Raw genomic sequence first — 54,352 nt, 5'->3', positions numbered from 1 at the left:
ACTCGCTACTCACTTTGGAAATAATGAAAGCAGATAGCTCCGGAGACGATGCCCGATGCACCCTTCAGTCCATGTGCGCACCAACCCCCAAAAGCCGGCGGTCATTGTCGCTGAGACGGGCGAGGCGATCAGCTACGCCGAGCTCGATGCGGCGTCGAACCGCGCGGCGCAAATGTTCCGCGCGCATGGGCTGGAGCATGAGGATGTCATTGCCTTCATGCTTGACAACACGCCGCATTATTACGGGCTGACCTGGGGCGCCCAGCGCGCTGGGCTTCGCTATGTCTGCATCTCATCGCGGCTGACGCAGGACGAGACCGACTATATCCTGGAAAATTCGGGCGCGAAGATGCTGGTGGTCGCCGCGAGCCTTGCACCGGCCGCGCTCCAGCTCCGGACGAAGATCGAGCGCTTCTCGATGGGCGGCGACATTGCCGGCTGGCCAAGGATCGAGAATGAGCTCGCAAGGATGCCCGCCGAGCCCATCGCCGACGAGCGTGCCGGTGTCGACATGCTCTATTCGTCGGGGACCACGGGGCGGCCCAAGGGCGTGCGCGTGCCGCTGCCCGAAGAGCCGGCGATCGATGCGCCCAACAGCTTGGTCATGCTCGCGTCGATGGCGTTCGGCATCAATTCCGAGAGCATCTATCTCTCGCCCGCACCACTTTATCACGCAGCGCCGCTGCGCTGGTCGATGACGATCCATCGTCTGGGCGGGACGGTCGTATTGATGAAGAAATTCGATCCCGAAGGCGCGCTCGCGGCGATCCAGCATTATCGCTGCAACGCGGCGCAATTTGTGCCAACCCATTTCGTCCGCATGCTGAAACTGCCCGAGGCGGTGCGCGCGCAATATGATGTCTCGACGATGAAGAGCGCAATTCACGCCGCGGCGCCCTGCCCGATCCCGGTCAAACTGGCGATGATCGACTGGTGGGGGCCGGTCCTGCTCGAATATTATGCGGGATCGGAGGGCAATGGCATGACCTTTGCGACCAGCCAGGACTGGCTTGCGCACAAGGGCACTGTGGGCCGCGCGATCAACGGCGTCGTCCATATCGTGGGCGAGGATAATGAAACCGAGGTACCGGTGGGGGAGGAAGGGACGGTCTTCTTCGAAAGTGAAAGCGTCTTCGAATATCACGATGATCCCGAGAAAACTGCCGCCAGCCGAAATTCAAAGGGCTGGTCGACGCTCGGCGACGTTGGCAGGCTCGACGAGGACGGCTTTCTTTATCTGACCGACCGCAAGAGCTTCATGATCATCTCCGGCGGGGTGAATATCTATCCGCAGGAGATCGAAAACCATCTCGTCACCCACCCCAAGGTCGCCGACGTTGCTGTGGTCGGTGGGCCGCACGAGGAAATGGGCGAAGAAGTGATTGCGGTAGTCCAGCCGGCGGACATGGTCGATGCAACCGACGCCTTTCGCGACGAATTGATCGCCTACGCCCGGGAGAAACTCTCGGGCGTGAAGATCCCGCGCCGGATCGACTTTCTCGACGCGTTGCCGCGCCACGACACGGGCAAGCTCTACAAGAGGCTGCTGCGCGACCGCTATTGGGAGCAGGCGAAGGAAGGAGCGTGACCCGATGACCGACCGCGTCGAATTCTTCTTCGATTTGTCGAGCCCGTGGACCTGCCTCGCCTTTCACAATTTGCCAGCCGTGCTCGAGCGCAACGGTGTGACCGCGCGCTATCGCCCGATCCTGGTCGGCGGGGTGTTCAACGCGGTGAACCCGGCGATCTATGCCGCGCGAGAGCAGGCCGACAACCGGCGGATGCAGCATAGCTGGAAGGTATTGAAAGATTGGGCGCAGCTTGCCGGTGTCTCGATGAACTTCCCTTCTAAATGGCACCCGGCCAAAAGCGTGACCGCGATGCGCTTTGCTGCGGCGCTCGAGGACGACCAGATCTCGCTAGTCCGTTTCGCGCGCGCTGCCTTTGCGAGCTACTTTGACCGCCAGGAGAATTTAGACGATCCTGACGTGCTCGAGGCCGTCGCCGATGCCGAAGGGCTCGACGGTGCGGCGATTCGCGTCGCGGCAGGCAGCGAACCCGTCAAGGCGCGGCTTCGCGCGAACACCGACGAGGTCATTGCGCGCGGTGGTTACGGCTCGCCCACCATCTTCGTCGACGGCGTCGACATGTATTTCGGAAATGACCAATTGCCGCTCGTCGAAGCGGCGCTCAAACGCTGACGCGAAGGACTCTCCCATGAAGGACCGGATTTCCATCACCATGCTGGACGGCGGGATCGCCGATGTTCGGCTTATCCGCACCGACAAGCTGAATGCACTCGACGCAGCGATGTGGTCGGCGCTGGCTAAGGCCGTCGATGAGCTCAAGGCGCGGCAGGGGCTGCGCGTCGTCGTGCTGTCGGGCGAAGGGCGCGCGTTCTGCGCTGGCCTCGACCTCTCCAGCCTGAGCGCCGAGCGTGATCCGGGCGCGAGCAGCGCGGGGGGCAGCTTGTCCGATCGTACGCGCGGAATTGCGAACAACGCCCAATATGCGGCATGGGGCTGGCGCGAGTTGCCGGTTCCGGTGATCGCTGCCGTGCACGGTGTTGCCTTTGGCGCAGGCAGTCAGATCATGGCGGCGGCCGATATTCGCATCGTCCATCCCGACACGCGCATCGCGATCATGGAGATGCGCTGGGGCCTTGTCCCCGATGTTGCCGGAATGGCTCTATGGCGTACGCAGGTCGCCGATGATGTGCTGCGCGAGCTGATATACACCAACCGGGAATTTACCGGCTCGGAGGCGAAGATGCTGGGCTTTGCGACCCATGTGTCGGACGAGCCCCTCGCGAAGGCGCTCGAGCTTGCCGATGTGATCGCGAACAAGAATCCGCACGCCATTCGCGGCGCCAAGCGCCTCTGCAACATGCTCGCCGATGCCACCGACGGCGAGATTCTGCAGGCCGAAAGCGACGAACAGGTGAAGGTCATCCGCACCCCCAATCAGATGGAGGCGGTGATGGCAGGGATGGAGAAGCGGAAGCCGAATTTCGTGGATTGACCTCTCCCCCCAGGGGCCAGCCGGACAGGTTCGTCAAAGAAGCGCAAGAAAGCGCGCCGCGCTGTTCCAGTCGGCTTCGCGCCGTGCGCGCGCTTTTTGCGCCTCGCTGTCGACGCCCCAGCGGCGTTCCTGATAGAGCTCGTCGAGGTTGACCTTCTCCCACAGCGCGGCGGCGTCGAATGCGCGCTCCGCAAGCGCGAGCGCGGCGACGAGCGAACCCCCAATGGTCACGATGGGAGTGAGCGCAGCGAGGCGGTAAGGGTCGTAGCCGAGAAGCGCGCCGCGCAGCGCCGCAACGGTTGCGGGCGGCTGGTCGACCGGAATGACGCCCTGCGCGAGGGTGAATTCGATGCCGTGACGGTCCTCGGCCCAGGCGAGCAGCGGGTTCCACGCCGCGGCCTGCTCGGCCTGGAGCGCGGCGTCGCGTGCGTCGCGGTAGCACAGCAGGTCGCTCTCGGCATAGGCTGCGATGGGTGCGGCGAAGGTGGCGGGGTCAGGGCGCGCGAGGTCGATCGCGGCGTTGGCAAGACCGGTGAGCGGCATCGTCGCTGGATCGATCCGGTTGTCCTGCGCCCCCCATTCGGCCGCAATGGCCTCGATCAGCGCGCGGCTCGCGACTACGAGCGGCGCGCGCCCGGGGGTGCTTACCATGCGCCCATCGAGCGCGATGCCCCATCCGCCGTCCGCTGCAACAGCCTCGGCTACTTTCCAGAACCTCTTCATCGCGCTTCGGGAGACCGCCAGCGGCGCGCGAGAATCTTTGGCATCACCGCAAAATCGAACAGACCGACCAGCACCACGGCGACTCCTATCCATCGGTCGGCAGGCTGCCCGGCGAGAGCCCAGCCACCACGTATCAGCACGAAGCCGGCTAGGGTTAAAATGGCGCCCGTGATGCGGATGGCGTTGAGCGCGATGAAACGCTTCTTGGCGAGGGCCTCGTTTGCCGTGGCTGTCATGCGTCCTCCCTAGCGCCGCCGAGGCCACGCATCAAATGGGCGAGGGCGCCGTGACCTGTTCGTTCGATTCCGTCCGCGACGCGCGCGCGCTCCCCCGCATCCTTGTTCTGCGACAGCTTGATCGTCGGACGCCAGGCGGTGATGGGCATTTCAAAGCCAAGGATCGCGCCGGTCAGCTTGCTGAAATAGACCGGATCCATCTTGCCTCGCGTCCAAGGCGGGTTTTCGCCGGCCCGGGCTTCGTGAAGCGCTGCGAGCGCGTCGAGCTGGGCGACAAGGCCGGCATCATCGAGTTGGCGGGGCACGCCCTCCATCTCGACCGCCACATAGTTCCAGGTTGGTACCGCATGTGTCTGATCGGCATACCAGTTCGCGCTGACATAGGCGTCGGGACCCTGCACGACCGCCAGCGCCGCGGCGCCTGCGAGATGCTTCGTCAACCCGTTGCCGCGCGCGAGATGAAATTGCAGCGTCTTCGCGTCCTCACTGAGAATCACCGGCGCATGAGCAACCCGCGGGCCGTCAGGCGTGCCCGCAAAGATCGCGGCAAAGCCGATCTCGCGCACAAGCAAGGCGGCGAGATCGTCCTGTTGGGGGCGGAAGGCGGAGTTGGGGTGCATCAGCGGGGCTTTTTGGGAGGCGACTTGCGATTGGTCGGGGCCCGCGTCGCAGGGTCCTTGGCCTTGGCATCGGCGCGTCCGCGCCGCTCGCCGCGGCGCGCCTTGCGCACCTGCTTCGCGTGCGCCTTGGCTTTCGCCTTCTGGATAGTCCGATTCGAGGGCTTAGGCGCCTCTTCGGCGACGACATCACCGAGCAATAGGTCAAAGCCGAGCGCGTCGAGGCTCGCCGCGAAATGGTCGGGAACGGGCGCTGAAATATCGAGTGCGCCTCCATCGGGATGATCGACGCGAAGCCGGCGGCTGTGCAGGTGAAGCTTGCGGCTGATCGTTCCGGTCAGAAAGGCTCCCTTGCCGCCATATTTGCCATCGCCGACGATTGGGTGGCCGATGGCTGCCATATGCACGCGCAGCTGGTGGGTGCGCCCGGTCAGAGGCTGTAATTCGACCCACGCAGCGCTGTTGCCCGCGCGCTCGATGATCCGGTAGCGCGTCTTGGAGGGCAGCCCCTTTTCGTCGACGTGCATTTTCTCACCGCCCGATCCGGGTTGCTTTGCGAGCGGCAGGTCAATCTCGCCCTGCGCGATGTCGGGCACACCAACGATGATCGCCCAATAGGTCTTGCGCGCGCTGCGGTTCGAAAAGGCCTTGGCGAACCAGGCTGCCGCGCGCGGCGTGCGCGCGACGAGCAGCGCGCCCGATGTATCCTTGTCAAGGCGATGGACAAGCTTGGGGCGCACAGGCGCGTCGAACTGAAGCGCATCGAGCAGACCGTCGACATGGGTGTCGGTTTTGGTGCCGCCCTGCGTTGCAAGGCCGGGGGGCTTGTCGAGCACCAGCGCGCTCGCGTCGCGATGGAGCACCATCGATATTGCGAGCGCGACGTCGGCGTCGGTGAGCGGACGCCCCTTGCGCGCCGGGCGCGCGGCAGGGGCGGCCGGCGGGACGGGCATCGCGATGCGCTGTCCCGCCTCGATGCGGTCCGACACATCAGCCTTGCGACCATCGAGGGTCAGCTCGCCTGAGCGTGCCCAGCGCGCAATGAGCGCGTGCGGCGTACCCGGTCGGTGGCGCTTGAACCAGCGATCGAGGCGAATGCCGTCATCCTCTTGCGCGACGACGGCTGCGTCGCGATCCCGGGCCGACGCGCTCATGCCGGAACCGCGCGCATGATCAGCATCCCGAGGCCGCAGGCCGCGATGGCGGCGATGACCGACGAGAGGACATAGGTGGCAGCTTGCACGATGGCGCCGCGTTCGAAGAGCATCCAGAATTCGAGGCTGAACGAGGAAAAGGTGGTGAAGCCCCCGAGGAATCCCACGCCAAGGAAAAGACGCGCCGTCTCGCTCTCCCCGCTCCGCGCGAACCAGCCGATCAGCGCGCCCATGAGCAGGCTGCCCGATATGTTGACCGACAGCGTCCACCACGGAAAGCCGGGCCCGAGCCGGGCCAGCATCAGCTCACCGACGATATGGCGAGCGCCGGCGCCGATTGCGCCGCCGATCATGACAGGGAAAAGGCCGCTCATGCGCCCGCCCTAGCCGCAAAAGCGGCCGAGGCAAAGAATTGCCTCGTCAGACGCCCACGAGCGCGAGCTCCGATGCGGACGGCCCGACGCCTGCAAACCCCAAGAGGCGTCGAGCGGCTTCGTATCTGTATAGCGGACAAGCGATTGTGGCCTTGTGTGGACAGAAGGCGGAAGTGCTGCGGCCGCGCCGTGCTGGCGCGGAGCCATCCCGGACGAGTGCCGTCACCGCATCCGGGGCGAATCATCCGTGAAGAAACGACTGCGGCCGCTTGCCAGCGCGCGCGCTCTGTGGCAGGGGCGCGCTTCCCTTTTTCGGAAGGGCGCTTAGCTCAGTTGGTAGAGCATCTCGTTTACACCGAGAGGGTCGGCGGTTCGAGCCCGTCAGCGCCCACCACGAACTTTCCTTTCTCTCCCGCATTTGATGCTGTGCCGGCTGGCGGCCGCAAGAGCGAAACACACGCCGGTGCCCCATCAGCATTGCTATTGCTCGATCTGCCGGAAGCAGCAGGGTGGTGGCGGCTATGCGATCAACCTTGGCGCCGGCGCGGCGTCGCTCAGGGTCGATGGCCAAGACAATCTGAGGCTCTACCGCGCGCGCATCGCCGACGAGCAACATGAAGGCTGCGACCTGTCGCGCGGGAGAGCGGCGGCTTTGCCATTTCTCTGGGTCGGCGCTGTGGCTCTATGACCCGACGTGGCCCCTAGCTGGTCCATCCCTTTGCAGGCGCTATCGATTGGGACCTCCCGGTCCCGTCATCGCGCGTTCACCTCATGCTCAAATACAAGGCGGGCTGGGCAGAACCGCGGAAGGGCTATGGATCGATTGATCGCAGCGCCGCCCGGGCGCGAAGGGGGACGAGAGGACACCCCCTCGCCCCCCTTTTCGCCTCAGGCCGCGAGCTTCCTCAGCACATAGTGGAGGATGCCGCCGTTCATATAATATTCGATCTCGTTCGCTGTATCGATGCGGCAGAGCGTGTCGAACGCGAAGGTCGAGCCGTCGGGGCGCGTAACATTGACGGTTACGGTCTGGCGCGGCTTGAGGTCCGCGATGCCGGTGATCGTGAAGACATCGTCGCCCGTCAGACCCAGCGTCTCGCGCGTCTGGCCGTCCTGGAACTGCAGCGGGAGCACCCCCATGCCGACGAGGTTCGAGCGATGGATGCGCTCAAAGCTCTCGACGATCACCGCGCGGACGCCGAGGAGGTTCGTGCCCTTCGCCGCCCAGTCGCGTGACGAGCCCGTGCCATATTCCTTGCCGGCGATGACAACGAGCGGCGTCCCGTCGGCCTTGTGGCGCATCGCCGCGTCGTAGATCGGCATCACTTCGGAGCCGTAGCGCGACATGCCCCCTTCGATCCCCGGAACCATTTCGTTCTTGATTCGGATGTTCGCGAAGGTTCCCCGCATCATGACCTCGTGGTGGCCGCGGCGGGCGCCATAGCTGTTGAAGTCGGCCTTGCTGACCTGATGCTCCATCAGCCATTTACCGGCCGGGCTGTCCGCCTTGATGCTGCCGGCGGGGCTGATGTGGTCGGTCGTTATGCTGTCACCGAGGATGGCGAGCGGCTTCGCGCCGACAATGTCCGAGACCGGCGCCGGGGTCATTTCCATCCCTTCGAAATAGGGCGGGTTTGCAACATAGGTCGAGCCCGCGCGCCACTGATAGGTATCGCTGCCTTCGACCTCGATCTTTTGCCAGTGCGCATCGCCCTTGTAGACATGCGCGTAGCGCGCTTCGAACATTTCGCGGTCGACCGCCCCTGCAATCGTGTCGGCGACCTCCTGATTGGTCGGCCAGATGTCGGCGAGGAACACGTCCTTGCCCTCCTTGTCCTGCCCGATCGGGGTGGTGGTGAAATCTTCGGTGACCGTTCCTTTCAGGGCATAGGCGACGACGAGCGGCGGCGAGGCGAGGAAGTTTGCGCGGACGTCGGGTGACACGCGGCCCTCGAAGTTGCGGTTGCCCGAGAGGACCGAGGCGGCAACGATATCATTGCCGTTGATCGCAGCCGAAATCGGCTCCGCCAGCGGCCCCGAATTGCCAATGCAAGTCGTGCAGCCATATCCGACAAGATTATAGCCGACCGCGTCGAGATGCTCCTGCAGCCCCGCCTTGGCAAGATAATCGGTGACCACCTGCGACCCGGGCGCCAGGCTGGTCTTGACCCACGGCTTGGGCTTCAGGCCGCGCTCGTTCGCCTTCCTGGCGACGAGGCCCGCGGCGACCATGACCCCGGGGTTCGAGGTGTTGGTGCAGCTGGTGATCGCGGCGATCACCACGTCGCCGTCGCCGATGTCGTGTGACTTGCCCTCGACTGCGACGCGCTTCGGCGCGCTCTTTCCATAGACCGTCTTGAGATCGGCGTTGAACACATCGTCGACTTCGGTGAGCACGACTTTGTCCTGCGGCCGTTTCGGCCCCGCGAGGCTCGGTACAACGGTGCCCATGTCGAGTTCGAGCGTGTCGGTGAAGACGGGGTCGGGCATGTCGGCCGAGAGCCACAGCCCCTGCTTCTTGGCATAAGCTTCTACCAGCGCGATATTCTCTTCGCTGCGCCCTGTGAGGCGCATGTAGTCGAGCGTCTTGTCGTCGATCCCGAAGAATCCGCATGTCGCGCCATATTCGGGGGCCATGTTGGCGAGAGTCGCGCGGTCGGCGAGACTGAGCGAAGCAAGGCCTGGTCCGAAATATTCGACAAAGCGCCCGACGACGCCCTTGGCGCGCAGCATCTGCGTCGCGGTGAGCACGAGGTCGGTTGCGGTAACACCTTCCTTCAATTGACCGGTGAGCTTGAAGCCGACGACTTCGGGGATCAGCATCGACACGGGCTGGCCAAGCATCGCGGCCTCGGCCTCGATCCCGCCGACCCCCCAGCCGAGCACGCCAAGACCGTTGATCATCGTCGTGTGGCTGTCGGTACCGACGCAGGTGTCGGGATAGGCGACCGTCTCGCCCGATGCATCCTCGCTCGACCATACCGCCTGCGCGATATGCTCAAGATTGACCTGGTGGCAGATTCCCGTGCCCGGGGGCACTGCTTTGAAGTTCGACAGCGACTTTGATCCCCATTTCAGGAAGTCATAGCGTTCGCCGTTGCGGTAATATTCGATCTCGACATTCTGCTCGAACGCCTTGGGATGACCGAACTCGTCGACCATCACCGAGTGGTCGATGACGAGGTGGACGGGGACGAGCGGGTTGATCTTCGACGTGTCACCGCCGAGCGTGGCGATCGCATCGCGCATTGCCGCGAGATCAACCACGCAGGGTACGCCCGTGAAATCCTGCAGCAGTACGCGTGCCGGGCGATACTGGATCTCGCGGGTTGACACCGGGTTCGACTGCCAGTCGACGATCGCCTGCACATCGTCGGCCGAGACGGTGAAGCCCCCGTCCTCGAAGCGAAGGAGATTTTCCAGCAGAACCTTCATGCTGAAGGGGAGCCGCGACACATCGCCCAGCTTCGCCGCCGCCTTTTCGAGCGAGTAATAGGCGTAGGTCTTGCCCCCGACGTCGAGTGTCGAGCGGGTTCCAAGCGTGTCGTGGCCGGTGGTGGTCATGTGCAGTTCCCTCTTCGGGCGCGGCGGGGAAAGACGGCCCCCGGCCCGTTCAGGAGAGCGGGGCCGCAGGGAGTCGCGCGCGCGGGTTTGTGTCGGCGCCGCCTTACGCCGGAGGGCGGGAAATGCAAGGGGTCTGGGTGTGCGTGAGGATGCGCAGCGATATCGGGGATGGATTGCGCCTGCTTGTCAAACCGGCCGGGAGGGCTCGGCGGACGGTTCGAAATTGCGGGCGAGACGCGTGGCTTTTTGCGATGGACGCGGTCGCGGCAACGCTTGCCGGGCGAAGAGCAGCCGCTATTGTCCGAGTGCTGAGGCTATGGTGCTGAAGACCGTCGCGAGATTGAGGCCCAGCATCTGGAAGGCGACGAGCGAGGCGACCGCGATCAGCGCGGCGATGAGCCCATATTCAATGGCGGTGGCGCCCGTCTGGTCTTTGATGAGACTTCTGGCCGCCATGCGATTTCATCCTTGGTGTCAGTGGGCTGCGGACGCGTGGAATAGAGGCTGTCCCCCAAAGCAATTGTTGGAAGATGAGGTTAACGGGCAGATCGCAAAAGCCGAAAATTTCGCAGCCACGGTCGCGATAGAGGCCTTTGTGTCTGTCGTGGGCCGGGCGAACGGCTGGATGGGCCGAGCCGTGCGCTCAGGCGGTGCCGCGGAGCGAAAGTCGCACGGGGATGCGGGTGCCGCTGCGGCTGTGGCCCGTGTCTTCAAGTGCCATCGCAACAAGTGCCTCGCCCGCGGCGTCAAGGTCGGGCTCGATCGTCGAAAGCGCAGGATCGACGAGCGTGCCGGCGCGGATGCCGTCGAAGCCGATCAGCGCAATATCGGTCGGCACGCGGCGCCTCGCGTCCTTGAGCCCCTGCAGCACCCCGAGAGCGAGCATGTCACTTGCCGCGAAGATCGCGTCGACATCGGGATGCTCTGCGAGGAGCTGCGCGGCGGCGGCGAGGCCCTGCGCATGGCGGTCGGGCGCGGCGGGCGGTTCGACGATGATGGGGGCGATGCCGCGCGCGCCAAGCGCGGCGGCGAATCCTTCGCGCCGCTCGTCAAACTGGCGCTGCGGTGACTGCTGCGGGCCGACGAAAGCGATGCGGCGTCGCCCGCGGGCGACGAGATGTTCGGCAGCAAGGCGGCCGCCCACCTCATTATCGCTGCGCATCCAGTGGAAGGGATCGCCCGGACTGCCCCAGCAGGTGAAGTCGAGTCCCGATGCCTGTGCGTCGGCAAAAAACTGCCAGGCGGCCCGGTTGCTGGTCGTGCCGATGACGATCATCGCGTCGGCAAGCCCGGAGGCAACGAAATCGGCGCGAAAATTGTCGTGGCTTTCCTGAAAGCTGACGAGCAGGTTGAAGCCACGCGCCGATGTTGCCGCAGCAATACTGCCGAGCAGTGCGAAGTAGAAAGGGTTGATCGCGCTGCGATCCTCGCCCGGGCGGCAGATGGTAACGAGGGCGATCGTCTCGCTGCTTTTGAGCCGGAGCGACGAGGCGTGACGGTCGACGACATAGCCAAGCTCGCGCGCCGCGGCGGAGACGCGCGCCCGCGTCTCTGCATTGACGCCAGGGCTGCCCCGCAGCGCGCGCGACACGGTCGACTGCGAAACGCCCGCGCGCTCGGCAACGTCGAAGGATGTCGGACGCAGCATCTTCTCTCCCCGTCGGGTGGCCACTGGCGCGAAGCCGCACCGGCCCGCTTCTCTCGCCGCGCGCCGGGGGCTTGTCAATCCGGTGCGGGAAGCGGCCAGCGGATCGTCACAGCAAGGCTGCGATCGCCTGCCTGGCGGGTCCAACTGCCCTTGAGCTGGCGCTCGATCAGCGTGCGGATGAACTGGGTCCCAAAGCTTTCGGTGGCGATATGGGGGGTGTCGGGAAGCTCGCTTTCGATCCAATCGAGCTGGACCTCGTCGCCCTCGCGCCGCCAGCTTACGCGAAGATCGCCGCGGCCGGCGAGCGCGCCATATTTGATGCTGTTGGTGACAAGCTCGTGCACCGCGAGCGAGATCGCCTGCGCGGCATCCTCTCCGAGATGAATTTCAGGGTCAGCCAGTCCGACAAGGCGTTCCGCCGGCCAGCCCGCCACATGCAGCTCGCGGCGGATGATCGCGCCGAGGTCGACCATGTCGACCGCACCCGTGACCAGCATCTGCTTCGATGCCGACAAGGCCTGCAGGCGCCCCTCGAAGCGCTTTTCAAAATCGGCAAGATCCGTTGACTCACGCAGCGTGATGCGCGCGAGAGCGCTGATGCGTGCGAAGGCATTCTTCATCCGGTGCGCCATCTCGCCTATCATGAGTTCGCGATCTTCGGCGTGACGTTGCTTTTCCTCGGCGAGCGCCTGGAAGGCGCCGAGGCGCCGGTGCTGCATCTTGTGAAGCTGGATGGCCAAAAAGGCGATTGCGACCCCGAACAGCAGTATTGCGAGCGGACGCCCCAGGCGGTCGACGAAACGGCCGTAGGATATGCGCATCGTCCATTGTCGGTCCGCTACTTGCAGCTTCTGCTCGTGCGCGTCCCAGCCCATGCGACCGTGCGAGAAAACGCGGAGCGCCGAGGGGCCTTCGCCTGCGACAACCTCGATGCCCTCGATTCCCTCGATCTGCTCGCCGAGCACAGCGGTCATCAGGTCGTGGACGCGGAAGGGGGCGTAGACGAATGCCTCGAGCGGGCGCGCGCCGACTGCGGTGGCGATGGTTGGCGCGATCCGCTCTTCTTCCACGCGCGCCGCTGCGCCGCCGTCGATCAGAGGCCGCTCCGCATAAACGGGAACATAGATGAGAAAGCCCGGCTGGGTGTGAGCCGCCTTCCGTTCCTGGACCAGGTGAACAACGCCGCTCGCCGCCGCCTGGCCCGTCAGCCAAGCGCGGCGCATCGCTTCGCGCCGGGTCGGTTCGCTGTACATGTCATAACCGATCGCAGCCGCGTTGAGGGCATTGTCGGGCTCAATCAGAATGATGGGAAATCCGACGGGCTGGTCACTTGCAGGCCAGACCGTGATGTCGCGGCCATAGTTTTCGCGCAGCCGCGCCTCAACCGACGCGGGAGCGCCCCGCGCCATTGCGATGGCGACCCCGACGCCCTGCATTCCCGGTGCGCGCGTCTCCGGCTGGAGCGCGGCGAGATAGGCGCGGACGCTCGTGCCGCCGGTTGACCTGTCCGACTGATAAAGGGCGCGCACAGCTTCGAGGATCGAAAGCTGATCGCCGAGGCGCGCATTGACCTGCATTGCGATTCGCTCCGCCTGGTCGGCCTCCTGCGTCTTGTTGTAAAAGAAGCTCGCGACTGCGGCGGCGAGCGCAGCGAGCATGATTACCAGTCCGATCACCCGGACCGAAAGGGCCATCAGCCGATCTGCCCAGAGCGATGTACGCATATGGCTATCCTGCTGACGGGGGCGGGTGTTTCCCCCTCTCCCATTCCCTGTTTCATGCCGGGGGGGGCAGAGCAAGCGCATTTTGACTCGCGGGGACGCGGCCCTGAAGAATTTGGGGGTCCATTGACTTTTGCGGAACGCCGTGCGCTAGCATTTTTTGGGGAGGGCCACCGGCATTGCGCCATCACTATCCGTTGCCGCTGCATCATAGCTGGCCGCTATTCGAACGCGCGCGCCATTTCGATCTCGGATGGGTTGACCGTCAAGGCATCCGACCGCCGGTGGATCTGCGGATCGGCGCGGCAGGCGAGAGCGAGGCCATGACCCACGCAGGGGTCGGCGTTTGGCACTGCGACCTCAGGGGCAACCGGCTGACCTGGTCGCCGACCGTCTATGATCTGTTTGGCATTCCGCTCGGGGCGAAGGTTTCGCGCGAGGACGCGGTTGCTCTTTATTGCGAGGGCTCGCGGGCGGCGATGGAGCGGCTGCGCGCGCATGCGATCGAGCACCGCCGCGGCTTTACCCTCGATGTTGAAATCGGCCCCGCGCGCGCACAAACGCGCTGGATCCGGCTGATCGCGGCGCCCGAGTGCGACGGGGAGACTGTGGTGGGCCTGCACGGCTTTAAATGCATGCTACGTCACGAGCCGTGATCGAAGAGGCGCGCCCTGCCTTCAAGGCGCGCGCAGCGGATTGAGCAAAGCTTTGAAAGTCCTGGTTGCCACCTTGACCCCGTGGCGACAGAGAGGGGTGATGGGCATTAAGCGAAGCGGAACGGCGCGCATGCGCAACGGGGTGAGCGCCCTGTGGTCGCACGCCTATGCGCTGCTCGCCTTGTGCTCGCTGTTCTGGGCGGGCAATTCGATCGTCGGGCGCGCGGCGCGCGACTTGGTGCCCCCCGCGGCGCTTGCCTTCTGGCGCTGGACGATCGCGCTCGCGCTGCTGCTGCCGCTCGCCTGGCCGCATCTGAAGCGCGACAAGGAGGTACTCCGCGCCCACTGGCCAATGGTGCTGCTGCTCGGTCTGTTGGGGATCGGCTCGTTTAACCTACTCCTCTATACCGGGCTACAGACGACCACAGCGCTCAATTCGATGCTGATCCAGGCAGCCCAGCCTGCGCTGATCCTGATCGTCGGCGCGCTGGTGATGCGCGACCGGACGAGCGTGCGGCAGATTGCGGGCGTGGCCGTATCGCTCGCCGGGGTGCTGGTCATCATCGGCCGCGGGGATCCGGCTGCGCTCGTCGCGCTGCGATGGAATGAGGGGGACGCGATCATCGGCGTCGCGGTGCTGCTGTGGGCGCTCTATTCGGTGCTGCTCCGCCTGCGGCCGACAGTGCATCCGCTGAGCCTGCTCGGCGCCTCGATCTTCGTCGGCGTCCTGCTGATCGCGCCAGTCTATATCGCTGAGCTCCTGGGCGGACGGCGAATTGTTGCCAGCCCGGAGAGTGCGCTCGCCATTGCCTATGTTTCGGTTTTCCCCTCGTTTCTTGCCTATCTTTTCTTCAACCGCGGAGTCGAGCTGATCGGGTCGGCGGCGACCGGTCAGTTCCTGAACGTCATGCCGCTCATGGGCGCGGGGCTGGCGATGCTGTTCCTGGGAGAGGCTCTGCACCTCTTCCACGTCGCGGGGCTGGTGCTGATCGTTGCAGGGATATGGGTAGCCGGGATGGCAGCGGGCGCGCAGGCGAGTGCCGCCTCCACCTGATCGAGCCGGTCCTTGCCAAAGAACATCTCGTCACCGACGAAAAGCGCCGCGCGCTACCGCCGTCCCGGTATTGGCGGCGAGCTTCGCCTTGATCGCAGGTTCCTGCGTCCGCGCGAGTAGCGCAGGCCCGTCGAAGCCGGCTGGCGAGAGGAAGGCTGCCGCGACCTCGGGACCGTCCATCTCCAGGCCCATCTTTCAAATGGCGCGGGGTTACCGCACCGACACGGTGGTCAAGAATGCCTCGTCCTCGGCAACGATTGCTCCGCGCATCACAATAAGGGGGTTGACCGGGAGGTGCGGCTTCATCCGGAACAGGGCGAGCCCATCGGCCGGGCGGCCGAGCTGCTCGGCGACCGCGCAATGCTCCTCATCCTGGGTGAGCTGTTCTTCGGGCGAGGGCGGTTCAAGGCGATTACGGCGAACAGCGGCCTCGGGTCGCAGCTCGTTTCGGCGGCTCAAGCGGCTGGCGGCGGAAGGCGTGGTTGAGCGCGAAGCCTATCAGGAGCGGCCATCGTGCTGCGAGTATCGGCTGACCGCAAAGGGGAAGGACCTGTTCGACATCCTCTGTGCGATGCGCGGCTGGGCCGAACATTGGGCTTCTCGCGAGGGCGAAACCGGCGGCGGTCCGGCGATGCGCTATTTTCACCGCGCCTGCGGCGCCGACATGGGCGCCGCGACAGTCTGTCCCGGCTGCGGCGAGTTGCTCCGCTATGGCGCGCTGAAAGGGGAGTCACCGCCTGCGCTCAAAGCCGAGCGGGCGGGAAAGCCGGGCTGATCAGGCCTTTTCGAGTGTGCACTGGAGGGGGTGCTGGTTCTGCCGCGCGGCGTCCATCACCTGATTCACCTTGGTTTCCGCGACCTCATAGCTGAAGACGCCGCATACGCCGACACCTTGCTGGTGGACGTGAAGCATGACCTGCGTTGCCCTCTCGATGTCCATGTTGAAGAAGCGCTGCAGCACCATCACGACAAATTCCATCGGGGTATAATCGTCGTTGAGCAGCAGTACCTTGTACATCGATGGCTTCTTGGGCTTCGCGCGCGTGCGCGTTGCAATGCCGACCCCGGGGGCACCGGGCGCGTCGTCGTCCTTGTCCGCCATGGCGCGAACGGGACCGGAGAGCCGAAAAGAAAACATCATCATCTGGAATATCGCACGCAGCAGCGGAATCGCAAGAGGGAGCGAGGGGCATTAACCGCCTTTTCGCGGTCCGCCCGCGCAAAGCGGATCGTGCATGAGCAAGAACCGCCCGCATCCCGAAAAGGATGCGAGCGGTCCTGGTGTCGTCGGCACAGGCGGGGAGGAGGGGAGAGAGTGCCCGCGCCAACTAGAAGAGAAAGGTCCTTAGGCTGCCTTCATCTTCGAGCTGATGACCGATAGGCGGTTCGAGATCGGCGCGAAGCTGTCGTTCGCCATCTTGACCACGAGTTCGCTGGTCTTCGAAGTTTGCGCGGCGGCGGAGTCGAAAGCCTTTTTGCTGTTCTCGGCATAGAGCTTGAAAAACTCGGCCGGCGATTTGACGGCGGTGTAGCCCTTGAGCGCAGCCGAGGTCTCTTCAAAGCTCTTGCGGGCGAAAGCGACGCCTTCCTGGCCGAGGGTCTCGAAGTTCTTGGCCGCGATCTTGCCGGCTTCGACCAGCGCTTCGACATTGGCCTTGTTAAATTCGACGGCTTCCTCGGCAAGCTTGCTCGACTTGGTGAGCGCTTCCTTCGAGCGCTCCTGGAGCTCGGCGGTGAGCGCTTCAGCTCGGACCTTGGCGTCTTCGGCGAACTTCTTGACAGTCTCGTTCATGGTCTGGAATCCTTTTGTGGCGGCGGCGAGGGGCTCGGGCGCGGCCTTGATCTTGGGGGTAATCGTCTTCGCAGCCGGCTTTTTGGGAGCGGGCTTCACGGCGGACTTTTCCGCCTTCTTTTGGACCGGCTTGGCTTTCGCCTTCACGGTCTTGTTCTTCGGCGCCGAGGCCTTCGCGGCGCGCGGAGCTTCGGCCGCGGCCGGAGCAGCAGGAGTCGCCGGCTGGGCGGCGGGTTCCAGCGTTGCGGCTTCGAAAGCCCTTTCAGCACTGTCCATCTTGGTAGCCATGGGACAACTCCTTATGTTGCACTGCACAATATAGGAGTCGCGCAGCGAATTCAAGACAATTCTTGTGCAGTGCACAAGAATCACCCTGAAGCTTTCTCAGTGGCCGCAAAATTCGGGTAATTACCGCTGTTTGACGTAGCGGCCGGGCGCGTCCTCGATCGCCTTCTTCTGGCCCTTGCCCGGAATGCGCGCGCCTTTCGCCAGCGTTTTGAGGCTGTCCTGTGCGGCGATCCATTCGATCCAGTGCGGCCACCAGCTTCCCTTCGTCTCGGTCGCAGAGGCTAGGAAGTCATCGAGGCTCGCGGCGGCGTTATCGCTGGTCCAATATTGATATTTGCCGGCCGCCGGCGGGTTTACCACGCCGGCGATATGCCCTGAACCTGCCAGAAGAAAGGTCTTGGGTCCCGACAGATGGTCCATCAGTCGCCAGACGCTGGCGAGCGGTGCGATATGGTCCTCGCGGCCCGCCTGGATATAGGCGGGGGTGCGGATCTTCCTGAGGTCAATAGGGGTGCCGCATACCGACAGGCTGTTCGGAATGACGAGGCGATTGTCACGGTAGAGATCGACCAGATATTGCCGATGCCATTTCGCTGGAAGATTGGTGACGTCGCCGTTCCAGTAGAGAAGATCGAATGGCGGATAGTCGTTGCCGAGGAGGTAATTGTTGACGACATAATTCCAGATGAGGTCGCGCCCACGCAGCGCGTTGAAGGTCGCGGCCATATAGCGCCCGTCAAGATAGCCCTGCGCTGACAGCTGCTGGAGCAGTGCAAGATAATTGTCATCCACGAACAGCTTGAGATCACCTGCAAGCTCGAAATCGACCTGCGCGGTAAGGAAGGTCGCTGACTTGACCTTGTCGGCGTCACCTTTCGCCGCGAGCATGGCGAGGGTCGCGGCAAGAGTGGTGCCCGCGACGCAATAGCCGATCGCGTGGACGTGCGGCACCCCAAGCAGGTCACGGACCGTGTCGATCGCATCGACCTGTGCTTCTACATAGTCGTCCCACACCAGGTCCTTCATCGACGCGTCAGCCGATTTCCAGGACACCATGAACACCGAAAGCCCCTGTTCGGCGGCCCATTTGACGAAGCTTTTTTGCGGATTGAGGTCGAGAATATAGAAACGGTTGATCCACGGCGGGAATATGACGAGCGGGACCGTGAACACCTGCTTCGTCACCGGCGCGTAGTGAATGAGCTGATAAAGCTCGGTCTCGTGGATCACCTTGCCCGGTGTCGTCGCGATGGTCACGCCGACCTCGAAGGCATCGGGGTCGACATGGCTGAGCTGCCCGCGCGCGAGGTCGGCCAGCATGTGACGCAGTCCCTTTAGCAGGCTCTCGCCGCGCGTCTCGACCGCGCGCTTGATAACCTCCGGGTTGGTGATCGCAAGGTTGGTCGGCGATAGCGCCTCGGTCATCGATCTGGCCGCAAACTCCATTTTGGCACGCGCGGCCTCGTCGAGCCCCTGCATCTGCCTTGTGGTCGCGAGCAACTGGTCGGACAACAGGCCATAGGTTTGGCGGATCAGCGAAAACACGGGGTTCGCGGTCCAGTCAGGATCGGCAAAGCGTCGGTCCTTGGCGTCGTCGGCGGGCGCGGGCGGGGTGAGGCCTGGAGTGAGCGCCGCGAGCGAGGTCCAGAAGGCGGCGCCTTGTTCCCACATCCTTGCGCTTTGCTCGGCCCATAGTCGTACGCCGCCGCTGCCCAGCCAATTTGCGGGGTCGAGCAGCGGCGCGGCCGCCTTCTCCGCATCGGCCTGACCAAGCGCAAAGTCGCTCATCATCTGCTGCGCGCGCGCCATCACGCTCGTCCAGTGCTGGAGATCCTCCGCCGAGGGTAGAAAGGGGCTGCGCGTGTTGGTCGCCTCGTCTTCGCCCTTGCCGCTACCCGCATCGCTCATGTTCGTTCCCGCTGGTCAGTGCCGTCAATTTGCCTATAACAAGCCGCGGTGCGGCTGGCGAGCTTGCCGCTCGCATCCATTCAAACGCACACGAAAAGGAGTTGTTCTAGTTCCCCATGTCCGACGATGAATTCTATCGCATCAAGCGCCTGCCGCCCTATGTCATCGCCGAAGTGAATGCGATGCGAGCGGCAGCACGCGCCGCGGGCGAGGACATCATCGATCTGGGGATGGGCAACCCCGACCTGCCGCCGCCGCAGCATGTGATCGACAAGCTGTGCGAAGTGGCGCAGAAACCCAACGCACACGGCTATTCGCAGTCGAAAGGCATTCCAGGCCTCCGACGCGCGCAGGCCAATTATTATGCCCGCCGGTTCAATGTCGAACTCGACCCCGAGAGTGAGGTGGTCGTGACGATGGGGTCCAAGGAAGGGCTTGCGAGCCTCGCGACGGCGATCACCGGCCCGGGAGATGTGGTCCTCGCGCCGAACCCCAGCTATCCGATCCACACCTTCGGCTTCATCATCGCCGGGGCGACGATTCGCAGCGTTCCGACGACCCCGGATGAAAATTACTGGCGCGCGCTCGACCGCGCGATGGCCTTCACCGTCCCGCGCCCGTCGATCCTCGTGGTCAATTATCCCTCGAACCCGACCGCCGAGGCGGTCGACCTTGCATTCTACGAGCGGCTCGTCGCTTGGGCGAGGGAGAACAAGGTCTGGGTCTTGAGCGACCTTGCCTATTCGGAGCTCTACTACGATGGCAATCCGACCCCTTCCATCCTGCAGGTGCCCGGAGCGAAAGACGTCGCGATCGAATTCACCTCGATGTCGAAAACCTACTCGATGGCAGGGTGGCGCATGGGCTTCGCGGTCGGCAACAAGCGACTGATCGCGGCGATGACGCGGGTCAAATCCTATCTCGACTATGGCGCGTTCACGCCGATCCAGGCCGCAGCCTGCGCTGCGCTGAACGGCCCGCAGGACATCGTTGCCAGGAATCGCGACCTCTATCAGAAGCGTCGCGATGTCATGGTCGAAAGCTTCAGCCGGGCGGGCTGGGAAATCCCGAGCCCGCCCGCGTCGATGTTCGCTTGGGCGCCGCTGCCGCCCGCGCTCAAGGATATGGGGAGCCTCGAATTTTCAAAGCAGCTGCTGACCCATGCCAAGGTCGCGGTCGCACCGGGCGTTGGCTATGGTGAGGACGGCGAAGGCTTTGTGCGCATTGCGATGGTGGAGAATGAACAGCGCATTCGTCAGGCGGCGCGCAACATCCGCAAATTCCTGTCGATGCACGGTGTCAACACGCCGTCGGTCGCTGCGGGCGGGAACTGATCCGCGGGTGCAGGGCTTGGACGCGAGTGCGATTGCCCAGACGATCCAGTTGTCGGTCACGCCCGTATTTCTGCTGGTGGCGACCGGCAGCCTGCTCAACGTTCTCGCGGGCCGGCTGTCGCGTGTCGTAGACCGCTCGCGGGTATTGATGACCCGCTGGTCAGAGACCGAAGGCGATGAGCATGAGCGGGTGGTCGCCGAACTGCGCGCCGCCGACCGGCGGATGCGGGTCATCAATGACTCGATCCTCGCCGCAGTCGCCTGCGGCATCGTCATATGCTTGCTCGTCGCGCTTCTGTTCACGCAGGCTTTCACCGGGCTCAACCTCGGCGTCGCTGCGTCGTGGGCCTTCGCGCTCGCGATGCTGCTGCTTCTCGTGTCCCTGCTTCTCTTTCTCGTCGAGGTCCGCCTTGCCATTCGCGCGATCCAGGTTCCGATGGACCTGCTTGAGGGCGAGGACATTGGCTGGCTGCGGCGGCAGCGGCGGTAGCGCTCTTTCCTGATCCGTTCGTGTCGAGCGGCCGCTAGACACGCCTCTCGGGAAGGCTCAATTCGATGGGCCTCGCGGCTAGGCTCAATGCAAGCGGTCCCGGGATTGGCGCTACGGCGCTACGCTTGTTCGATAGGTCGGCGCCACCCGCTTGGCGCTTGCCTGTTCATAGGCATATCCTGCGGCAAGCACCGCACCATCGGACCATTTCGGTCCTATGAAGGAAAGGCCCACCGGGAGGCCCTCGACGGCGCCCATCGGCACGGTGAGGTGCGGATAGCCGGCGACCGCGGGAAGGTCGCTCACGCTCGGACCTGTATAATGGTCGCCGTTCACAAGGTCGCTGGTCCAGGCGGGACCGTTGGTCACGCCGACGAGCAGGTCGACGCCGTGATCTTTCAGCAGCCTGTCGATCCCTTGGGAACCGGCGAGCCGAGCGGCCTTTGCCTTGGCGGCAAGATAGGCGGGGCTGTCGAGGCCGCCCTTGGTCTCGGCGAGTTCGAACAGCGATTGGTCGAACCAGCGCAATTCCTCGGGGTGAGCCTTGTTGAAGGCGATCAGGTCGGCGAGCGTCTTCGGGCCGTCCGCTGAAGGCAGGCCTGCCAGATAGGCGTTCATATCGGCCTTGAGTTCGGTCATCAGCACCTCGAACTCGGCATCGCCCAGCCCCTCAATGCCGGACTGGCTGTCCTCGATCTCGACGACCGCGGCGCCAAGATCGGCAATTTGTCGAAGCGCCGCATCGAACAGCGCGACGATGTCGGCGCGCGAACCGATGCGGTCGCGCAGCACGCCGATGCGCTTGCCCCGGAGCGCGTCGGGCGAAAGCGCGGCCACGAAATCGGTCTTGTGCGCATCGGCCTCGGCCGTCGCAGGATCGGCAGGGTCGCTGCCCGCGATGATGCTGAGCATGGCGGCGGCATCGCGCACACTCAGCGTCATCGGCCCCGCCGTGTCCTGACTGCGGCTGATCGGTACGATGAAGGTGCGGCTGACGAGCCCCACCGTCGGCTTGAAGCCGACAACGCCGTTCAGCCCCGACGGACAGGTTATCGAACCGTCGGTTTCGGTCCCCACCGTCAGCGCCGCAAGGCTCGCCGCCATCGCCGCGCCGCTTCCGGCCGAGGACCCGCAAGTGTTGCGATCGAGCGCGTAAGGGTTCTTTGTCAGTCCGCCAACCGCACTCCAGCCGCTCGTCGAGCTGTCCGAGCGAATGTTTGCCCATTCCGAAAGATTGGTCTTGCCGAGGATCACGGCACCCGCCTCGCGCAGCCGAGCGACAAGCGGTGCGTCGCGGCCCGTGACATTGTCCTTGAGCGCTAGCGAGCCCGCGGTGGTGGGAACAGGCCCTGCCGCCTCGATATTATCCTTGAGCAGAACCGGGACGCCGTGGAGCGGACTGCGCACCTTCCCCGCGCTGCGCTCGGCATCGAGTCGGCGGGCCTCGGCGAGCGCGTCGGGGAAGATTGCGATCACGGCATTCAGCTTGGGTCCATGATCGTCGATCCTCAGGATGCGGTCGAGGTAGATGCTCGTGATGAGCTCGCTGTCGATCGATCCCGCGGTCATTTCGGCCTGCAACGTCGTGGCATCCTTCCCCGCGATGTCGGGTAGCGGCGGCGCCATTGCGGCGGCCGGAACATGCGGCAGGATGGCGGCAGCCGCCGTCAGTGCAGCGAGCGAGGAAAAAAATTTCATGGCGAGCAGGCTCGGACGCCGTAAGGGCAATTGCAAGCGGCAATTTTCGTGCCGGCGCCGCGGCATTGACAGGCCCGACCCAGCTCTGCTCTGTCGCCGCCGGAGACAAGAATGAACGAAAAGCCAGCCCTTGCCGCAGGGCCCGGGTCGCCCCTCGCCGACAGCTCTTCCGCGCAGACGCGGACGATGCTGTGGATTCTGCTCATTGTATATATCTTCAACTTCCTCGACCGACAGATCGTCAATATTCTCGCCGAGCCGATCAAGACCAGCCTGCGCCTCAGCGACACCCAATTGGGGCTGCTCGCAGGACCTGCATTCGCGGTTTTCTACGCGCTGCTCGGCATTCCGATCGCGCGCCACGCCGACAAGGAAGGGACGAACCGGGTTAGACTGATCGCGATCGCGCTTGCGGTCTGGTCGGCGATGACGGCGGTCTGCGGCCTCGCACAGAATTTTATCCAACTGCTTTTTGCGCGGATCGGCGTCGGTGTGGGGGAGGCGGGCTGTACACCAGCCGCGCATTCGCTGATCACCGATAGCGTTCCAGCCGAAAAGCGCTCATCGGCGATCGCCTTCTATGGACTGGGCGTCCCGGTCGGCTCGTTGCTCGGGCTCATTCTCGGCGGCGTGGTGAACGACCTCTACGGTTGGCGCATCGCGCTGATGCTGGTCGGTGCGCCGGGCCTCCTCCTCGCGCTGATCGTTCTTATTTTCATGCGCGAGCCGCGGCACCATCGCATCGCCCAGACGGTAAAGGCAGCGCCTGCGCAGCTTCCCGTCGGTGCGGCGCTGCGCGAAATCTTCAGCTCGCGTGCTTTCGTATTCATCCTGATTGCGGCCTCGGCCACGGCCTTCCTCAGCTATGGTAAGGCGCTTTGGACGATCAGCTTTTTTATCCGCAGTCATGGTCTGTCGACGACCGAGGCGGGATTGTCGATGGCCGTCGTACTCGGGCTCGCGGCGGCGCTTGGTACATGGCTTGGGGGCAAGGCGGCCGACGTCTTCGGCCGGCGTGACAAGCGGCATATATTGACGCTGCCCGCCTATGGCATGGCGATTGTCGCGCCCCTTCTGTTCCTCGGCTATGTGATGGAAGATTGGCGGGTCGCAATGGCGCTGCTGATCATTCCGAGCATCATCAACGCGGCCTATTATGGCCCCGCTTATGCCTGCGTACAGGGGCTTGTGCGACCGCAGGCGCGGGCGGTCGCCGCATCAATCATGTTGTTCGGCCAAAATCTCATCGGTCTTGGCTTTGGGCCATTTCTCTTCGGCGTATTTTCAGACGCGCTCGCGCCCACTTATGGCGAGGAGAGTGTGCGCTATGTCCTCTATGGCGCCGCGTGGCTCGGGCTCATCCCTGCTTTCTTCTTCTGGCGCGCCAGCTTGCGCCTCGCGAGCGAGCTCAAGTCGGGTTAGAAGGGCGGGCCGACGAGCGCGCGCTGCGCGCGCGCGGCGTCGATCCACCAGCAAAGATCGTCGGCAAAGCGCGGAAAGGCCTTTGCGATCCTGGCTCCGTCTTCGCCCGCCGGCGCGCCCGCCTCGTCGAAGGCGCCGCCGATCCGCGCGAGGCTGAGCGGCGTCGAAGTCACCACCATCCCCATCGCGCCCAGCGTCGTGCGCCACGCGGTCGCGGCGCGGATGCCCGCGAAGGGGCCTGCCGAATAGGAGGCAATCGCTACGGGCCGCCAGGCGAATTGCGTAAGATAATGGTCGACCAGATTCTTGAGGCCGGGCTGGAACCCGCCATTATATTCGCCCGCGACAAAGACGAAGCCGTCGGCTGCCGCAATGGTGTTGGCAAGAGCCTCCATCGCGGCCGGGGCCTCTCCTGCGGCATAATCGCTGTGGCGGCGATCGAGCATCGGCAGATTGACTGCCTTGGCATCGATCAGTTCGGCGTGATCGCCGCGCGCGGCGATGGCATGGGTGATCCAGCGCGCGAGCTTGATGCCCTGTCGGTCGCGGCGATAGCTTCCGTAGAAGACGAGGATAGAGCGGCGCATGTCCTTCAAGGTGCCACGCGGCGCGCAAAAACGGAAGCGCTTGCGCGCATGGCCCCGCACCCTAAGCTGGCGGCGACAAAGAGGGGAGGGATATCATGCGTATCTACCGCACGTCGGACGAGCGCTTTGCGGCGCTGCCGGACTGGCCTTATGCGCCGAACTACCTGGAAATTGAAGGGGGACTGCGCGTCCATTATGTGGACGAAGGGGCGCGAGGAGCGCAGCCGGTGCTGATGCTGCACGGCGAACCCACCTGGGGCTATCTCTACCGCCGCATGATCGGACCCGTCGCGGCGGCAGGCTTTCGCGCCGTGGTACCCGACCTCATCGGCTTCGGCCGTTCGGACAAACCGCTCGAGCGCACCGCCTACAGCTACGCGGCCGAGGTCGCATGGATGCGACAGTGGATCGAGAGGCTGGATCTTAAGGATATCATCCTCGCCTGTCAGGACTGGGGGTCGCTGATCGGTCTCCGGCTCGTTGCCGAAATGCCCGGGCGCTTTGCCGGCGTCGCGCTGTCGAACGGCGGCTTGCCAGAGGGCCAGCCGGCGCCGCGCGCCTTTGCAATCTGGCGCGCTTTCGCGCGCTACAGCCCGGTTTTCCCGATCGGGCGGATCGTCCATGCGGGCGCAAAAAGGCGGCTGACCCCGGAGGAGATCGCGGCCTATGACGCGCCCTTTCCGACACGTGCGTCGATGGTCGCTGCGCGCCTCTTCCCGTCCTTGGTGCCGCTCGGCGACAATATAGCCGTGCCTGATCAGAAGCGTGCGTGGGAGGCACTTGAACAATTCGAAAAGCCCTTCCTTTGCTGCTTTTCCGATGGCGATCCCATCACGCGCGGCGGCGATGCGCTGTTTGTCGAACGCGTTCCCGGCGCGCGCCTGATGGCACATCGCACGCTTCGCGGCGGACATTTTATCCAGGAGAATGACTCCGCGGGCTTTGTCGCCGCGATCCTCGACGTGGCAGCCGCGCACTAGGCGCGCAGGCCCTTTCGGGCCGGGAAGATGCGGAGCGCCGCGGCCGCGATGAGCAGCAGCACTGGCGGGTATAGCTGGGATTGACCGCCGCGCGGCTGCCATAGCTGACCATGAAGGTCAGCCCGATGTACCAGACCCCGGCCTTGTGCAGCCGGTGCCAGTACTTCGCACCCAGCCTTCGCACGGCGCCGTCGAACGAGGTCGCGGCGATCAGGGCGATGAAGACATAGGCGAGTCCTCCGCCGATGTGGGTCGAGACCGGGGGCGGCGTCTCGCCGGCATGGACGCCGAACAGCCAGAGGATGGCGGTTCAGGCGCTTCAGGGGCCGCTGATTGATACGCCGCTATCGAATGACGGAGACTTTCACGCCAGCGGCGTCCGCGATCGTCCGCCACCTCTTGTCCGCCGTGAGCGCAGGCAGCCCGTCGCGCAGCGCAAGCGCCAGGCAGAATCTGTCGCTCAGGGACAAGCCTGCCTCGGCGGTCACGGCCCTCAGCCTTCCGGCGATGGTTGCAAGGGCATGGTCCGCTTCGACGATGGTCATCGGCAAGGGGTGCAGCATGGCGTCCACTTCGTTTGCCGGCATCCCCGCATGGATGAAATGACTCACCACCTCGGCATAGTTGACCGACGTCATCGGCGATGCGGCGATCGCATCGGCCACCTTTCCGGCTCCTGCTTCTTCCTTCAGCAATGCCAGTAGCGCCGAAGCATCGAGGACCGCTTCGCTCATTCGCCGGAGTCCTCGCGGCGGCCGGCGAGAAACGCATCAACCGACGTCTCGGGTCTTCCGGCGGTGTATTTCTTCGCGAGCGCTCGCGCATGCGCGATCGACTGGGCAACGGTCCGCAGGATGACGCCGTCGGGCGTCTCTTCGACGAGCAGCGAACCGCCGCTGGCAAGCCCAAGGCGCTTGCGGATGTCGGCGGGCAGGCTCATCCGACCGTTTGGGGTGATCGTGACCTGAACTGTCATCGTGTACCTCTTAATTCCTTCGCTCCGTGACCTCGCTGTTCGCAGCGCTCGACATCGCCACCGGCGCCGGGATCGGCAAGTGCTACAAACGCCACCGAGCAACCGAGTTCCTCGACTTCCTCAAGCGGATCGACGCCCAGATGCCGGAGGGGCTGGACGTGCATCTCGTGATGGATAATTATGCCACCCACAAGAGGCCGAAGATCAAGGCCTGGCTCGCGTGCCGTCCGCACTGGCATGTTCACTTCACACCGACTTCGGCGTCCTGGATCAACCAGGTCGAACGCTGGTTGCAGAGCTGAGGCGCAAGCAGTTGCAACGCGGCCGTTCACCGATCCACCGCAGAGCTCGAAGCCGATATCGCCGCCTTCATTGCGGCTCACAACGAAAACCCAAAATCCTACAAATGGGTCAAATCCGCCGACGAAATCTTCGCCTCCGTCAAACGATTCTCTCAAAAGACAATGAACCGAACTTCGGATTCAGGTGACTAGTCGCTGAACGGGTCGCGGATCAGGATCGTGTCCTCGCGCTCGGGGCTGGTCGAGACGAGCGCGATTGGGGTCTCGATCAACTCCTGAACGCGCTGGATATATTTGATCGCCTGTGCCGGAAGGTCCGCATAGCTGCGCGCGCCCGCCGTCGACTCGCTCCAGCCATCCATTTCCTCGTAGATCGGCTCGACCGCGGCCTGGTCAGCCGCGTGGCTCGGGAAATAGTCTAGAATCTTGCCCCGAAGGCGGTAGCCGGTGCAGATACGCACCTTTTCGAACCCGTCGAGCACGTCGAGTTTGGTGAGGGCGATACCCGTGACGCCTGACACTGCGCAGCTTTGCCGGACGAGCACCGCGTCGAACCAGCCGCAGCGGCGCTTGCGCCCTGTGACGGTACCGAATTCATGACCGCGCTCGCCCAGTCGCTGGCCGGTCTCATCTTCGAGCTCGGTCGGGAAGGGGCCGCTGCCGACGCGCGTTGTATAGGCTTTGGCGATGCCGAGAACGAAGCCGACCGCCGAGGGGCCAAGCCCCGAACCCGCCGCGGCGGTGCCGCTCACCGTGTTTGAGCTGGTGACAAAGGGATAGGTGCCATGATCGATGTCGAGCAGCACGCCCTGTGCACCCTCGAAGAGGATGCGTGCACCGGCCTTGCGCACCTTTTTCAGTCGCTTCCACACAGGCTGCGCATATTCGAGGACATAGTCGGCGATTTCGGCTAGGTCGGTCTTCAGCCTCTCGCGATCAATCGGCGGCTCGCCAAAACCGGCGCGCAGGGCATCATGATGTGCCGTCAGGCGGTCGATCTGGGGTTCAAGATGGTCAAGATGCGCAAGGTCGCAGACGCGAATCGCGCGGCGCCCCACCTTGTCCTCATAGGCGGGACCGATGCCGCGGCCGGTCGTGCCGATCTTGCCCGCGCCGGCCGCGGTTTCGCGCAGCGCGTCGAGGTCACGGTGAAACGGCAGGATGAGCGCGCAATTGTCAGCGATGGCAAAATTGTCGGGATGGATCTCCACTCCCTGGCCGCGCAGCTTGGTGATCTCGTCGCGCAGTGCCCAGGGGTCGAGGACAACGCCATTGCCGATGATCGACAGCGTGCCGGTCACGATACCCGAGGGAAGCAGCGACAGCTTGTAGGTCTCGTTGCCGACGACGAGCGTATGCCCGGCGTTATGGCCGCCCTGAAAGCGGACGACTGCGTCGGCACGACTCGCGAGCCAGTCGACGATCTTGCCCTTGCCCTCGTCGCCCCATTGCGACCCGATGACGGTAACATTTGCCATGATGCTGTCCTGCTGTCTGCGGGCTCCAAGGCCCGCGCGGCTTTAGCCGATTCCTTCGTGGAGGCAAGGGTCGCGGAGGGGGGAATATGCGGCGATCGCAGGTTCCGCACTTTCGGGCGAAGCGGATCGCGGGCATTATTCTCAGGGAAGCGTCACGCTTCCACCGGTCCTTGAGCGCCCAGCACCCATCCGCAGCCGAGCCGTGCGGCATCCTCGGCATCGGTCAGCGCCGCGACCGTCTGCCAGCCGTCGGCGCGCAGGCTTGCGGCAATGGCCTGGTCGTGGCCGAGGGGCAGAAAGATGCGGCGCTCGGCAATGTCCTCGCCGCCCAGCCCGGCGTCGATCAGCGGGTCGGGGTAAAGCGAAAATCCGACCGCGGGTTCTTCCTGACCGCCGCCGACCGGGATCGCATAGCTGCCGCCGAGCCCGATATGCGCGCCTTGCCCGGCAACGAAGATCGAGAAACCGAACCAGCTTTGATAAGCAAAGCCGTGGCGTTCGGTCGGATCGAGCGTGAGGTTTACGCGCTCGCGTACCGGGGCGGCGATCGCCTCGATTGCGTCGAGGCGCCTGGCCAGAACGCCCCCAGTGTCGAAGGCTCGCAGGTCGGCAATCGCCAGGTCGAATGGACCGGTCGCGCGGAGCAGCGGGAGATAGGCCTCCGCGCCCAGCCGCGCCAGCGCGCCGGCGTCCTTGGCGTCGAGCGCGTCGCGCAGGGCCTCGACGTCGCCCGTCACCGGCAGGGGCCCGCCGGCGAGCAGGTCGACAAGGTCGGGCATGGTGAAGTCGAAGGTGACTCGGCCGATGCCTGCTGCCTCGATCGCGTCGATGGCGACGGTCACGATTTCGCGCGCCGCGGCAACACTATCGCTGCCGATCAGCTCGGCTCCGACCTGGAGCATCTCGCGCGCCGGACGCAGCTGGCTCGCGCGCAGCTTGACCACCTGACCTGCATAGCAAAGGCGCAGTGGCCGCGGGGCCTGCGCCAACAGCGAAGTCGCGATGCGCCCTACCTGCCGCGTGATGTCGGGGCGGAGCGCCAGCGTTCGCTGCGACACCGGATCGGTGAAACGCAGAAGGTCGCGCGCCGATCGTTCGTCATCGCCCCCCAGCGTTTCGCGAAACTCAGCAAGCGGCGGCGCGACGCGGCCATATCCATGCGCACGCATCGCATCGACAAGCGCGCGGGTAACGCGCGATGCCGCCTCTGCCTGTCGGGGGAGGCGGTCGCGAAGGCCTTCGGGCAGCAGGGCGGGAGCCTTGGTCATTGCGGTGGCCTTAGGATGGTGGAGGCATGGATTCAACCAGCCTCGAAATCCGATCGCCTCGAGCATCATCGAGATGCGCTGAAGGGGAGAGCCTCATCGATGGGCTTCTCGACTTTGCTCGATGCGACCGGTGGGAAAGGCGACTTTAGAACGTCAGCCCCTTCACTGTCTTCACGCCGGGAAGCTGGCAGATCTGCCACAGCATCGGTTCGGGCAGCGGCGAGTCGAGCGACAGCAGCAACACCGCTTCGCCGCCTGCGGCACGGCGGCCGAGATGGAAGGTGCCGATGTTAAGTCCAGCCTCGCCGAGCGCGGTGCCGATGCGGCCGATGAAGCCCGGCGCGTCTTCGTTGACGATATAGAGCATGTGGCCATCGAGATCGGCCTCCACCTTGATCCCGAACATTTCGACGAGACGCGGCTCATTATTGCCGAACAGCGTTCCCGCGACGGAGCGGTCGCCCTGGCTGGTCGCGACGGTGACCCGAACGAGGGTGTGATAATCACCCTCGCGGTCATGACGCACCTCGCGCACGTCGAGCCCGCGCTCGCGCGCGAGGTGCGGGGCATTGACCATGTTCACGCTGTCCGAATAGCGACGCATCAGCCCGGTGAGCACCGCCGCGGTGATCGGTTTCAGATTGAGTTCGGCGGCTGCGCCCTCGACTTCGACCGAGATCGTCGTGAGATTGTCGTGCGCGAGCTGGCCAACGAGACTGCCAAGCTTTTCAGCGAGGCTCATATAGGGACGCAGCTTCGGCGCTTCCTCGGCTGACAGGCTCGGTACGTTGAGCGCGTTGGTGATGCCGCCGGTGAGCAGATAGTCCGAAATCTGTTCAGCGACCTGGATCGCGACATTGACCTGCGCCTCGTCGGTCGAGGCGCCGAGATGCGGCGTACAGATGAAGTTCGGAGTTCCGAACAGTGGATGATCGGCCGCCGGCGGTTCGCTCTGGAACACATCGAGCGCCGCGCCCGCGACATGGCCCGTGTCGAGCGCCTCCTTTAGCGCTGCTTCGTCAATGAGTCCGCCGCGCGCGCAGTTGATGATCCGCACGCCCTTCTTGGTCTTTGCGAGATTCTCCTTCGACAGGATGTTGCGGGTCTGGTCCGTCAGCGGTGTGTGCAATGTGATGAAGTCGGCCCTGGCGAGCAACGTGTCGAGATCGGCTTTTTCGACGCCGAGCTCGACCGCTCGCTCGGGGGTCAGGAAGGGGTCGAAGGCGACGACCTTCATGCGCAGGCCAAGGGCGCGCTCGGCAACGATGCTGCCGATATTGCCGCAGCCGATCAGCCCGAGCGTCTTTTGCGTGAGCTCAACCCCCATGAAGTCGTTCTTCGGCCATTTGCCTGCCTGCGTGCCTGCGTTTGCCTCGGGAATCTGCCGGGCGAGCGCGAACATCATCGCGACCGCATGTTCGGCAGTGGTGATGCTGTTGCCGAAAGGCGTGTTCATCACGATGACGCCTTTCTTCGACGCCTCCGGAATGTCGACGTTGTCGACGCCGATGCCGGCGCGGCCGACGACTTTCAGATTGGTGGCGGCTGCAAGCACATCGGCGGTGACCTTGGTCGCCGAGCGGATTGCGAGACCGTCATAATTGCCGATGATGGCGATCAGTTCTTCTTTGGTCTTGCCGGTGATCACGTCGACGTCGATGCCGCGTTCCTTGAAGATCGCGGCGGCCCGGGGGTCCATCTTGTCGGAAATCAGAACTTTGGGTTTGGTCATCGGAATAGCTTTCAAGAAATCCGTTCGGCCGTTTCTGTCGAAGTGCCGGCCTTCTTTGACGACGGCACGAGGAAAAATCGGCCCTTCGACAAGATCAGGGCGAACGGAAAGGAATAAGGTTCAGGCCGAAAGGCTGGCGTAGGCCCAATCGAGCCACGGGCCGAGGGCTTCGATATCGGCGGTGTCGACGGTTGCGCCGCACCAGATGCGAAGACCCGGAGGAGCGTCGCGGTAACCGGCGATGTCATAGGCTGCACCTTCGGCCTCGAGCAGGCCTGCGAACTTCTTGATGAAATCCGCGTCGGCGCCCGCAACGGAAAGGCACACCGACGTTTTCGAGCGGCTCGCGGGATCGGCGGCGAGGTGGCTTAGCCACTCGCGTTGCGAAACGATCCTGTCGAGCGCGGCCGCATTGGCATCGCTACGTGCCTTCAGCCCTTCGAGACCCCCCAGGGATTTGGCCCATTCGAGCGCGAAGATCGCATCCTCGACGGCGAGCATCGAGGGGGTGTTGATCGTTTCGCCCTTGAACACGCCTTCGACGAGCTTCCCGCCCTTGGTCAGACGGAAAACCTTGGGAATCGGCCAGGTGGGGGTATGGGTTTCGAGCCGCTCCGAGGCGCGGGGGCCGAGGATCAGGACGCCGTGACCGCCTTCGCCGCCGAGCACTTTCTGCCAGCTGAAGGTCGCAACATCGATCTTGTCCCACGGCAGGTCGTAGGCAAACACCGCTGACGTTGCGTCAGCAAAGCTCAGCCCCTCGCGGTCGGCGGCGATCCAGTCGCCATCGGGGACGCGGACACCGCTGGTGGTGCCGTTCCAGGTGAAGAGCACGTCGTTCGACCAGTCGACCTGGCTGAGATCGGGGAGCGCGCCATAGTCCGCCCGGATGATGATCGGATCGAGCTTGAGTTGCTTGGCGACGTCGGTGACCCAGCCCTCGCCGAAGCTTTCCCACGCGAGCGCCGTGACCGGACGGGCGCCGAGCATCGTCCACATCGCCATCTCGAAGGCGCCGGTGTCCGACCCGGGAACGATGGCGATTCGGTGGGTGTCGGGAAGCTTCAGCAGCTCGCGCATCAGATCGAGGCAATATTGAAGGCGCGCCTTGCCGATCTTGGCACGGTGCGAGCGGCCTAGCGAGTCAGTCGCGAGTTTTTCGGGGGACCAGACCGGCGGCTTGGCGCAGGGTCCGGAAGAAAAATAGGGGCGCGTCGGGCGCACCTGTGGCGTCGTCACTTCACTCATTTAGTCTCTCCTTGCAGAGAGCGCGCGCGGCGTTGGGACCGCGTGGCCCGGCGCCGCGTTTAGGGCGGGCTGCGAAACTGTCAAACAAAATGCGCAGGCCGCGCGAAATTATCGGTGAGCCGAACCAATGGTTAAGAGCTTCTTTACCAATTTGCCGGTATTTTGACGCCATGACCATCCCGATGCTCTTCAAGCCCCGGATGCTCCTCGCTGTCGCCGCCGCGCTCGCGCTTTCCGCCTGCTTCGGCGCGCCCGAGGCGATGAAGCAATATGGTGGTGGCAAGCGGACAAGCGCATCGAGGCCCGATCGTCCGCAAGCGGTGGGCACGCCCTCTTTCACCAGTGCAGAGGCGAAGCAGTGCGCGGTCGACCTTCAGCGCGCGGGAGTGCGCTTCACTCCGCTGCCCAATCAGAATCATGGTGGGGGCTGTACCTCGATCGATTCGGTGAAGCTCCTCGATATCGGCACGCCGGTTACCAATCTGGGCGCAATGACCTGTCCCTTGGCGCGCAACTTCGCGGCTTGGGTCCAATATGCAGTACGCCCCGCGGCGCGCGCCTATTTCGGTGCCGAAGCGGTGAAAGTCGAGACCTTCGGCACCTATAGTTGCCGCAATATTTATGGCGGCCGTTCGGGGCGGCTCTCGCAGCATGCCTCGTCGAACGCTGTCGATGTCGCTGGATTCGTGCTGGCAGACGGTCGGCGGATCATGCTCGACGGCGGTTGGCACGGCGACAAGGCGTCGCAGGATTTTCTTCGCGCGCTGCACAAATCGGCGTGCCGGCGATTCGGAACGGTGCTCAGCCCCGATTACAACGCGGCCCATTATAACCATTTCCATCTCGACATGAGTGGCAACGGATACTGCCGCTGACTTGGCAAAGCGCGGGGAAATCGCTAGCCGCTCCCCAATGACAAAAGAGAAACCCCATCGTTCGCGGTTCCACAAGGCCAAGGACGACGCCGAATTCGCCCAGCAGGCGACCTCCACGCCCCAGACCGCCAGCGCCGCCTATCGGCTTGCGTTCCAGGACACCGACTTTCTGCTCCGCGAGGACTTGCGTCCCGTCCGCTTCCAGCTCGAACTGTTGAAGCCCGAACTGCTGCTCGACGAGGCAGGGATCGAGTCTACGCTCGTCATCTATGGCTCGGCGCGCATTCCCGAACCCGTCGATGCCGACGCGCTCGAGGCGGCGGCGACCGACGATAGGACCCGCAACATTGCGCGGCGGCTGAAGGCAAAGGCGAAATATTATGATGAAGCCCGGGCACTTGCCCGCCTCGCAAGCCAGGTGCCGTGCGACGATAAGGGATGCCGCCACTTCGTCGTCTGCTCGGGTGGCGGGCCGTCGATCATGGAAGCAGCCAACCGCGGCGCCGCCGACGAAGGGCGCGATTCGATCGGGCTCAACATCGTCCTGCCGCACGAACAGGCGCCGAACCGTTATGTGACGCCGGAGCTCAGCTTCCAGTTTCACTATTTCGCACTCAGGAAGATGCACTTCCTGCTTCGCGCGCGCGCGGTCGCGGTGTTCCCGGGCGGGTTCGGCACGTTCGACGAAATGTTCGAGCTGCTGACGTTGATCCAGACCGGAAAGATCAAGCCGATCCCGATCGTGCTGTTCGGCAAATCCTTCTGGAACCGTGTCGTCAATTTCGAGGCACTGGTCGAGGAAGGCGTGGTCAGCGCCCCGGACCTTGATCTCTTCCGCTTCGTCGAGACTGCGGGTGAGGCGTGGACGATCATCCAGGATTTCTACGCGAACACCCCGCATCCTTGATCGGCCCCCGCGCGAAAGCTGGAGCCGGCAGGGGACGGAGCAATTGGGAGCGGTTCTGGCGCGCGCCGGGGTCGCGTCAGTTCGACTGGGCTTCCAGATAGAGGAAAAGTGCCTTGCGGTCGGTCGGGTCGATGACGCCCGCGAAAGCCATGCGGGTGCCGGGCACATTTTTCATCGGGTCAGCGAGATAGGCGTCGAGCGCAGCCTCGTCCCAGATGCCGCCTTTCGCCTTCATCGCCCCCGAATAAGAAAAGCCCGGATACGCCGCGACGGGGCGGCCGACGACGCCGTGAAGATTGGGGCCAATACCATTGGTGCCGCCCTTGTCGATCGTATGGCAGGCGACGCAGCGCTTGAAGAGCTGCTCGCCCATCGCTGCGGTGGGTTCGATCGTCACCGCGGGCACATCGGCGTTTGCGGTGTCGGCACGAGGCGCGTCTTGCGGTTTGCCGCAACCAGCGAGCGTCAGCACGCCCGCCGCGAGAACGACGGGCGCCCAGTGCATTATTTCTTGGCTTCGGCGGGAGCCGGTGCAGCCGCGGCATCGGCGGGAGCTGCTGCCGCTTCGCCCTCGGCGGGCGCAGCTGCCGCATCGGCAGGCGCGGCCTCCGCATCGACAGGCGCGGCTTCCGCATCGGCAGCGGGTGCGGCCTCGGGCGTCGGAAGCGGCAGGTTCGAGCCCTGCGCGTTCATATAGACGATCAGGTTCGCGCGGTCCTCGGGGTTGCTGAGACCCGCGAACGACATTTTTGTCCCGGGGGCATATTTGCGCGGGCTGGTAAGCCAGGCGTCCATGCTTTCGAAATCCCAGTTACCCGGAACCGACTTCAGCGCGTCCGAATAGGAAAAACCGGGGACATGACCATGTGGCTTGCCGAGTGCGCCATAGAGATTGGGGCCGATGCCATTGGCGCCGCCCGCATTGATCGTGTGGCACGCGGCGCATTTTGCGAAGACGGCTTCACCCTTTGCCGGGTCGGCCGCCGCCAGGAGATTGGCGAGCGGGACAGCCGATTCGCCGCCACCCGCGCCTGCGTCGGCGTCTTCGATCGGGAAGCCCGGCTTTTCCGGATTGTGGCTCGCACTCAACATGCCGGTGCCGATCGACAGTCCAAGCGCGCAAATGCCCGCGAACAAGATCCACCCGGCAATAGTATTGTTGCGATTGTCCATGCTTGCAGCCCCGTTCGCTGGCGCCCGCGAAGGGGGCGCATGATAGGAATTGGCCGCTCCCTTACTGGCGCGCGCGCGGCGGCGCAAGGGGATGAAGTCCGCTCGGCGCAGTTGCACGCGGCGGACCGTGCGGCTATGCGCCGCCGCGCACCTCAGGGAAGGCAGATATGGGCAGTTATTCGGCTTCGGCGCAGCGGTTGGTCGATGAAATGAAGGCAGCGGCGCTCGCCGACCCAGCGCGTGGACTTGCCTTTCAGGGGGCGCCTGGTGCGAACAGCGATCTGGCGGCGCGTCAATATGATCCTGCCGCGCTTCCGCTGCCCTGCTATGCGTTTGAGGACGCGATCGAGGCGGTGCGCGAAGGTCGCGTCGACCGCGCGATCATCCCCATTGAGAATAGCCTGCACGGCCGTGTCGCCGACATTCATTTCCTGCTGCCCGAATCGGGCCTGTCGATCGTCGGCGAACATTTCTTGCCGATCCGCTACGGTCTGATGAGCCGCGATCTGGGTCCCGTCACGCGCGCGATGAGTCACGAGCAGGCGCTCGGGCAATGCCGCAAATGGCTGCGCGCCAACAATATCTCGCCGGTTGCACACAGCGACACTGCGGGAGCCGCCGCGTGGGTCGCGGACAGCGACGAGGTGGGCCTCGCCGCGCTCGCGCCGCCACACGCGGCCGACCTTTACGGGCTGACGCTGCACGGCACCGGGATGGAGGATGCCGACCATAATATGACGCGTTTCGTCGTCCTCGCGCGCGCGCCGCGCGCGACGCTGCCCGAGGGCCTGCCCTTGATGACGACCTTCATCTTCGAGGTGAAGAATGTGCCCGCCGCGCTCTACAAGGCGCTCGGTGGCTTCGCGACCAACGGCGTCAACATGACCAAGCTTGAAAGCTATCAGGTGGGCGGAAGCTTCGCTGCAACGACCTTCTATGCAGACATCGTAGGCGCTCCTGGCGAAGAAGCTGTTGACCTCGCCTTCGAGGAGCTGGATTTCCAGACCAAGTCGCTCCGCCTGCTTGGCACCTATCCGATGGCTCGGGTGCGCGGCTGACGGTTCCCGCCGCGCCGCTGATCCTAGCCGCCGTGCCGGCGGAGCAGGCGGGCGGTCGCGAAGCTCTGGACGACGAACAGCGTCACAAGGACGCTGGCGACGACGAGCCCGAACAGGTCGAAGGCTGAAAAATCGGTGCCGAGCACCGGCGCTCCGCCTACCAGGGGCATGATCATCGTCATCGCCATCAGCACGAGGCGAAGTTCGGTCGGACCGCCTGCCATGTAGGAAAGGCGGAACTCGCCGAGCACCTTCGCCGACAGGAAGGTGTGGATCGCAAGCAGCAGATAGCCGATTGCCCCCAGCAGCGCGACGTCGAGGCGGAAATAGGGGCTGGCGCCAAGGCCTCCCACTATTAGCACAATGGCAAGTCCGTCGACGCTGTGATCGACGAAATAGCCATAAGATGGGCGCTCGATGTGGCGCCATCGCGCAAGGCTGCCGTCGAGCGAGTCCCCGAACCAGTTGACGATGTAGCCCACGAGCGACAGCCCGAGCCATTCGTCGTCGATCCAGCTCAGCATATAGCCCGCCGCCACGAGCACGGCGCCACCAAAGCCCAGCAGGGTGAGCTGGTCGGGGGTCACCCAGCGGGGAAGGCGCGCGCACAGCCAGTTCAGAATGCGCCGCTCACTGCGCGCGAGAATATTTTGCTGAATGCGCGTCGGCGGCTGAACTGTCGCCGCCGCGGTACCGGGTAATTTGTCGTGCATGTCGACCTTTCGTCGATGGCCGTCACATCTGTGTCAGCCAGACGTCACACACCAGTCATAGGCTCGAATGGCGGGCAAGGGAAGGGCAGGGCCCTCCTCTGTCTTCGAATCGTCGGCCAAGCATGACGGTTCGGCGATTATCGCTAATCGCGCCAAGGCCCGATTTCGCCGACTTCCCCCACGGTGCGATAGCGGACCGCGCCGTCGAGCCAGGCGACTTCCCACATCGGTGCGGGGCGTGCCCATTCACCGATCACGAACAGCGGCAGCCGGTTCGCAGCGACAAACGCGAGGTCGTCGTCGGTCGGTCCCGGCATGACAGCGCTGGGCGTCTGATGCAGGCGCAAGACAGCCAGTGTGCCGGCCGGCGGGGCGGGCAGCGATTCGCGGACCGGAAAGCCGAAGCTCGCGCCAATCACCGGATAGCCCCTGTCATCGCGCGCGATGATCAGGACTTTGTCGGCGCTTCCGAATGGTCCCGCTACGGGCTTGCCCACCGCCTTGCGCCCGACGATCGCCGCATATTCGCGGACATCGCTGTCCGCGACCGGTGCAGGCGGAACGGACGCTGCTTCGGCGGGCGGCGGGGCGGGGGCGGGGGCCGGATCGGCAGCAAGGAGAAGCAGAGCGGCGATCAATGGGCGTCGCCCCAGCTCTTGCCAACCCCGATCTCGACCTCCAGCGGGACCGAGAGGGTAAGGACGGGTTCGGCGGCGCCCATCATCACGCGGCGGATGATCTCGCCCGCCGCTTCGGCTTTCGCTTCGGGCGCCTCGAAGACGAGTTCGTCGTGGACCTGGAGCAGCATCCTGACATCCGACAGTCCCGCGTCGGCGAGCGCTGCGGGCATGCGCGCCATCGCGCGCTTGATGAGATCAGCGCTGGTGCCCTGGATCGGCGCGTTGATCGCGGCGCGCTCGCTTCCTGCGCGCTCGTTCTGGCTCGCCGCCTTGATGCGCGGAAACCAGGTCTTCCGTCCGAAAAGTGTCTCGGTATAGCCCTGCGCGCGCGCTCTTTCGAGCGTGTCGGTGATATAGTCCGAAATGCCGGGGAAGCGCTCGAAATAGCGGGCGATCAGCGCCTGCGCCTCGTCGGGCGTAATCTCGAGCCGTCCCGCGAGGCCCCAGCGCGAGATGCCGTAGAGGATTGAGAAGTTGACGGTTTTGGCCTTGCCGCGCGTATCGCGGTTGACCTCGCCGAACAGCTCGATCGCGGTCGCGGCATGAATGTCCTGCCCCTGCGCGAAGGCCTCCTTGAGCTCGGGTACGTTGGCCATATGCGCAGCGAGGCGCAGCTCGATCTGGCTATAGTCCGCCGCCATCAGCACATGATCCGGCGCGGCTATGAAGGCATCGCGAATCTGGCGCCCGATCTCGGTCCGGATCGGAATATTTTGCAGATTGGGGTCGGTCGAGGACAGCCGCCCGGTCTGCGCGCCGACGAGGCTGTAGCTTGTGTGGACACGCCCGGTCACCGGATTGATCTGTTCCTGCAGCGCGTCGGTATAGGTCGACTTGAGCTTGGCGAGCTGGCGCCATTCGAGGATCTTGCGCGCAATCGGCACGCCGTCGCGTTCGAGCCGCTCAAGTTCGGTCTGATCGGTCGACCAAACCCCCGACTTGCCTTTGCGTCCGCCCTTTAGTCCCAGTTTGTCGAAAAGGATCTCGCCGAGTTGCTTGGGGCTGCCGATCGCGAAGGGCTGGCCGGCCAAGGCGTGGATCTCGCCCTCCATGCGCAGCATGTCGTTCGCGAACTCGCGTGACAGGCGCGCAAGATAGTCGCGGTCAACCACGATGCCCGCGCGTTCCATACCTTCGACGATGATCGCAAGAGGGCGGTCGACCATTTCGTAGATGCGGGTGCCGCCCTCGATCGGCAGACGCAGCTTGAGCAATCTCCACAGCCGCCAGGCGACCTCAGCGTCCTCGGCGGCATAGGCGGTCGCGCGGTCGAGCGGTACCTCGGCAAAGCTGATCTGCGCCCGGCCGGTCCCGCAGATCTCCTTGAAAGTCAGACATGTGTGCTCAAGATGCAGCTTGGCGAGCTCGTCGAGCCCATGCTGGTGCTTGCCTGCGTCGAGCGCGAAGCTCATCACCATCGTATCGTCATAGGGGGCGATGCCGATCCCGTGCTGCGCGAGCACGCCGATGTCGTATTTGAGGTTGTGCCCGACCTTTAATACCGCCTCGTCGGTGAAAAGCGCGTGAAGGCGGCCGAGCGCGTCCCCCATGGGTATCTGATCCGGTCTTTCGGCGAACATGTCGGTGCCACCATGGCCGAGCGGGATGTAACATGCCTTGCCTGGTCCGGTGGACAGGCTCACTCCCACAAGGGTGCCGGTGACGCTGTCGAGGCTTGCCGTTTCGGTGTCCACGGCAACGATATGTGCCTCCCGCGCTGCGTCGATCCAGCGATCGAGCGCCTCGATCGTCGTGACCGTCTCGTAGAGCGATCGGTCGATCGCTGGCATCGGGGGCAGCGCGGGCGTCGAGGGCGCGCTCGACGCAGCCGCGGACGCGCTGACCTTCCGCGGCAGCGTAGGCGGACCCGAGGGCGCGGCGCCATTGTCGAGCTTCGCCGACAGCGACCGGAAGCCATGTTCATCGAGAAAGAGCTTGAGCGGCCCCGCCGGGATCGCGCCGAGCTTCAGCGCATCGAGTGGATCGGGGAGGGGGCAGTCGCGCTTCAGGTCGACGAGGACACGCGACAATTCGGCCAGGGCGCGGTGTTCGATGAGATTGTCGCGAAGCTTGCTGGGCTTCATCGTCGCAGCGCCGTCGAGCGCAGCGGTCAGGCTGCCATATTCCTGAATCAGCTTTGTCGCGGTCTTGGGCCCGACGCCCCGCACGCCGGGAACATTGTCGACGCTATCGCCCATCAGCGCGAGGACGTCGCCGACGAGTTCAGGGGGGACCCCGAACTTCTCGTTCACCGCCTCCAGACCGATATGGGCATTTTTCATCGTGTCGAGCATGTCGACGCGCGGTCCCTCGGCGGGTTCGCGGATGAGCTGCATCAGGTCCTTGTCCGACGACACGATGGTCACGTCCCAGCCTTCTCGTACCGCGGCCTCGGCATAGCTTGCGATCAGATCGTCGGCCTCGAAACCTTCCATCTCGATGCAGGGCAGTGAAAACGCGCGCGTCGCGTCACGGATCAGTGGGAATTGCGGGACCAGGTCCTCGGGCGGCGGCGGCCGGTTCGCCTTGTACTGGTCGTAAATCTCGTTGCGGAACGACTGGCTCGAATGGTCGAGGATGACGGCGAGGTGGGTGGGCTCTTCGGCGTCGTTCAGATCCTTCGCCAGCTTCCATAACATGGTGGTGTAGCCATAAACCGCGCCGACCGGCACGCCATGGGGGTTCGTCAACGGCGGCAGGCGGTGATAGGCGCGAAAGATATAGCTGGAGCCATCGACCAGATAGAGATGATTCTTATCGGACATGGCGCGGGGTGTAGCAGGGGTGTGCGAGGGGGCCTAGCGCGATGTTCCCGGTTTCTTCCATTCCTCCCGGGCGCGCGGGGCGATGTCGAAATGCATCACGTCCTCGCGCGCGCCGAGCTTGGTGTAGAGCGCGACGGCCGGGTCGTCGCCATAATCGGCCTGGACGAAAATCACCCAGGCTCCGGTCTGTGCGGCGATGTGCTGGAGTTCGCCGATCAGAGCGGTTGCGATGCCGCGGCGACGATCAGGCTCACTCACGGCGAGGTCATAGAGATAGATTTCGCTACGTGCTTGTTCGAGCTTGGGGAGTTCGTAGGCGGTCAGGCCTCCAACGACTGCTCCTTCCCGTTCGGCAACGAGTATGATGACTGCATTGTTGCCGAGCTGGTGCGCGAGCCAATTGTCGTCCGGGCGATCGGGCGCATAGGTCTCGCTATCGCCGAATGCGTCGGCGTAGAGGCGATTGAGCGCACGCATCGTGGCCGCGTCGGCAGGACCTAAGCGCCGGATCGTGAAATTCACAGTGGCCAATTCTCGGTGTCGTGATCGGGATGTTGGTGACGGCTCGCGCGGATGGCTGCGGCTTCGGCAGGCATCGCGTCTTCGGTCGCGCTGTCACCGGGCAGTGTTGCGAGGCTGTCGAACCAGGGTAGCCGTGCCTCTACGCCATATTGTCGGCGTGGGGGAAAGCGTGCGGGTTCGTCGAGCGAGCCGGTCGTCACGCTCAAATAATCAGCGCCAAGAAAATCATAATAGAGCGGCGTCCCGCAGTCGCGGCAAAAGCCGCGTTCCACCGGATCGGAACTTTTAAAGGTCGCGGGCTTGCCTCGTGTCCAGGCCAGCGCGTCGCGGGGTATCCCGACGAGCGCGGCAAAATAATTGCCTACCGCCTTTTGGCACATGCGGCAGTGGCAGATGTGCGAGGTGTCAAGGACCGCGATGGCATGATAGCGCACCGCCCCGCACTGGCACCCGCCCGATATATCGTTTTCGATCCTCTTCATGGACGTACGCTACCAGAGGCTGCGGTCACTCACAATCTGCCGCACGGCTACCCGGCCTGGCGGCGGTCTCGGCTCATCCTATCGTCGGCGTCCGTCGCCGCCTGCCGTGCGGGCACGCACCTCTTCGCCACCCGTGATGCACCGAAGCCCCAGGGACCGGACCGCGCCGCGTCATCGTCATGCTTCCCCTGCTGGCCTACGAGAATTGCCGTGACCCGGCATGAGTGAATCGCATTTGGCCAACCGGTGTCCGGCCTTCGCCAAGTGCGACACGGGCGACGAAATCGGCCATTAGAAAGAGGCCCCGTCAGGATCCACAACGTCCTGTCGATCCTGCGTCTCCTCCGTCGGAGCCTTCTGCTTTTTCAGCCTTGCCGCGAAGGAGCGGCCCCTGCGCGGTCCGTGCTCCGCTGCCAGCGCCAGTCCCAGATCGTCCTTGCGGATATCGACCAGGTCAGCGAGCCGCTCCAGAAGACCGAGCACAACGAGAACGTCGGCAAGCGTTCCGATGGCAACGCCTGGATCACCCCGTTCAAGGCGGGCAATGGAGCTTGGCGAGGTGCGGCCTTGGGGCGCGCGTGCAATAGAAAACTGCGTATTGTCCGCATCTTAGGCCGAAAAGTGCCGTCGGGGGCCTCATTGCTGCTGACGGTACTCCCGATGATTCCAACGATCAAAACCAACACGGTGCGTCCTCGGGATCGCCAGCAGCGTTGGAATTCTCAGGCCGACTGAGCTATATGACCATCTACATGGTCAGGAGCGTGACATGGACGCAATCAATCTGGCGGATGCGAAAGCCCATCTGAGCGAGCTGGTCGACCGGGTCGAGGCGGGCGATTCGATCGACATCACCCGCCGCGGCAAGCCGGTCGCGCGGCTCACCGCCGTGGCAAGACCACGCAAGCCGATCGATGCCGCGCTGCTCCAGTCGCTGACAGCCGCGATGCCGCCGCAGTCTCAGGGTGCCGCCGATCTCGTGCGGTCGTGCGGGATGGCGATCGCTACTGATGCTCTATCTCGACATGTCGCTGATCGTCACGGCGCTCTCCAATGAAGCGATGACGCCGCGCGTTCAGGCGTGGCTGGCCGAGCAGGACCCGGCGCAGCTTCTGATCAGTGACTGGACCGTCACCGAGATGTCGTCGGCCATAGCGAACAAGTTGCGGACTGGACAGATCACCCTCGAGCAGCGCGCGGCGGCGCTAGCCATGTTCAATAAGCTCGTTGCCGAGAGTTTCACCGTGCTGCCCGTGACGGGTGGGCAATTTCGGGCGGCGGCAAGATTTGCCGATCAGCACGCCTTGGGGCTTCGCGCCGGCGATGCGCTGCATCTTGCCGTCGCGTCGGAGCACGGCGCCACGGTACATACGCTCGACCAGCGGCTCGTCCACGCCGGGCCGGTGCTCGGTGTGCCAGCGCAGTTGCTGGCATGATCCCAGGCTTCTCCAGCGTGGCCGGTCTGATCTGGAGCTGCCATGGCCAGTGACTGGTCCGACGAGCAGAATGATGCGATCGTCGCGGATTACTTCGCGATGCTTGGCGACGACATCGCGGGGCGCCCCTACAGCAAGGCCGAGCATAACCGCTTGCTGCAGGCCGTGATCAATCGGCCGCGGGGCTCGATCGAATACAAGCATCAGAACATCAGCGCTGTGCTCAAGGGGCTCGGGGAGGACTGGATTCCAGGCTACAAGCCGGCCTTCAATTTCCAGGCCTCGCTCGTCGATGCGGTGGTGCGCTGGCTCGAGCGTCATCCGGATTGGCTCGCGCCGGCCGCGAGGATGGCAATGGGTCCGTGGCCATCCGCACTTCGGGAAGAAGCAAAGCTATGGATCGGGCCGCCGCCGACGCACAGCAATGCGCCGCCGCCCGACGAGCTCGAGCAGATGACCGCCATTGCCCGGAAGTACGATGTGGCGGAGCGCGATGCCCGCAATCGGGCTCTGGGCCGCGCTGGCGAGGAACGCGTCCTCGCCCATGAGCGAGCCAGCCTGCTCGCCGCCGGCCGGACCGATCTCGCCGAGCACATCCGCTGGGTGTCCCATGTCGATGGCGATGGTGCTGGCTATGACATCCTGAGCTTCGACACCGACGGCCGCGATCGGCTGATCGAGGTGAAGACGACCAATGGCTGGGAGCGCACGCCGTTTCACATCACGCGCAATGAGCTGGCCGTCGCTGAGGAGCGGCGCAGCGATTGGCGGCTGGTGCGATTGTGGAATTTTGCGCGGGAGCCAAAGGCGTTCGAGCTGCGTCCGCCGCTGGAAGCGCATGTGTCGCTGATGGCGACCAGCTATCAGGCGAACTTCTTATAGGGGGCCGTTTTCGGCCTGACGGCTTTTGGCGATCGAACAGAAAAAGCGGACATTTCGAGCGCAGGCTGTGCACCTTGGCGGATCGCTCGGTGAATCAAAAGCCGGCTTCTACGGCAAGCCGGATCGCATCGGCATTGGTTTCGACGTCAAGGGCGCGGAGCATCGCAGCGCGATGCATCTTGATCGTCCGCTCGGAGAGGCCGAGTTGAAAACCCATCTGCTTGTTGAGCTGGCCAGCCGCCATCAAAAGTAACACCTCGCGCTGGCGAGGGGAGAGGCGCTCGATCCTACGGCGCGCTTCGCCTTGCCGGTCGGCGAACGAAGATGGCGCCTCGACCTCCATCTGTGACCCGAGGAAATATTCGAGCGACCCGTCGCTCCCAAAGATCGGTGCGACAAGCACGGCATTGCGAAAGGCATGTCCGCCCTTCCGGTAGTTGAGTATCTCCACCAGCGCCGGGCGATGTTCGCGTATAGCCGCGCGCAGTTCGGCGGTCAGCGAGGCCTCCGTCCCCGGTCCCGCGAGAAAGCGACAGTTGCGGCCGATAACTTCCGACGCCGCATAGCCGGTCAGGGCCACAAAGGCTTCATTGCATTCGACGATCGGATTATCCGGCAACCGCGGATTACTGATCACCGCCGCGATCGGGCTCGTGGCGATCATCGCGCTCAAAGACATGAGACCCTATCCTTACTCTTTTTGACGTTCAACCTGCCCGAACGGACATGTTGCGGCAAGACCGGACGCGAGCGAAATCCTGGCGCATGTCTCGGCACGCGCTTCCCTGTTGCCCCTCCGGGTCCCATTCTTGCGCAGCGGAGCACCGCGCCCCCCGCGTCCTCGCGCGCCAACGGCGCGAAGGCCGGGAATGATGCGCGTCGCGGTGATCGGTGCCGGGATTGCCGGCCTCGCCTGCGCGAACGCACTGCGCGCGGCCGGACACGTCCCCGCGATATTCGAAAGGTCGTGCGCAGTCGGCGGCCGCATGTCGACGCGTAAAGCCGCGAGCGGTTACGCCGACATCAGTTTTGACCATGGCGCGACCCACTTCACCGTCCGTTCGAATGCATTCAAGGCGCTCGTCGACGACTGGCACGCGCGCGATCTCGCGGCACCTTGGCCAGCGGCGGGTCTTCACGCCTGGGTTGGAACCCCGACGATGGACGCTCCGCTCATGGATATGGCGCGCCATCACGATATTCGCTTCGATACCGCGATTACCGCCGTTACGCGCCAAGGGCCGCGCTGGACGATTCATAGCGAGAAGCAGCGCTTCGATGATTTCGACGCCGCGGTCCTCGCAATCCCGGCCGAGCAGGCGGCGCCGCTGTTGTCGCTCCACGATTTCGACATGGCGCGCGCGGCCATGGGCGTTACCTCGCGGCCGGTGTGGAGCGCGACGTTTCTGTTTCCCGAGCGCATCGCCGTCCTGCCCGACTTCCTGCGCGGACCGGCGCCGCTCGTCCATGCCGTGCGCAGCAATGCGCGGCCGGGACGGGGCGATGCCGAACATTGGGTGGTTCAAGCAGACTGGAACTGGAGCGACGCCAATATTGCACAGGAGCCTTCGGCGGTATCTTCTGCCTTGTTTGCGATTTTCCAAGATGTCGCCGGCGAGCCTTTGCCCGAACCGCTGCTCGCCGACGCCCAGCGATGGCGTTTCGCCCACCCGTCGGGAAGCGATCTCGGTCATCTGTGGAACGGCGCCATCGGCATCGGCGCATGCGGTGATTGGCTCTCGCACGGATTCGTCGAATATGCATGGCAAAGCGGCAATGCCCTCGGCGTGGCGATCGCGTCAGAGGCGGTCGGCACCCCAATAGTTCCGGCGCAATCCTGAACATCGCCCCAGCCACTCCAGACATCGAGGATCGAATATTGAAAGACGCCGTCGTCATCGGCGCCGGGATCGGCGGCCTGGCACTTGCCATCCGGCTCCAGGCGGCCGGAATCTCCACGACGGTCGTCGAAGCGCGCGACCGTCCCGGCGGCCGAGCCTATGTCTGGCAGCGCGAGGGTTTCACATTCGATGCTGGACCGACCGTCATCACCGATCCGTCGTGCCTGGCGGAATTATGGGATCTGTCCGGTCATCGCCTGTCCGACGATGTCGACCTGCTTCCCGTCATGCCCTTCTATCGGCTGCAATGGCTCGATGGCACGACCTTCGACTACAGCAATGACGAGAACGCGTTGGAGCGCGAAATTGCCGCGCTGAACCCGGCGGATGTCGCCGGATACCAGCGCTTTCTGGATTATTCGGCGGCCGTCCACGCCGAAGGATATGTCAAGCTCGGCGCCGTCGCCTTTCTCGATTTCAAGTCGATGCTCAGGGCCGCGCCCGCGCTGGCGCGGCAACGGGCATGGAAGTCGGTATATGCGCGGGTGAGCGACTTCATTGCGAACGACAAGCTTCGTGAAGCTTTCTCCTTCCATACGCTGCTGGTCGGTGGCAACCCGCTGGAGACCAGCGCCATCTACGCGCTGATCCACAAGCTCGAGAAGGACGGCGGCGTCTGGTATGCCCGCGGCGGCACCAACCGTCTCGTCGCGGCCATGGCAACCCGTTTCGAACGGCTGGGCGGTACCACGATCCTGGGCGATGCCGTTACCCGGATACACACGCACGACAACCGCTGTACGGCAGTCACGCTTGCCAGCGGCCTGCGCCTCAAAGCGAGCGCGATCGCCTGCAATTCCGACGTCATGCATAGCTACCGCGACCTGCTCGATCACCCCCGTGGGGCTCGATCGGCGCGCCGTCTCGTACGCAAGTCCTGGACACCGAGCCTTTTCGTGCTTCACCTTGGAGTTCGTGGCCGGTTTTCCGATTTGCCCCACCATATGATCCTTTTCGGCGAGCGCTATCGCGCGCTGCTCGATGACATCTACAAGCGCGGCGTAATCGCCGACGATTTCGCACTTTATCTGCATCATCCGAGCGCCACCGACTCATCGGTTGCCCCGCCCGGCCACAGCACGCTTTATGCACTTGTTCCGGTCCCGCACCTCGGCCACGCGCCGGTCGACTGGACGGTCGAAGGCGACAGGCTTGCCCTTCGCATCCTCGACATGCTCGAAAAGCGGCTGCTCCCAGGACTCGCCGACCGCATCGTCACCTGTCACCACTATGCCCCCAACGACTTCGCCGCTGACCTTGCCGCCCATCAGGGGAGCGCGTTCAGCCTGTCGCCGACACTGACGCAAAGCGCCTTTTTCCGGACGCACAATCGCGACGATGTCATCGACAATCTCTACTTCGTCGGCGCCGGCACCCACCCCGGGGCTGGTATTCCGGGCGTCGTCGCCAGCGCCAAGGCGACCGCCGCGCTCATCTCGGCCGACGCGAAAGCGCGATGAGCGCATGACGCCGGAGCGCATCTTTTGACACGAGCGAGGATGACGAACTGCCCAAAGGGACATGTTGCGGCGGCACCCCTGTCCCGCTCAGCACCAATGACCGGCAGAACTCCCTTCCCCCTTCCCCTGTCACGGAGAATTTCATGTTACGCGCCATCCGGATAATCGGCAGCATCCTGACCACAATGTTGGCCACCGCCGCCGCCGCGCAGGAACGACCCGAGAGCGCCGCGTCCGCCCGACCCGCGGGCGACAGGATTCTCTTCGGTCTCGGCGCCGGTATCACGCCAACTTACGATGGCTCGGGAGATTATAAGATTATTCCGGGAGGGGTTTTGAGCGGCACCGTCGCGGGCCATGATTTCCAGTTGAACGGTCCGCAGCTCTTTGTCGATGCGATCCCGAACCGTGACGCCCGCAAGATCGACCTTGAACTGGGTCCTGTAGTCGGGCTCCGGCTCAACCGGACCAGCCGGGTCGATGACGCGCGCGTCGCTGCGCTCGGAAAACTCGACACCGCAGTCGAACTCGGCTTACGCGGATCGATCGGTCTGCGCGGGGTGTTCGACCGCACCGATCGCCTCGCGCTGGCCGTCACCGCTGCGTGGGATGTCGCAGGCGCCCACAGCAGTCACATCGTCAGCCCCTCCGTGGAATACAGCCGACTGGCGAGCAAGCGCGCCTTTGTGCGAGCAGCCCTGACCAGCGAGTTCGTCGGTGGCGGCTATGCCGACTATAATTTCGGTGTGACCTTGGGCGGCGCGGCCGCGAGCGGCCTCGCCGCCTATCGAGCGAAGGGCGGACTGGCGAGCATCGGCGCCAATATGCTTGTTACCCGTTCGATCGGGCGTCCGGGAAGCCGCTGGTCGCTGTTCGGCATCGCCAGCTATAAAAGATTGCAGGGCGATATCGCGGCCAGCCCGATCGTCGTCGATACGGGCACCCCGAACCAGTTCTTTGCGGCTGGCGGCATCGCATATAGTTTTTGACCGACGCTTCCGCATTCGTCGCGAGACTTGGCGGGACCTCCTCGACATGACATGGAACGGCGATGGCTAGCAAAACCAAATGGTTCGTCGGCGCCCTGGCCGGTTTGCTGCTTGCGCTGACGGCAGTCTGGCTTCTGGCTCCACGCGACGAGGACGTTCCGGTCCTCACCGTCACCGTCGCCCCTGCCGAGCGGGTGCTCGCACTCAACGGGCGGGTTCGTCCACGGCTCGAAATCGACATCCGGCCTACTGCGGGGGGCGAACTTGTGGCGCTGCCCTTTGACGTCGGCGACCGCGTCAGCCAGGGACAGATACTGGCCCGCATCGACGATGGCCCCGAAACCGCTGCGATTACCGAAGCCGAAGCGTCCGTCCAGGCCCAGCGAGCGGTCGTCGCGCAAGCACGGCGCGACCTCGCTCGGTTCGAGGCGCTGGGTCAGTTCACCACCCGTCGCGAGGTCGAACAGCGGCGGCTCGCTGTGACCGAAGGCGACCGCGAGCTAAAGCGGCGCGAGGCGAGCGTCGTCCAAGCCCGCGAGTTGCGCGATCGCCGCACTTTGAGGGCGCCGTTCAGCGGCGTAATCCTCGAGCGCCCGGTTGATCCGGGACAGGCCGTTGGAGCAGAATCGGTGATCTACCGGCTCGCCGACCTTGCGAACCCGGAAATCCGGATAGAGGTCGACGAGCTTTATTCGACAACGATCCGGCCCGGCATGGCCGCCAAGGTCATGATCCCCGAACTGGGCATGCGGACGGCGCGGGTCGCGCATGTCGAACCGCGCATCGATCCCGAGACGGGCGCGCGGGAAGTCCGGCTCAGGCTCGACGCCGCCGATGTCGTCGTCCCCTCGGGCCTGACGGTGTCGGTCGATCTGACGATCGAGCGGCGCGAGCGCGCAATCAGTATTCCGCGCAGTGCCATCGTCCAAGCCGCCGACGGCGCGCGGGTGCGCCTGCTCGGCCGCGAGGGCGTCGTCGCCGAACGCAGCGTCCGCTTTATCGACTGGCCGTCCGAAAAGGTGATCGTGACGGCGGGCCTCTCCGCCGGCGAGCGCATCCTGCTCGACCCTTCCGCCGCAGCTCCCGGCGACAAAGTGCGCGCGGCCGACTGACGTGTCGCCCTATGCATTCAAACTGGCGGTCAGGCATCTCCTGTCGCATCGTGGCCAGACCGCGCTGCTCGTGACCGGCGTTGCGCTGGGCGTGAGCGTGTTCGTCTTCATGAGCGCGCTGATCGGGGGCCTCGCAGAGCTGCTGACCGCCCGGACGGTCGGCAGCATCCCGCACATCGTGCTCGAAGCGCCCGAGCGCGGCCCGCTTCCCATCGCGGCGGGCGACGCCGTCCAGCGCGTGCGCCAGAAGGACCTTGGACGCCGCGACCAGATTCCGGTGTGGGAACCGCTGATCGCGGTCATCGAAGGAACGGGGAAGGTCACCGCCGTGTCCCCGCAAATCACCGGCGGCGCCTTCATCGAGCGCGGCCAAGCGGTCGCGCCGGTCGGCGTGGTCGGCGTGACGCCCGACAAGCTGTCGGCCATAGCAGACATCGCCGGCGCCGTCGTCAGCGGCACCGCCGATCTGCCGCCCGACGGCATCCTGATCGGCAGCCGCCTTGCCCGCCATCTCGACCTGCGCGCCGGACAGGTCATTCGGATCGCGTCGGACCGTGGCCGCTCGCGCTCGCTCCGGGTCCAGGGGATTTTCACGCTCGGCATCGGCAGCGCTGACCGGCAGGCGGTCTATATGAACTTTACCGCGGCCCGCGCCCTGTTCGACCTCCCGACCGGCGTCACGCGGATCGAGGTCAAGGTAAACCCTGCGACCGACGCCGATGCGATCGCCGCGCGCCTCCGCCGCTCGACGGGGCTCGATGCGATCCCGTGGACGAGCGAAAACAGCCAGCTCTTCGAAGGTCTCGACGCCCAGGCGCGAACGGGGCTGATCATCAAGAGCTTTGCGCTCGTCACGATCATCGTCGGCATCGCCAGCGCGATGCTGCTGTCGATCGCGCGGCGCCAGGCGGAGATCGGGATCATGCGCGCAATGGGTGCCACCAAGCGCCTCGTTGTCTCCATCTATGTCATCGAGGGCACGCTGCTCGGGCTCGTTGGCGGTGTGGTCGGCGCCTCGATCGCGTGGCTCGCGCTGCTCCCCTTTCCCCCGGTCAGCGAAATCGAGAGCGGCGCCCTCCCCATCGACCGCAACCAGGGAGATTTCCTGCTGGCAATCCTGCTGACCTCGCTCGCCGCAATGCTGGCGTCGCTGCTTCCTGCCCGCCGCGCCGCGCGGATCGACCCGGTGGAAGCGATCGGCGCATGACCGCGGCCTCGATCCTGATCGTCGAAGCACTGACCAAGAGCTTCGGCAGCGGCGAGAATGAGGTGCAGGTTCTCAAGGGCGTCGATCTCGCGATATCGCCGGGTGAAATGGTGGCTCTGCTCGGTCCGTCGGGGTCGGGCAAAAGCACCTTGCTCAACATCCTTGGCACCTTGATGCGCGCGACGGGCGGCAAGCATGCGATGCTCGGCGTCGACCTGTCCGTGGCCTCCGACGCCGAGCGCACCGTATTCAGGAGCACGCGCCTCGGCTTCGTGTTCCAGTTCCATCACCTGCTCCCGGACCTGTCAGCGCTCGAAAATGTCATGATGCCTGCGGCCGCCGCCGCTGGCCGCGAGACCCGGGCGATGCGCCAAAGGGCGGCCGAACTGCTCGACGCGGTCGGCCTCGCTCATCGCCGCGATTACCGGCCTGCCGCACTCTCGGGTGGCCAGCGCCAGCGCGTCGCGGTGGCGCGTGCGCTGATCAACGAACCGGCGCTTGTGCTCGCCGATGAACCCACGGGAAATCTCGACCGCGAATCCTCCGACCTCGTGATGGAATTGCTACGACGCATCAATTCGGAAACTGGCACCAGCTTTCTGATTTCAACGCATGACGAGCGTATCGCAGCGCAGTGCGACCGGCGCATCGAAATTCTGGACGGAAAGGTGAGTGCTGATCGTACCGAGCGATGACGGAGAGCCACGACTGGCCATTAACGGTCGGAAGCTTTCAGTCGAGAGCCTAAGATCGCTGACATCCGAGACGCGTTCGTAAGCAGACCTCAGGGAGTCGAGATCGCCGCGGCATCATCTGCGGTAGCTCCGCAGAGGTGACGCTACTCTTTATTCGGCGACAACAACTCATCCAGACCGTCAGTTGCGAATGCAATGGCGGACCGTCGAGCGATACAGGTCCGATCAATGTTGGCGCGCGGCGTAGCGAGGAATGACCTTGCGATATCCGAGGTACAGGCATCCACCACCATCGGCCCATGCGATGCCCCGCTTACGCCGATTAGGGTCGCGCGAGAGAGAAGGCGCGCGGTCTGATAAGCGTCGATCTCAGGGGTGGCCGGATCGAAAGATCCGAAATATATCAGGGTCGGGATGTCGCTCTCTACGGGCGCCAGAAACGATGCCTCAACGAACCCGGGACGGAAAGTCGCACACAAGCGATCCCATCGGTCATCAGGGTCTTGCCCAGCGATCACGGGATAGCGCTCGCGCGCACGGGCGAACCACTCTGCCGTTCGTCCGCTTTCCGGGCACATGATCGCGTGCGCTTGCGCAGGGGAATAGTCTCCGAAGCTGCCTCCGCCTCCGAATGCAGCAACGATCTTTTTGACGAGCTCGGTATCCCCCGAATGCGCACGGTCTATGGCCAATGGAACATATTTCACCGTCGCAGAGCGGACCGCCAAAGGCCAGAGGGCCTTCATGAACTGGCGCCCGGTGATACGCTTGTCACCGTCTTGAAGGGGAGTGTTTTCCAGCCGCGCCAATGTTTCCTCAAGCTTCATACCCAGCGCGCCGAACCGCGCGCGACACGAAGGTTGCGCCGCGCACTCGCGATCAATCGCCGCGAATCCGGCACCCACCGCAGTTATCTGCTCGGCCCACGATGCACTATTGGGCGGATAAGGCGAATTCAGTATGACCGATCGTATCGAGCCCGTCGAAACGCGCATGGCATCCAGCGCTACCAGCGTACCATAGGAGATGGCAGCAAGATTCCATTGCTCCACCCCCATGGCGCGCCGAATCACGTCCATGTCCCTGACCGTCGTGCGCGTGCTGTACGCGCCGAGATTGATCCCCTCGGTTTCCAGGCTCGCCTTACAGTCGGCGAATGCGGCCAGCTCGCGCTCACTTTGGCCGGCTGGCGCCAGTCCCTGCGACGCGATTTCATTGAGGCGACCAGCAAGGTCGGGGCAAAGCCGTTCTTCCGACCGGCCTGAACCGCGCTGATCGAACAGAATCAAATCGCGGCCCTCGCGCAGGAGCGCCGCCGACTGGCTCTCTTCAAGATGAGGCAGCATACTGTCGACGGTGGCAATACCCGGGCCGCCGTTTATATAGAGAACCGGGTCGGCAAGTCGCGCCGTTCCCGTACCTCGTACGCGGGCGACCCAGAGACGGATCGACTTACCGTCAGTTTTACCGTGATCACGCGGAACAGAGATCCATCCGCATTCGATCCCGTGCTTCTTCTCATACCCCGCCGGCACGTTCTCGAGGCGGCAGGGCGCCGATTGGAAGGTCGCGACAGTGGCTGCAAGCGCTGCGAGTATCATAGGCCCCTCCCACCGCGATCATGCGGCAATTCTGCGCTTGCAGCAACCCAGGCCGAAAGACTGTGCTAAATGGAGGACTCGTCCAACTCCTCATGGCCGTTTGCAGCCAGTCTGCTTTCGGGAATCGAAATTGAATAGCGGACCCTGCTTGAATCAACGAACCGCTGGTCTAGGGACCTGCATCGTGGAGAAGGGAGGCCCCCCTAAACAGATCCGTCCCGCTGGCTTTAAAGCACTAGATGGGACAAACTAACCTTGAGGTAATTCCTCCCAAAGCCGACGCCGCATCGCGATCAACTCTGCCCAGACATCTTTCGGCATGGCGTCTAGAAAATCCGACATCAGAGCCGAGACATCATCCATTATGCGCGCGCTGGTCGTCCTAAAGCCCTTGAGCATGACAAATTCTTTGGGCTTCATTACGCCGACGGAATCGAAGCGGCCGATACGCTCCTCTGCACTCGGATGGGTATCGCCGCCTGCCATCCTTCCGCCCAGCGCCCGCTCGTAGACTCGTGTCAATTCGAGCGCTTTGAGCAGGATCACGCCGCCTGCCCCTGAAACAAGATAAGGATTCCAGATAGGACGCCGTTCGCGTTCACCGATCGGTCTACCGATCCGCAGGGCGAACTGATCCGCCGCGAACTCCTCAACACGTGGATCTGCTGCAATATTGCGACCATGTCTCAGATGGTGATGGCCATATTCGTGCCCCACAATGAACAACTCCATCGCTCTCGCGATTTGCTCTACCAGCACGACATCGACAGGATCCGAGGGCTCGAAGGGCACCGTTGCATTCGTTCCGCTCATCGCGAAAGACATGAATATTTTGTTCCAGTAGAGTGCCAGATCCATGTTGCGACGGAGTAGGAAGTTTGATTTCTCGCGGGTGTAGCTATCCGACTGCCAATACCAAGCATTCAACATGACTGTGCGGTAGAAGGCTTTCGCGATAAGGCCGCAGAACCGATAGGTGAAAGCACCGGTCGTTATGATGCTCTCTTCGGTCATGATAACGCCGACCTTCGACGCGAAGGGTCCCGTGCGCGGTTCGATCCCCCTTGCAACTTGCTGCTGCGACGTCATCCCCTGCCGCGCCATCTCCGCTTCGATCTCATCGCACAACGCAGCGTGAAAAGCCTCTGCCGAAGGGTTTACGCCAGGGCTGGTGACGGGCGCTGCAGCTTGGTGAGCGTCAGTCGCTGCGCGTAGCGCGTGGATCTGCTCGTGATTCCAGCCGGCGGCGGCGAAGGCAGCGCGAGCCCGCGCCTGATCTTCTGATGGATCGTAGGCCGGATCGACGACGGCGGCGCCAGGGTGTCCGGCGGACCGCTCGAACATTTGGGACCACAAATGCCGCGCAACATCATTCTCTTTTCCGACCATGCTTCCCTCCCCCGCCACCCTGATTTCCACTCGTGCCTGCAAGTTAGCACTGCATCGGCTTATACCAAATCCCGTTGAGGCTGACTCACGGAGTGGATTCCCAAGCGGCTGATTTTCTGATTCACCATCGCGAACAGTAGGAGGCACGTGATGGCGGGAGCGATTGGCGTTCGAGGGGACTATTCTGCGACGGATTTGCGTAGGTTGGCGCGACGTTGCAGTGACGGGGAGCAG

The 54,352-nt window shown here is 64.2% G+C and carries 56 protein-coding genes, 2 tRNA genes and 2 pseudogenes; 28 read left to right on the top strand and 32 right to left on the bottom strand.

All coding sequences use genetic code 11. The features are described from left to right. Positions 1-55 precede the first annotated feature (55 nt). Genes B5X69_RS04310 through B5X69_RS04300 form a run of 3 tightly spaced genes read left to right on the top strand, consistent with a single transcriptional unit; the run spans position 56 to position 3,021 of the window. Entirely contained in the window at positions 56-1,588 is a 1,533-nt protein-coding gene (locus B5X69_RS04310; RefSeq protein WP_079637475.1) for an acyl-CoA synthetase, read from the top strand. 4 nt (positions 1,589-1,592) lie between these two features. Further along, positions 1,593-2,201: a 2-hydroxychromene-2-carboxylate isomerase gene (locus B5X69_RS04305; RefSeq protein ID WP_079637474.1), complete on the top strand. Its 609-nt coding sequence runs from the start codon at positions 1,593-1,595 to the stop codon at positions 2,199-2,201. A gap of 16 nt (positions 2,202-2,217) precedes the next feature. Next, positions 2,218-3,021 (top strand): crotonase/enoyl-CoA hydratase family protein, encoded by an 804-nt coding sequence (locus B5X69_RS04300; RefSeq protein ID WP_079637473.1) that lies wholly within the window; start codon positions 2,218-2,220, stop codon positions 3,019-3,021. A gap of 33 nt (positions 3,022-3,054) precedes the next feature. Here B5X69_RS04300 and B5X69_RS04295 read toward each other — a convergent pair whose 3' ends face one another. From B5X69_RS04295 to crcB, 5 genes are read right to left on the bottom strand one after another with little or no spacing between them, the layout of a single operon-like run. Beyond that, positions 3,055-3,744: an ATP12 family chaperone protein gene (locus tag B5X69_RS04295; protein WP_079637472.1), complete on the bottom strand. Its 690-nt coding sequence runs from the start codon at positions 3,742-3,744 to the stop codon at positions 3,055-3,057. Next, complete coding sequence (locus B5X69_RS04290) at positions 3,741-3,980, bottom strand: hypothetical protein (RefSeq protein WP_079637471.1); 240 nt, start codon at positions 3,978-3,980, stop codon at positions 3,741-3,743. The genes B5X69_RS04295 and B5X69_RS04290 overlap by 4 nt, the downstream gene beginning before the upstream one ends. Beyond that, the gene (locus B5X69_RS04285) at positions 3,977-4,600 is read right to left on the bottom strand and encodes an FMN-binding negative transcriptional regulator (RefSeq protein ID WP_079637470.1); all 624 of its coding nucleotides are present in this window, start codon (positions 4,598-4,600) and stop codon (positions 3,977-3,979) included. Before B5X69_RS04285 ends, B5X69_RS04290 begins: the two co-directional genes overlap by 4 nt. After that, positions 4,600-5,751 (bottom strand): RluA family pseudouridine synthase, encoded by a 1,152-nt coding sequence (locus tag B5X69_RS04280; protein ID WP_079637469.1) that lies wholly within the window; start codon positions 5,749-5,751, stop codon positions 4,600-4,602. The genes B5X69_RS04285 and B5X69_RS04280 overlap by 1 nt, the downstream gene beginning before the upstream one ends. Continuing rightward, positions 5,748-6,125 carry a fluoride efflux transporter CrcB gene (gene crcB / locus B5X69_RS04275; protein ID WP_079637468.1) on the bottom strand — a complete coding sequence of 126 codons (378 nt, stop codon included), beginning with the start codon at positions 6,123-6,125 and terminating at the stop codon, positions 5,748-5,750. Before crcB ends, B5X69_RS04280 begins: the two co-directional genes overlap by 4 nt. 318 nt (positions 6,126-6,443) lie before the next feature. On the opposite strand from crcB, the gene B5X69_RS04270 reads away from it, so the two are divergent. Further along, a tRNA-Val gene (locus tag B5X69_RS04270) sits at positions 6,444-6,519 on the top strand. Between the two features lie 27 nt (positions 6,520-6,546). Continuing rightward, positions 6,547-6,813, top strand: coding sequence for a GFA family protein (locus B5X69_RS04265; protein WP_079637467.1), 267 nt, complete (start codon positions 6,547-6,549; stop codon positions 6,811-6,813). Between the two features lie 200 nt (positions 6,814-7,013). Here B5X69_RS04265 and acnA read toward each other — a convergent pair whose 3' ends face one another. The 4 genes from acnA to B5X69_RS04245 all read right to left on the bottom strand — a co-directional run bounded on the left by acnA (position 7,014) and on the right by B5X69_RS04245 (position 13,061). Next, positions 7,014-9,689, bottom strand: a complete 2,676-nt coding sequence (gene acnA / locus B5X69_RS04260) for an aconitate hydratase AcnA (protein WP_079637466.1) — start codon at positions 9,687-9,689, stop codon at positions 7,014-7,016. A gap of 294 nt (positions 9,690-9,983) precedes the next feature. Continuing rightward, complete coding sequence (locus B5X69_RS04255; RefSeq protein ID WP_079637465.1) at positions 9,984-10,145, bottom strand: Flp family type IVb pilin; 162 nt, start codon at positions 10,143-10,145, stop codon at positions 9,984-9,986. 187 nt (positions 10,146-10,332) lie between these two features. Next, complete coding sequence (locus tag B5X69_RS04250) at positions 10,333-11,337, bottom strand: LacI family DNA-binding transcriptional regulator (protein ID WP_079637464.1); 1,005 nt, start codon at positions 11,335-11,337, stop codon at positions 10,333-10,335. A 74-nt stretch (positions 11,338-11,411) separates the two neighbouring features. After that, a complete protein-coding gene (locus B5X69_RS04245) occupies positions 11,412-13,061 on the bottom strand; it encodes a CHASE domain-containing protein (protein WP_079637463.1) in 1,650 nt (549 codons plus the stop codon). Between the two features lie 281 nt (positions 13,062-13,342). Here B5X69_RS04245 and B5X69_RS04240 point away from each other — a divergent pair, with 281 nt between their 5' ends. Both B5X69_RS04240 and B5X69_RS04235 read left to right on the top strand, forming a co-directional pair. Further along, positions 13,343-13,714 (top strand): hypothetical protein, encoded by a 372-nt coding sequence (locus tag B5X69_RS04240; RefSeq protein ID WP_245798584.1) that lies wholly within the window; start codon positions 13,343-13,345, stop codon positions 13,712-13,714. 100 nt (positions 13,715-13,814) lie between these two features. Continuing rightward, entirely contained in the window at positions 13,815-14,768 is a 954-nt protein-coding gene (locus tag B5X69_RS04235; RefSeq protein WP_079637461.1) for a DMT family transporter, read from the top strand. A gap of 30 nt (positions 14,769-14,798) precedes the next feature. On the opposite strand, the gene B5X69_RS21330 is transcribed toward B5X69_RS04235, so the two are convergent. Both B5X69_RS21330 and B5X69_RS21875 read right to left on the bottom strand, forming a co-directional pair. Further along, complete coding sequence (locus B5X69_RS21330) at positions 14,799-14,948, bottom strand: thioredoxin domain-containing protein (protein WP_176141509.1); 150 nt, start codon at positions 14,946-14,948, stop codon at positions 14,799-14,801. 30 nt (positions 14,949-14,978) lie between these two features. Then, the gene (locus B5X69_RS21875; protein ID WP_245798583.1) at positions 14,979-15,227 is read right to left on the bottom strand and encodes a hypothetical protein; all 249 of its coding nucleotides are present in this window, start codon (positions 15,225-15,227) and stop codon (positions 14,979-14,981) included. Positions 15,228-15,246: 19 nt separating this feature from the next. On the opposite strand from B5X69_RS21875, the gene B5X69_RS04230 reads away from it, so the two are divergent. Further along, on the top strand, positions 15,247-15,543 hold the full coding sequence (locus tag B5X69_RS04230; RefSeq protein WP_245798581.1) for a winged helix-turn-helix transcriptional regulator: 297 nt from the start codon (positions 15,247-15,249) through the stop codon (positions 15,541-15,543). On the opposite strand, the gene clpS is transcribed toward B5X69_RS04230, so the two are convergent. The 3 genes from clpS to B5X69_RS04215 all read right to left on the bottom strand — a co-directional run bounded on the left by clpS (position 15,544) and on the right by B5X69_RS04215 (position 18,756). Next, positions 15,544-15,912, bottom strand: coding sequence for an ATP-dependent Clp protease adapter ClpS (clpS, locus tag B5X69_RS04225; protein WP_079637460.1), 369 nt, complete (start codon positions 15,910-15,912; stop codon positions 15,544-15,546). Positions 15,913-16,113: 201 nt separating this feature from the next. Continuing rightward, positions 16,114-16,848, bottom strand: coding sequence for a phasin family protein (locus tag B5X69_RS04220; protein ID WP_079637459.1), 735 nt, complete (start codon positions 16,846-16,848; stop codon positions 16,114-16,116). Between the two features lie 120 nt (positions 16,849-16,968). Continuing rightward, on the bottom strand, positions 16,969-18,756 hold the full coding sequence (locus B5X69_RS04215; RefSeq protein ID WP_079637458.1) for a PHA/PHB synthase family protein: 1,788 nt from the start codon (positions 18,754-18,756) through the stop codon (positions 16,969-16,971). A 116-nt stretch (positions 18,757-18,872) separates the two neighbouring features. On the opposite strand from B5X69_RS04215, the gene B5X69_RS04210 reads away from it, so the two are divergent. Then, entirely contained in the window at positions 18,873-20,090 is a 1,218-nt protein-coding gene (locus tag B5X69_RS04210) for an LL-diaminopimelate aminotransferase (RefSeq protein ID WP_079637457.1), read from the top strand. A gap of 7 nt (positions 20,091-20,097) precedes the next feature. Then, on the top strand, positions 20,098-20,580 hold the full coding sequence (locus tag B5X69_RS04205; RefSeq protein ID WP_245798580.1) for a DUF2721 domain-containing protein: 483 nt from the start codon (positions 20,098-20,100) through the stop codon (positions 20,578-20,580). 111 nt (positions 20,581-20,691) lie between these two features. On the opposite strand, the gene B5X69_RS04200 is transcribed toward B5X69_RS04205, so the two are convergent. After that, complete coding sequence (locus tag B5X69_RS04200; protein ID WP_079637455.1) at positions 20,692-22,278, bottom strand: amidase; 1,587 nt, start codon at positions 22,276-22,278, stop codon at positions 20,692-20,694. 111 nt (positions 22,279-22,389) lie between these two features. On the opposite strand from B5X69_RS04200, the gene B5X69_RS04195 reads away from it, so the two are divergent. Continuing rightward, the gene (locus B5X69_RS04195; protein ID WP_079637454.1) at positions 22,390-23,700 is read left to right on the top strand and encodes a spinster family MFS transporter; all 1,311 of its coding nucleotides are present in this window, start codon (positions 22,390-22,392) and stop codon (positions 23,698-23,700) included. Here B5X69_RS04195 and B5X69_RS04190 read toward each other — a convergent pair. Continuing rightward, a complete protein-coding gene (locus B5X69_RS04190; RefSeq protein ID WP_079637603.1) occupies positions 23,697-24,287 on the bottom strand; it encodes an NADPH-dependent FMN reductase in 591 nt (196 codons plus the stop codon). The two genes, B5X69_RS04195 and B5X69_RS04190, sit on opposite strands and share 4 nt — an antisense overlap. Before the next feature lie 95 nt (positions 24,288-24,382). Here B5X69_RS04190 and B5X69_RS04185 point away from each other — a divergent pair, with 95 nt between their 5' ends. Next, positions 24,383-25,267, top strand: a complete 885-nt coding sequence (locus tag B5X69_RS04185) for a haloalkane dehalogenase (protein WP_079637453.1) — start codon at positions 24,383-24,385, stop codon at positions 25,265-25,267. 344 nt (positions 25,268-25,611) lie between these two features. On the opposite strand, the gene B5X69_RS04180 is transcribed toward B5X69_RS04185, so the two are convergent. Together B5X69_RS04180 and B5X69_RS04175 are read right to left on the bottom strand one after the other, a co-directional pair. Further along, complete coding sequence (locus B5X69_RS04180) at positions 25,612-26,001, bottom strand: type II toxin-antitoxin system VapC family toxin (protein WP_079637452.1); 390 nt, start codon at positions 25,999-26,001, stop codon at positions 25,612-25,614. After that, positions 25,998-26,243: an AbrB/MazE/SpoVT family DNA-binding domain-containing protein gene (locus B5X69_RS04175; protein WP_079637451.1), complete on the bottom strand. Its 246-nt coding sequence runs from the start codon at positions 26,241-26,243 to the stop codon at positions 25,998-26,000. Before B5X69_RS04175 ends, B5X69_RS04180 begins: the two co-directional genes overlap by 4 nt. Before the next feature lie 29 nt (positions 26,244-26,272). Here B5X69_RS04175 and B5X69_RS04170 point away from each other — a divergent pair. Further along, positions 26,273-26,737 (top strand): annotated as a pseudogene (locus tag B5X69_RS04170) (IS630 family transposase); the annotation flags it as partial. Here B5X69_RS04170 and B5X69_RS04165 read toward each other — a convergent pair. From B5X69_RS04165 to B5X69_RS04150, 4 genes are all read right to left on the bottom strand, one after another. Further along, on the bottom strand, positions 26,734-28,023 hold the full coding sequence (locus B5X69_RS04165; protein ID WP_079637450.1) for an adenylosuccinate synthase: 1,290 nt from the start codon (positions 28,021-28,023) through the stop codon (positions 26,734-26,736). The pseudogene B5X69_RS04170 and the gene B5X69_RS04165 sit on opposite strands and share 4 nt — an antisense overlap. 152 nt (positions 28,024-28,175) lie before the next feature. Beyond that, on the bottom strand, positions 28,176-29,291 hold the full coding sequence (locus B5X69_RS04160; RefSeq protein WP_079637602.1) for an ATP phosphoribosyltransferase regulatory subunit: 1,116 nt from the start codon (positions 29,289-29,291) through the stop codon (positions 28,176-28,178). 145 nt (positions 29,292-29,436) lie between these two features. Next, on the bottom strand, positions 29,437-31,023 hold the full coding sequence (gene serA, locus B5X69_RS04155; RefSeq protein ID WP_079637449.1) for a phosphoglycerate dehydrogenase: 1,587 nt from the start codon (positions 31,021-31,023) through the stop codon (positions 29,437-29,439). 120 nt (positions 31,024-31,143) lie between these two features. Further along, on the bottom strand, positions 31,144-32,271 hold the full coding sequence (locus tag B5X69_RS04150) for a phosphoserine transaminase (RefSeq protein WP_079637448.1): 1,128 nt from the start codon (positions 32,269-32,271) through the stop codon (positions 31,144-31,146). A 182-nt stretch (positions 32,272-32,453) separates the two neighbouring features. Between B5X69_RS04150 and B5X69_RS04145 the strand changes: the two genes are divergently transcribed. Both B5X69_RS04145 and B5X69_RS04140 read left to right on the top strand, forming a co-directional pair. Beyond that, complete coding sequence (locus B5X69_RS04145) at positions 32,454-33,146, top strand: extensin family protein (protein ID WP_245798579.1); 693 nt, start codon at positions 32,454-32,456, stop codon at positions 33,144-33,146. Positions 33,147-33,183: 37 nt separating this feature from the next. Beyond that, positions 33,184-34,053 carry an LOG family protein gene (locus B5X69_RS04140; RefSeq protein WP_079637446.1) on the top strand — a complete coding sequence of 290 codons (870 nt, stop codon included), beginning with the start codon at positions 33,184-33,186 and terminating at the stop codon, positions 34,051-34,053. Between the two features lie 76 nt (positions 34,054-34,129). On the opposite strand, the gene B5X69_RS04135 is transcribed toward B5X69_RS04140, so the two are convergent. After that, positions 34,130-34,558, bottom strand: a complete 429-nt coding sequence (locus B5X69_RS04135; RefSeq protein ID WP_079637445.1) for a c-type cytochrome — start codon at positions 34,556-34,558, stop codon at positions 34,130-34,132. 115 nt (positions 34,559-34,673) lie between these two features. Between B5X69_RS04135 and B5X69_RS21325 the strand changes: the two genes are divergently transcribed. Then, positions 34,674-34,743 (top strand) — tRNA-Pro (locus tag B5X69_RS21325). A 57-nt stretch (positions 34,744-34,800) separates the two neighbouring features. On the opposite strand, the pseudogene B5X69_RS22400 reads toward B5X69_RS21325, so the two are convergent. After that, positions 34,801-34,980: pseudogene (locus B5X69_RS22400) on the bottom strand (c-type cytochrome); the annotation flags it as partial. Here B5X69_RS22400 and B5X69_RS21870 point away from each other — a divergent pair. After that, entirely contained in the window at positions 34,912-35,439 is a 528-nt protein-coding gene (locus B5X69_RS21870; protein ID WP_245798577.1) for a hypothetical protein, read from the top strand. The pseudogene B5X69_RS22400 and the gene B5X69_RS21870 sit on opposite strands and share 69 nt — an antisense overlap. Then, positions 35,394-36,284, top strand: coding sequence for a prephenate dehydratase (locus B5X69_RS04125; RefSeq protein ID WP_079637443.1), 891 nt, complete (start codon positions 35,394-35,396; stop codon positions 36,282-36,284). Before B5X69_RS21870 ends, B5X69_RS04125 begins: the two co-directional genes overlap by 46 nt. Before the next feature lie 23 nt (positions 36,285-36,307). Here the strand turns inward: B5X69_RS04125 and B5X69_RS04120 are convergent, their stop codons facing one another. The 5 genes from B5X69_RS04120 to B5X69_RS04100 form a co-directional block, all read right to left on the bottom strand. Then, the gene (locus B5X69_RS04120) at positions 36,308-36,997 is read right to left on the bottom strand and encodes a CDP-alcohol phosphatidyltransferase family protein (protein ID WP_079637442.1); all 690 of its coding nucleotides are present in this window, start codon (positions 36,995-36,997) and stop codon (positions 36,308-36,310) included. A gap of 143 nt (positions 36,998-37,140) precedes the next feature. Next, positions 37,141-37,635, bottom strand: a complete 495-nt coding sequence (locus B5X69_RS04115; protein ID WP_079637441.1) for a hypothetical protein — start codon at positions 37,633-37,635, stop codon at positions 37,141-37,143. Then, a complete protein-coding gene (polA, locus tag B5X69_RS04110) occupies positions 37,632-40,442 on the bottom strand; it encodes a DNA polymerase I (RefSeq protein ID WP_079637440.1) in 2,811 nt (936 codons plus the stop codon). The genes B5X69_RS04115 and polA overlap by 4 nt, the downstream gene beginning before the upstream one ends. A 33-nt stretch (positions 40,443-40,475) precedes the next feature. Continuing rightward, a complete protein-coding gene (locus B5X69_RS04105) occupies positions 40,476-40,964 on the bottom strand; it encodes an AAC(3)-I family aminoglycoside N-acetyltransferase (protein ID WP_079637439.1) in 489 nt (162 codons plus the stop codon). After that, positions 40,961-41,446 (bottom strand): GFA family protein, encoded by a 486-nt coding sequence (locus tag B5X69_RS04100; RefSeq protein ID WP_079637438.1) that lies wholly within the window; start codon positions 41,444-41,446, stop codon positions 40,961-40,963. Before B5X69_RS04100 ends, B5X69_RS04105 begins: the two co-directional genes overlap by 4 nt. 402 nt (positions 41,447-41,848) lie before the next feature. Between B5X69_RS04100 and B5X69_RS21320 the strand changes: the two genes are divergently transcribed. From B5X69_RS21320 to B5X69_RS04080, 4 genes are read left to right on the top strand one after another with little or no spacing between them, the layout of a single operon-like run. After that, complete coding sequence (locus B5X69_RS21320; protein ID WP_176141508.1) at positions 41,849-42,181, top strand: hypothetical protein; 333 nt, start codon at positions 41,849-41,851, stop codon at positions 42,179-42,181. Between the two features lie 34 nt (positions 42,182-42,215). Continuing rightward, positions 42,216-42,503 (top strand): type II toxin-antitoxin system Phd/YefM family antitoxin, encoded by a 288-nt coding sequence (locus tag B5X69_RS04090; RefSeq protein ID WP_245798574.1) that lies wholly within the window; start codon positions 42,216-42,218, stop codon positions 42,501-42,503. After that, a complete protein-coding gene (locus B5X69_RS04085) occupies positions 42,457-42,882 on the top strand; it encodes a type II toxin-antitoxin system VapC family toxin (RefSeq protein ID WP_079637436.1) in 426 nt (141 codons plus the stop codon). The genes B5X69_RS04090 and B5X69_RS04085 overlap by 47 nt, the downstream gene beginning before the upstream one ends. Before the next feature lie 42 nt (positions 42,883-42,924). Then, on the top strand, positions 42,925-43,764 hold the full coding sequence (locus tag B5X69_RS04080) for a protein NO VEIN domain-containing protein (RefSeq protein ID WP_079637435.1): 840 nt from the start codon (positions 42,925-42,927) through the stop codon (positions 43,762-43,764). Between the two features lie 94 nt (positions 43,765-43,858). Here B5X69_RS04080 and B5X69_RS04075 read toward each other — a convergent pair whose 3' ends face one another. Beyond that, positions 43,859-44,443, bottom strand: coding sequence for a LuxR C-terminal-related transcriptional regulator (locus B5X69_RS04075; RefSeq protein WP_176141507.1), 585 nt, complete (start codon positions 44,441-44,443; stop codon positions 43,859-43,861). A gap of 193 nt (positions 44,444-44,636) precedes the next feature. On the opposite strand from B5X69_RS04075, the gene B5X69_RS04070 reads away from it, so the two are divergent. From B5X69_RS04070 to B5X69_RS04045, 6 genes are all read left to right on the top strand, one after another. Beyond that, the gene (locus B5X69_RS04070; protein ID WP_245798572.1) at positions 44,637-45,605 is read left to right on the top strand and encodes an NAD(P)/FAD-dependent oxidoreductase; all 969 of its coding nucleotides are present in this window, start codon (positions 44,637-44,639) and stop codon (positions 45,603-45,605) included. Between the two features lie 35 nt (positions 45,606-45,640). Next, positions 45,641-47,125, top strand: coding sequence for a phytoene desaturase (locus B5X69_RS04065; protein WP_079637601.1), 1,485 nt, complete (start codon positions 45,641-45,643; stop codon positions 47,123-47,125). 143 nt (positions 47,126-47,268) lie between these two features. Then, positions 47,269-48,114: a MipA/OmpV family protein gene (locus B5X69_RS04060; protein ID WP_079637432.1), complete on the top strand. Its 846-nt coding sequence runs from the start codon at positions 47,269-47,271 to the stop codon at positions 48,112-48,114. A 62-nt stretch (positions 48,115-48,176) separates the two neighbouring features. Beyond that, the gene (locus tag B5X69_RS04055) at positions 48,177-49,226 is read left to right on the top strand and encodes an efflux RND transporter periplasmic adaptor subunit (RefSeq protein WP_079637431.1); all 1,050 of its coding nucleotides are present in this window, start codon (positions 48,177-48,179) and stop codon (positions 49,224-49,226) included. Position 49,227: 1 nt separating this feature from the next. Next, positions 49,228-50,433 (top strand): ABC transporter permease, encoded by a 1,206-nt coding sequence (locus B5X69_RS04050; protein WP_079637430.1) that lies wholly within the window; start codon positions 49,228-49,230, stop codon positions 50,431-50,433. After that, on the top strand, positions 50,430-51,128 hold the full coding sequence (locus B5X69_RS04045; protein ID WP_079637429.1) for an ABC transporter ATP-binding protein: 699 nt from the start codon (positions 50,430-50,432) through the stop codon (positions 51,126-51,128). Before B5X69_RS04050 ends, B5X69_RS04045 begins: the two co-directional genes overlap by 4 nt. Positions 51,129-51,271: 143 nt before the next feature. On the opposite strand, the gene B5X69_RS04040 is transcribed toward B5X69_RS04045, so the two are convergent. Together B5X69_RS04040 and B5X69_RS04035 are read right to left on the bottom strand one after the other, a co-directional pair. Then, entirely contained in the window at positions 51,272-52,729 is a 1,458-nt protein-coding gene (locus B5X69_RS04040) for an alpha/beta fold hydrolase (protein ID WP_079637428.1), read from the bottom strand. Positions 52,730-52,978: 249 nt separating this feature from the next. Further along, positions 52,979-54,118 carry a M48 family metalloprotease gene (locus tag B5X69_RS04035; protein WP_079637427.1) on the bottom strand — a complete coding sequence of 380 codons (1,140 nt, stop codon included), beginning with the start codon at positions 54,116-54,118 and terminating at the stop codon, positions 52,979-52,981. Positions 54,119-54,352: the final 234 nt, after the last annotated feature.

The sequence above is a fragment of the Sphingopyxis flava genome (assembly GCF_900168005.1).
In the GTDB taxonomy this organism is placed as follows: domain Bacteria; phylum Pseudomonadota; class Alphaproteobacteria; order Sphingomonadales; family Sphingomonadaceae; genus Sphingopyxis; species Sphingopyxis flava.
This window is presented reverse-complemented; position numbering and strand designations above follow the sequence as displayed.

Bases quoted from the DNA above. Each gene is read 5' to 3' on its own strand.
- B5X69_RS04255 (WP_079637465.1), bottom strand. From the start codon at position 10,145: ATGGCGGCCAGAAGTCTCATCAAAGACCAGACGGGCGCCACCGCCATT.
- B5X69_RS04280 (WP_079637469.1), bottom strand. From the start codon at position 5,751: ATGAGCGCGTCGGCCCGGGATCGCGACGCAGCCGTCGTCGCGCAAGAG.
- B5X69_RS04195 (WP_079637454.1), top strand. From the start codon at position 22,390: ATGAACGAAAAGCCAGCCCTTGCCGCAGGGCCCGGGTCGCCCCTCGCC.
- B5X69_RS04245 (WP_079637463.1), bottom strand. From the start codon at position 13,061: ATGCGTACATCGCTCTGGGCAGATCGGCTGATGGCCCTTTCGGTCCGG.
- B5X69_RS04210 (WP_079637457.1), top strand. From the start codon at position 18,873: ATGTCCGACGATGAATTCTATCGCATCAAGCGCCTGCCGCCCTATGTC.
- B5X69_RS04135 (WP_079637445.1), bottom strand. From the start codon at position 34,558: ATGCACTGGGCGCCCGTCGTTCTCGCGGCGGGCGTGCTGACGCTCGCT.
- B5X69_RS04290 (WP_079637471.1), bottom strand. From the start codon at position 3,980: ATGACAGCCACGGCAAACGAGGCCCTCGCCAAGAAGCGTTTCATCGCG.
- B5X69_RS04215 (WP_079637458.1), bottom strand. From the start codon at position 18,756: ATGAGCGATGCGGGTAGCGGCAAGGGCGAAGACGAGGCGACCAACACG.
- B5X69_RS04250 (WP_079637464.1), bottom strand. From the start codon at position 11,337: ATGCTGCGTCCGACATCCTTCGACGTTGCCGAGCGCGCGGGCGTTTCG.
- B5X69_RS04165 (WP_079637450.1), bottom strand. From the start codon at position 28,023: ATGGCAAATGTTACCGTCATCGGGTCGCAATGGGGCGACGAGGGCAAG.
- B5X69_RS04090 (WP_245798574.1), top strand. From the start codon at position 42,216: ATGGACGCAATCAATCTGGCGGATGCGAAAGCCCATCTGAGCGAGCTG.
- crcB (WP_079637468.1), bottom strand. From the start codon at position 6,125: ATGAGCGGCCTTTTCCCTGTCATGATCGGCGGCGCAATCGGCGCCGGC.
- clpS (WP_079637460.1), bottom strand. From the start codon at position 15,912: ATGATGATGTTTTCTTTTCGGCTCTCCGGTCCCGTTCGCGCCATGGCG.
- B5X69_RS04235 (WP_079637461.1), top strand. From the start codon at position 13,815: ATGGGCATTAAGCGAAGCGGAACGGCGCGCATGCGCAACGGGGTGAGC.
- B5X69_RS04140 (WP_079637446.1), top strand. From the start codon at position 33,184: ATGACAAAAGAGAAACCCCATCGTTCGCGGTTCCACAAGGCCAAGGAC.
- B5X69_RS21330 (WP_176141509.1), bottom strand. From the start codon at position 14,948: ATGGACGGTCCCGAGGTCGCGGCAGCCTTCCTCTCGCCAGCCGGCTTC.
- B5X69_RS04055 (WP_079637431.1), top strand. From the start codon at position 48,177: ATGGCTAGCAAAACCAAATGGTTCGTCGGCGCCCTGGCCGGTTTGCTG.
- B5X69_RS04265 (WP_079637467.1), top strand. From the start codon at position 6,547: ATGCTGTGCCGGCTGGCGGCCGCAAGAGCGAAACACACGCCGGTGCCC.
- B5X69_RS04035 (WP_079637427.1), bottom strand. From the start codon at position 54,118: ATGGTCGGAAAAGAGAATGATGTTGCGCGGCATTTGTGGTCCCAAATG.
- B5X69_RS04185 (WP_079637453.1), top strand. From the start codon at position 24,383: ATGCGTATCTACCGCACGTCGGACGAGCGCTTTGCGGCGCTGCCGGAC.
- B5X69_RS04040 (WP_079637428.1), bottom strand. From the start codon at position 52,729: ATGATACTCGCAGCGCTTGCAGCCACTGTCGCGACCTTCCAATCGGCG.
- B5X69_RS04200 (WP_079637455.1), bottom strand. From the start codon at position 22,278: ATGAAATTTTTTTCCTCGCTCGCTGCACTGACGGCGGCTGCCGCCATC.
- B5X69_RS04180 (WP_079637452.1), bottom strand. From the start codon at position 26,001: ATGAGCGAAGCGGTCCTCGATGCTTCGGCGCTACTGGCATTGCTGAAG.
- B5X69_RS04080 (WP_079637435.1), top strand. From the start codon at position 42,925: ATGGCCAGTGACTGGTCCGACGAGCAGAATGATGCGATCGTCGCGGAT.
- acnA (WP_079637466.1), bottom strand. From the start codon at position 9,689: ATGACCACCACCGGCCACGACACGCTTGGAACCCGCTCGACACTCGAC.
- B5X69_RS04285 (WP_079637470.1), bottom strand. From the start codon at position 4,600: ATGCACCCCAACTCCGCCTTCCGCCCCCAACAGGACGATCTCGCCGCC.
- B5X69_RS04145 (WP_245798579.1), top strand. From the start codon at position 32,454: ATGCTCTTCAAGCCCCGGATGCTCCTCGCTGTCGCCGCCGCGCTCGCG.
- B5X69_RS04310 (WP_079637475.1), top strand. From the start codon at position 56: ATGCACCCTTCAGTCCATGTGCGCACCAACCCCCAAAAGCCGGCGGTC.
- B5X69_RS04085 (WP_079637436.1), top strand. From the start codon at position 42,457: ATGCTCTATCTCGACATGTCGCTGATCGTCACGGCGCTCTCCAATGAA.
- B5X69_RS04190 (WP_079637603.1), bottom strand. From the start codon at position 24,287: ATGCGCCGCTCTATCCTCGTCTTCTACGGAAGCTATCGCCGCGACCGA.
- serA (WP_079637449.1), bottom strand. From the start codon at position 31,023: ATGACCAAACCCAAAGTTCTGATTTCCGACAAGATGGACCCCCGGGCC.
- B5X69_RS04070 (WP_245798572.1), top strand. From the start codon at position 44,637: ATGCGCGTCGCGGTGATCGGTGCCGGGATTGCCGGCCTCGCCTGCGCG.
- B5X69_RS04175 (WP_079637451.1), bottom strand. From the start codon at position 26,243: ATGACAGTTCAGGTCACGATCACCCCAAACGGTCGGATGAGCCTGCCC.
- B5X69_RS04045 (WP_079637429.1), top strand. From the start codon at position 50,430: ATGACCGCGGCCTCGATCCTGATCGTCGAAGCACTGACCAAGAGCTTC.
- polA (WP_079637440.1), bottom strand. From the start codon at position 40,442: ATGTCCGATAAGAATCATCTCTATCTGGTCGATGGCTCCAGCTATATC.
- B5X69_RS04160 (WP_079637602.1), bottom strand. From the start codon at position 29,291: ATGACCAAGGCTCCCGCCCTGCTGCCCGAAGGCCTTCGCGACCGCCTC.
- B5X69_RS04100 (WP_079637438.1), bottom strand. From the start codon at position 41,446: ATGAAGAGGATCGAAAACGATATATCGGGCGGGTGCCAGTGCGGGGCG.
- B5X69_RS04295 (WP_079637472.1), bottom strand. From the start codon at position 3,744: ATGAAGAGGTTCTGGAAAGTAGCCGAGGCTGTTGCAGCGGACGGCGGA.
- B5X69_RS04300 (WP_079637473.1), top strand. From the start codon at position 2,218: ATGAAGGACCGGATTTCCATCACCATGCTGGACGGCGGGATCGCCGAT.
- B5X69_RS04120 (WP_079637442.1), bottom strand. From the start codon at position 36,997: ATGCACGACAAATTACCCGGTACCGCGGCGGCGACAGTTCAGCCGCCG.
- B5X69_RS04125 (WP_079637443.1), top strand. From the start codon at position 35,394: ATGGGCAGTTATTCGGCTTCGGCGCAGCGGTTGGTCGATGAAATGAAG.
- B5X69_RS04305 (WP_079637474.1), top strand. From the start codon at position 1,593: ATGACCGACCGCGTCGAATTCTTCTTCGATTTGTCGAGCCCGTGGACC.
- B5X69_RS04060 (WP_079637432.1), top strand. From the start codon at position 47,269: ATGTTACGCGCCATCCGGATAATCGGCAGCATCCTGACCACAATGTTG.
- B5X69_RS04150 (WP_079637448.1), bottom strand. From the start codon at position 32,271: ATGAGTGAAGTGACGACGCCACAGGTGCGCCCGACGCGCCCCTATTTT.
- B5X69_RS21870 (WP_245798577.1), top strand. From the start codon at position 34,912: ATGACCATGTGGCTTGCCGAGTGCGCCATAGAGATTGGGGCCGATGCC.
- B5X69_RS04220 (WP_079637459.1), bottom strand. From the start codon at position 16,848: ATGGCTACCAAGATGGACAGTGCTGAAAGGGCTTTCGAAGCCGCAACG.
- B5X69_RS04075 (WP_176141507.1), bottom strand. From the start codon at position 44,443: ATGTCTTTGAGCGCGATGATCGCCACGAGCCCGATCGCGGCGGTGATC.